The 56,932-nt window shown below is 64.0% G+C and carries 52 protein-coding genes and 1 pseudogene (1 of these 53 cut by a window edge); 31 read left to right on the plus strand and 22 right to left on the minus strand.

Annotated elements, in window-relative coordinates:
- Positions 1-416 precede the first annotated feature (416 nt).
- Both GM910_RS12035 and GM910_RS12040 read right to left on the minus strand, forming a co-directional pair.
- The gene (locus tag GM910_RS12035) at positions 417-1,193 is read right to left on the minus strand and encodes a hypothetical protein (RefSeq protein WP_159587798.1); all 777 of its coding nucleotides are present in this window, start codon (positions 1,191-1,193) and stop codon (positions 417-419) included.
- Between the two features lie 322 nt (positions 1,194-1,515).
- Positions 1,516-2,651, minus strand: a protein-coding gene (locus GM910_RS12040) for an IS3 family transposase (protein WP_159587799.1) whose coding sequence is annotated in 2 segments (ribosomal slippage) — positions 1,516-2,399 and positions 2,399-2,651 — 1,137 coding nt in all. Because the reading frame shifts where the segments join, the coding sequence is not laid out codon by codon here.
- 69 nt (positions 2,652-2,720) lie between these two features.
- Here GM910_RS12040 and GM910_RS12045 point away from each other — a divergent pair.
- The gene (locus GM910_RS12045) at positions 2,721-2,999 is read left to right on the plus strand and encodes a MurR/RpiR family transcriptional regulator (RefSeq protein WP_159587800.1); all 279 of its coding nucleotides are present in this window, start codon (positions 2,721-2,723) and stop codon (positions 2,997-2,999) included.
- 38 nt (positions 3,000-3,037) lie between these two features.
- Here GM910_RS12045 and GM910_RS12050 read toward each other — a convergent pair whose 3' ends face one another.
- The 3 genes from GM910_RS12050 to GM910_RS12060 all read right to left on the minus strand — a co-directional run bounded on the left by GM910_RS12050 (position 3,038) and on the right by GM910_RS12060 (position 4,929).
- Positions 3,038-3,361 carry a hypothetical protein gene (locus GM910_RS12050; RefSeq protein ID WP_159587801.1) on the minus strand — a complete coding sequence of 108 codons (324 nt, stop codon included), beginning with the start codon at positions 3,359-3,361 and terminating at the stop codon, positions 3,038-3,040.
- Between the two features lie 65 nt (positions 3,362-3,426).
- Positions 3,427-4,083: a TenA family protein gene (locus GM910_RS12055; RefSeq protein ID WP_201285484.1), complete on the minus strand. Its 657-nt coding sequence runs from the start codon at positions 4,081-4,083 to the stop codon at positions 3,427-3,429.
- Positions 4,084-4,086: 3 nt separating this feature from the next.
- Positions 4,087-4,929, minus strand: coding sequence for a BtpA/SgcQ family protein (locus GM910_RS12060; RefSeq protein WP_159587802.1), 843 nt, complete (start codon positions 4,927-4,929; stop codon positions 4,087-4,089).
- 25 nt (positions 4,930-4,954) lie between these two features.
- Between GM910_RS12060 and GM910_RS12065 the strand changes: the two genes are divergently transcribed.
- The gene (locus tag GM910_RS12065; protein WP_159587803.1) at positions 4,955-5,854 is read left to right on the plus strand and encodes a ribokinase; all 900 of its coding nucleotides are present in this window, start codon (positions 4,955-4,957) and stop codon (positions 5,852-5,854) included.
- A 20-nt stretch (positions 5,855-5,874) separates the two neighbouring features.
- Here GM910_RS12065 and GM910_RS12070 read toward each other — a convergent pair whose 3' ends face one another.
- The 7 genes from GM910_RS12070 to GM910_RS12100 form a co-directional block, all read right to left on the minus strand.
- Positions 5,875-6,651 carry a glutamine amidotransferase gene (locus GM910_RS12070; protein ID WP_159587804.1) on the minus strand — a complete coding sequence of 259 codons (777 nt, stop codon included), beginning with the start codon at positions 6,649-6,651 and terminating at the stop codon, positions 5,875-5,877.
- Between the two features lie 34 nt (positions 6,652-6,685).
- A complete protein-coding gene (locus tag GM910_RS12075; protein ID WP_159587805.1) occupies positions 6,686-7,750 on the minus strand; it encodes a phosphotriesterase family protein in 1,065 nt (354 codons plus the stop codon).
- Entirely contained in the window at positions 7,747-8,757 is a 1,011-nt protein-coding gene (locus GM910_RS12080; RefSeq protein WP_159587806.1) for an ABC transporter permease, read from the minus strand. The genes GM910_RS12075 and GM910_RS12080 overlap by 4 nt, the downstream gene beginning before the upstream one ends.
- A complete protein-coding gene (locus GM910_RS12085) occupies positions 8,754-9,572 on the minus strand; it encodes an ATP-binding cassette domain-containing protein (RefSeq protein WP_159587807.1) in 819 nt (272 codons plus the stop codon). Before GM910_RS12085 ends, GM910_RS12080 begins: the two co-directional genes overlap by 4 nt.
- Positions 9,572-10,504, minus strand: a complete 933-nt coding sequence (locus GM910_RS12090) for a substrate-binding domain-containing protein (RefSeq protein ID WP_159587872.1) — start codon at positions 10,502-10,504, stop codon at positions 9,572-9,574. Before GM910_RS12090 ends, GM910_RS12085 begins: the two co-directional genes overlap by 1 nt.
- Before the next feature lie 49 nt (positions 10,505-10,553).
- On the minus strand, positions 10,554-11,591 hold the full coding sequence (locus GM910_RS12095; RefSeq protein WP_159587808.1) for a LacI family DNA-binding transcriptional regulator: 1,038 nt from the start codon (positions 11,589-11,591) through the stop codon (positions 10,554-10,556).
- A gap of 780 nt (positions 11,592-12,371) precedes the next feature.
- A complete protein-coding gene (locus GM910_RS12100) occupies positions 12,372-13,631 on the minus strand; it encodes an Hsp70 family protein (RefSeq protein ID WP_159587809.1) in 1,260 nt (419 codons plus the stop codon).
- Positions 13,632-13,936: 305 nt separating this feature from the next.
- Between GM910_RS12100 and GM910_RS12105 the strand changes: the two genes are divergently transcribed.
- The 12 genes from GM910_RS12105 to GM910_RS12160 all read left to right on the plus strand — a co-directional run bounded on the left by GM910_RS12105 (position 13,937) and on the right by GM910_RS12160 (position 26,646).
- A complete protein-coding gene (locus GM910_RS12105) occupies positions 13,937-14,833 on the plus strand; it encodes a dihydrodipicolinate synthase family protein (RefSeq protein WP_159587810.1) in 897 nt (298 codons plus the stop codon).
- Positions 14,826-15,995 (plus strand): mandelate racemase/muconate lactonizing enzyme family protein, encoded by a 1,170-nt coding sequence (locus GM910_RS12110; RefSeq protein WP_159587811.1) that lies wholly within the window; start codon positions 14,826-14,828, stop codon positions 15,993-15,995. The genes GM910_RS12105 and GM910_RS12110 overlap by 8 nt, the downstream gene beginning before the upstream one ends.
- Positions 15,996-16,009: 14 nt before the next feature.
- On the plus strand, positions 16,010-17,275 hold the full coding sequence (locus GM910_RS12115) for an ABC transporter substrate-binding protein (RefSeq protein WP_159587812.1): 1,266 nt from the start codon (positions 16,010-16,012) through the stop codon (positions 17,273-17,275).
- Positions 17,276-17,418: 143 nt separating this feature from the next.
- Positions 17,419-18,342 carry a carbohydrate ABC transporter permease gene (locus tag GM910_RS12120; RefSeq protein WP_201285485.1) on the plus strand — a complete coding sequence of 308 codons (924 nt, stop codon included), beginning with the start codon at positions 17,419-17,421 and terminating at the stop codon, positions 18,340-18,342.
- 136 nt (positions 18,343-18,478) lie between these two features.
- On the plus strand, positions 18,479-19,309 hold the full coding sequence (locus GM910_RS12125; RefSeq protein ID WP_201285487.1) for an ABC transporter permease subunit: 831 nt from the start codon (positions 18,479-18,481) through the stop codon (positions 19,307-19,309).
- A gap of 10 nt (positions 19,310-19,319) precedes the next feature.
- Positions 19,320-20,450, plus strand: coding sequence for an ABC transporter ATP-binding protein (locus GM910_RS12130; RefSeq protein WP_159587814.1), 1,131 nt, complete (start codon positions 19,320-19,322; stop codon positions 20,448-20,450).
- On the plus strand, positions 20,447-22,129 hold the full coding sequence (locus GM910_RS12135; protein ID WP_159587815.1) for an SMP-30/gluconolactonase/LRE family protein: 1,683 nt from the start codon (positions 20,447-20,449) through the stop codon (positions 22,127-22,129). Before GM910_RS12130 ends, GM910_RS12135 begins: the two co-directional genes overlap by 4 nt.
- A complete protein-coding gene (locus GM910_RS12140) occupies positions 22,126-22,878 on the plus strand; it encodes an SDR family NAD(P)-dependent oxidoreductase (RefSeq protein WP_159587816.1) in 753 nt (250 codons plus the stop codon). The genes GM910_RS12135 and GM910_RS12140 overlap by 4 nt, the downstream gene beginning before the upstream one ends.
- Positions 22,875-23,861, plus strand: a complete 987-nt coding sequence (locus GM910_RS12145) for a glycoside hydrolase family 88 protein (RefSeq protein ID WP_159587817.1) — start codon at positions 22,875-22,877, stop codon at positions 23,859-23,861. Before GM910_RS12140 ends, GM910_RS12145 begins: the two co-directional genes overlap by 4 nt.
- Positions 23,858-25,057, plus strand: coding sequence for a mandelate racemase/muconate lactonizing enzyme family protein (locus GM910_RS12150; protein WP_159587818.1), 1,200 nt, complete (start codon positions 23,858-23,860; stop codon positions 25,055-25,057). The genes GM910_RS12145 and GM910_RS12150 overlap by 4 nt, the downstream gene beginning before the upstream one ends.
- Positions 25,058-25,688: 631 nt before the next feature.
- The gene (locus GM910_RS12155; protein ID WP_159587819.1) at positions 25,689-25,934 is read left to right on the plus strand and encodes a hypothetical protein; all 246 of its coding nucleotides are present in this window, start codon (positions 25,689-25,691) and stop codon (positions 25,932-25,934) included.
- Positions 25,935-25,950: 16 nt separating this feature from the next.
- On the plus strand, positions 25,951-26,646 hold the full coding sequence (locus tag GM910_RS12160) for a DUF899 domain-containing protein (protein ID WP_159587820.1): 696 nt from the start codon (positions 25,951-25,953) through the stop codon (positions 26,644-26,646).
- A gap of 208 nt (positions 26,647-26,854) precedes the next feature.
- Here the strand turns inward: GM910_RS12160 and GM910_RS12165 are convergent, their stop codons facing one another.
- The gene (locus GM910_RS12165; protein ID WP_159587821.1) at positions 26,855-27,790 is read right to left on the minus strand and encodes a GlxA family transcriptional regulator; all 936 of its coding nucleotides are present in this window, start codon (positions 27,788-27,790) and stop codon (positions 26,855-26,857) included.
- A 95-nt stretch (positions 27,791-27,885) separates the two neighbouring features.
- Here GM910_RS12165 and GM910_RS12170 point away from each other — a divergent pair, with 95 nt between their 5' ends.
- From GM910_RS12170 to GM910_RS12180, 3 genes are all read left to right on the plus strand, one after another.
- Entirely contained in the window at positions 27,886-29,037 is a 1,152-nt protein-coding gene (locus GM910_RS12170; RefSeq protein ID WP_159587822.1) for a DJ-1/PfpI family protein, read from the plus strand.
- A gap of 313 nt (positions 29,038-29,350) precedes the next feature.
- On the plus strand, positions 29,351-29,941 hold the full coding sequence (locus GM910_RS12175; protein WP_159587823.1) for a peroxidase-related enzyme: 591 nt from the start codon (positions 29,351-29,353) through the stop codon (positions 29,939-29,941).
- A gap of 320 nt (positions 29,942-30,261) precedes the next feature.
- Positions 30,262-30,660 carry a hypothetical protein gene (locus GM910_RS12180; protein WP_159587824.1) on the plus strand — a complete coding sequence of 133 codons (399 nt, stop codon included), beginning with the start codon at positions 30,262-30,264 and terminating at the stop codon, positions 30,658-30,660.
- Positions 30,661-30,745: 85 nt separating this feature from the next.
- Here the strand turns inward: GM910_RS12180 and GM910_RS12185 are convergent, their stop codons facing one another.
- From GM910_RS12185 to GM910_RS12195, 3 genes are all read right to left on the minus strand, one after another.
- Positions 30,746-31,018 carry a hypothetical protein gene (locus GM910_RS12185; RefSeq protein WP_159587825.1) on the minus strand — a complete coding sequence of 91 codons (273 nt, stop codon included), beginning with the start codon at positions 31,016-31,018 and terminating at the stop codon, positions 30,746-30,748.
- 208 nt (positions 31,019-31,226) lie between these two features.
- Positions 31,227-31,994 carry a glycerophosphodiester phosphodiesterase family protein gene (locus tag GM910_RS12190; protein ID WP_159587826.1) on the minus strand — a complete coding sequence of 256 codons (768 nt, stop codon included), beginning with the start codon at positions 31,992-31,994 and terminating at the stop codon, positions 31,227-31,229.
- Between the two features lie 174 nt (positions 31,995-32,168).
- Positions 32,169-33,305 (minus strand): AraC family transcriptional regulator, encoded by a 1,137-nt coding sequence (locus tag GM910_RS12195; protein ID WP_159587827.1) that lies wholly within the window; start codon positions 33,303-33,305, stop codon positions 32,169-32,171.
- A 76-nt stretch (positions 33,306-33,381) separates the two neighbouring features.
- Between GM910_RS12195 and GM910_RS12200 the strand changes: the two genes are divergently transcribed.
- Positions 33,382-34,176 carry a class I SAM-dependent methyltransferase gene (locus GM910_RS12200; RefSeq protein WP_159587828.1) on the plus strand — a complete coding sequence of 265 codons (795 nt, stop codon included), beginning with the start codon at positions 33,382-33,384 and terminating at the stop codon, positions 34,174-34,176.
- A 65-nt stretch (positions 34,177-34,241) separates the two neighbouring features.
- Here the strand turns inward: GM910_RS12200 and GM910_RS12205 are convergent, their stop codons facing one another.
- Together GM910_RS12205 and GM910_RS12210 are read right to left on the minus strand one after the other, a co-directional pair.
- Complete coding sequence (locus tag GM910_RS12205; RefSeq protein ID WP_159587874.1) at positions 34,242-34,748, minus strand: DUF1993 domain-containing protein; 507 nt, start codon at positions 34,746-34,748, stop codon at positions 34,242-34,244.
- A gap of 84 nt (positions 34,749-34,832) precedes the next feature.
- Positions 34,833-35,358 (minus strand): annotated as a pseudogene (locus tag GM910_RS12210) (amidohydrolase); the annotation flags it as partial.
- 133 nt (positions 35,359-35,491) lie between these two features.
- On the opposite strand from GM910_RS12210, the gene GM910_RS12215 reads away from it, so the two are divergent.
- The 5 genes from GM910_RS12215 to GM910_RS12235 all read left to right on the plus strand — a co-directional run bounded on the left by GM910_RS12215 (position 35,492) and on the right by GM910_RS12235 (position 40,161).
- Positions 35,492-36,199, plus strand: a complete 708-nt coding sequence (locus GM910_RS12215) for a phosphoribosyltransferase (RefSeq protein ID WP_159587829.1) — start codon at positions 35,492-35,494, stop codon at positions 36,197-36,199.
- Between the two features lie 74 nt (positions 36,200-36,273).
- Positions 36,274-37,413: a low temperature requirement protein A gene (locus GM910_RS12220; RefSeq protein ID WP_246226051.1), complete on the plus strand. Its 1,140-nt coding sequence runs from the start codon at positions 36,274-36,276 to the stop codon at positions 37,411-37,413.
- A 193-nt stretch (positions 37,414-37,606) separates the two neighbouring features.
- Entirely contained in the window at positions 37,607-38,161 is a 555-nt protein-coding gene (locus GM910_RS12225) for a Spy/CpxP family protein refolding chaperone (RefSeq protein WP_159587831.1), read from the plus strand.
- A 39-nt stretch (positions 38,162-38,200) separates the two neighbouring features.
- Positions 38,201-38,899 carry a response regulator gene (locus GM910_RS12230; protein ID WP_159587832.1) on the plus strand — a complete coding sequence of 233 codons (699 nt, stop codon included), beginning with the start codon at positions 38,201-38,203 and terminating at the stop codon, positions 38,897-38,899.
- Positions 38,900-38,901: 2 nt separating this feature from the next.
- Complete coding sequence (locus GM910_RS12235; protein ID WP_159587833.1) at positions 38,902-40,161, plus strand: sensor histidine kinase; 1,260 nt, start codon at positions 38,902-38,904, stop codon at positions 40,159-40,161.
- A 160-nt stretch (positions 40,162-40,321) separates the two neighbouring features.
- Here GM910_RS12235 and katG read toward each other — a convergent pair whose 3' ends face one another.
- Positions 40,322-42,514 carry a catalase/peroxidase HPI gene (katG, locus tag GM910_RS12240; protein WP_159587834.1) on the minus strand — a complete coding sequence of 731 codons (2,193 nt, stop codon included), beginning with the start codon at positions 42,512-42,514 and terminating at the stop codon, positions 40,322-40,324.
- 545 nt (positions 42,515-43,059) lie between these two features.
- Here katG and GM910_RS12245 point away from each other — a divergent pair.
- The 8 genes from GM910_RS12245 (at position 43,060) to GM910_RS12280 (ending at position 53,987) form a co-directional block, all read left to right on the plus strand.
- The gene (locus GM910_RS12245) at positions 43,060-44,856 is read left to right on the plus strand and encodes a helix-turn-helix transcriptional regulator (protein WP_159587835.1); all 1,797 of its coding nucleotides are present in this window, start codon (positions 43,060-43,062) and stop codon (positions 44,854-44,856) included.
- A gap of 130 nt (positions 44,857-44,986) precedes the next feature.
- Positions 44,987-46,015, plus strand: coding sequence for an ABC transporter permease (locus GM910_RS12250; RefSeq protein WP_159587836.1), 1,029 nt, complete (start codon positions 44,987-44,989; stop codon positions 46,013-46,015).
- Positions 46,015-46,890, plus strand: a complete 876-nt coding sequence (locus tag GM910_RS12255) for an ABC transporter permease (RefSeq protein WP_159587837.1) — start codon at positions 46,015-46,017, stop codon at positions 46,888-46,890. The genes GM910_RS12250 and GM910_RS12255 overlap by 1 nt, the downstream gene beginning before the upstream one ends.
- A 2-nt stretch (positions 46,891-46,892) precedes the next feature.
- Complete coding sequence (locus GM910_RS12260; RefSeq protein ID WP_159587838.1) at positions 46,893-48,572, plus strand: dipeptide ABC transporter ATP-binding protein; 1,680 nt, start codon at positions 46,893-46,895, stop codon at positions 48,570-48,572.
- Positions 48,573-48,601: 29 nt separating this feature from the next.
- The gene (locus tag GM910_RS12265) at positions 48,602-50,158 is read left to right on the plus strand and encodes a hydantoinase/oxoprolinase N-terminal domain-containing protein (RefSeq protein ID WP_159587839.1); all 1,557 of its coding nucleotides are present in this window, start codon (positions 48,602-48,604) and stop codon (positions 50,156-50,158) included.
- Entirely contained in the window at positions 50,151-51,269 is a 1,119-nt protein-coding gene (locus tag GM910_RS12270) for an S-methyl thiohydantoin desulfurase family protein (RefSeq protein WP_159587840.1), read from the plus strand. The genes GM910_RS12265 and GM910_RS12270 overlap by 8 nt, the downstream gene beginning before the upstream one ends.
- Entirely contained in the window at positions 51,266-52,354 is a 1,089-nt protein-coding gene (locus GM910_RS12275; protein ID WP_159587841.1) for an S-methyl thiohydantoin desulfurase family protein, read from the plus strand. The genes GM910_RS12270 and GM910_RS12275 overlap by 4 nt, the downstream gene beginning before the upstream one ends.
- Before the next feature lie 61 nt (positions 52,355-52,415).
- Positions 52,416-53,987: an ABC transporter substrate-binding protein gene (locus GM910_RS12280; protein ID WP_159587842.1), complete on the plus strand. Its 1,572-nt coding sequence runs from the start codon at positions 52,416-52,418 to the stop codon at positions 53,985-53,987.
- A 95-nt stretch (positions 53,988-54,082) separates the two neighbouring features.
- On the opposite strand, the gene GM910_RS12285 is transcribed toward GM910_RS12280, so the two are convergent.
- The 3 genes from GM910_RS12285 to GM910_RS12295 form a co-directional block, all read right to left on the minus strand.
- Positions 54,083-55,615 carry a tripartite tricarboxylate transporter permease gene (locus GM910_RS12285; RefSeq protein ID WP_159587843.1) on the minus strand — a complete coding sequence of 511 codons (1,533 nt, stop codon included), beginning with the start codon at positions 55,613-55,615 and terminating at the stop codon, positions 54,083-54,085.
- Positions 55,615-56,079 (minus strand): tripartite tricarboxylate transporter TctB family protein, encoded by a 465-nt coding sequence (locus tag GM910_RS12290; RefSeq protein WP_159587844.1) that lies wholly within the window; start codon positions 56,077-56,079, stop codon positions 55,615-55,617. Before GM910_RS12290 ends, GM910_RS12285 begins: the two co-directional genes overlap by 1 nt.
- Before the next feature lie 68 nt (positions 56,080-56,147).
- Positions 56,148-56,932: the 3' portion of a Bug family tripartite tricarboxylate transporter substrate binding protein gene (locus tag GM910_RS12295; RefSeq protein ID WP_159587845.1), read on the minus strand. The gene runs 193 nt beyond the window's last position; 785 of the gene's 978 nt are visible here — the last part of the coding sequence; its start codon lies beyond the right edge, outside the window; it ends in the stop codon at positions 56,148-56,150.

Raw genomic sequence — 56,932 nt, forward strand, 5'->3', positions numbered from 1 at the left:
TGAAAGGCTCATCGGCGGCTGCGCCACCCTGAGCCAGACACCCCGGAAATTCCCGCCCGGGGCGATCCAAAGTCGGGAAGCACCTCACTACGGCTCAATAGCCTACTTCAGGGAGGACCACTTTCCAGGGGGCAGGCCATTTTAGCTGGAGTTGGTTGCGGGGGCCCGCAGCCAACGATTCTTGCGCTTGGTAGAAAGCGAGATTCCAGGACTGGCGGCGTAATGGAAACAGAAATGGATCTGCGTTTCGTTCGGGCCATCACTGATGAATCGCAAGAACGCAGGCCAAAACTTACCATGATGCTACGCATGGTCATCAGCCGACAATCGCTCGACGCATGACTTCCGTCGTCAGAACAAACAAGCCGTGGTCGACGGTGTAGCCCTGGCCAGCCGTCTATAGACCCCATGTCAAGTTACCGCTGCCTGTCCTCCTTCCGCCAGCCTTCGTCCTCGAAAGACAGCGACAGCGTCTCCTGCAATTTGCCGAGTGTGCCATCTTTGCGAAAGCGAATCCCCTGAATGACAAACGTAACATGCCCGTCGCTGGCATAGAGCGAAGTTCCGGTTACCGAAAGCCGCAACAGTCGGCTACGGCTCTGCGACGTAACGATGTCTCCCGGCCCGATTTCGAGGATCGATCGGGCCAAGGCGGATCGCTCGGCCTCTAGCTCCACCTCCCAGCGTTCCAGCTCATCTTCAAGATGCCGCCAAGCCTCTCGCGCGGCCTGGAACGGTCTCTTATTTCCAAACAGGATCCGATCTGCCAATGCCAGCGTTTCGCCAGGCACCTCCCGCTCCATTGTGTAGGCGGCATGGCTCATCATCTCATGAACTCTCTCGGCTTCCAGAAGTGCAAGCAGGCGCTCGCGATAGGGCTTAACTTTTGCAGTGGAAACCACCGGCGAAAGAGTTGCCTCTCGTACCGGAATGAAATCAATCGGCATGACCGCACCGAGGTTGATCCGACCAGTCACGAAACGTTCCGGCGGATCGTCCTCACGCCATGCCTTGCGGCTCCATTCGACCCAGATCTCGCTTGTCGAGACGCAGAGCCAGCTGTCCAGGAATATCCAAGTAGCCCAAGACAGTATTCGTTTGTGCGAAACACGGCTTTCGGATTCGATGAAATGTGACATACAGCCAATAGAGCTGTAGAGGCATGACACTTCCGCTGAGTTCAGCCTAAGCAAATTGTACGTCCCCCGGTGCAACAGCGAAATCGAGCGGCCTGGACCAGCGCCTCCGGTACGGGATTCGATGGAAGAGCGTCCGTGGCTCAAACCGAAGCGAGCGGCTTCAGGCGCACGATCGGAGCCGATAGCGAAGGCTCGGTTGGTGTGTGGAAAGGTGGTAGCGCTCCTCCGCTACCAAAATTCTTCAAGGAAATCATACAGTTGCGCGGATCTTATCCTTAGCTCCATCAAACGCAGGTTGCCTCGGGTTGCATTTTGAGAGATGGACCCGCTTGTTGAGACCGTTTGGTGGCCTGGCTAAGGTGGATCGGGGTTGTTTCTATGCCGCCAATTGCTCCGTCATTTCGGTAGTAGCATGGACCTCGTCGGGTGTCCTGCCGCCGAAGGCTGAGTGCGGACGTCGCCGATTGTAATAGTCCATCCAGGAGCCGATGCCGCTGCGCGCCTCGCTGCCTGTCTCGAAGGCGTTGAGGAAGACGCACTCATATTTGAGGCTGCGCCACAGCCGTTCGATGAAGACGTTGTCCATCCAGCGGCCGCGCCCGTCCATGGAGATGCGGATGCCGGCGTCCTTCAGCCTCGACGTGAAGGCGAAGCTCGTGAACTGGCTCCCCTGATCGGTGTTGAAGATGTCGGGCCTGCCGTGGCGGGCGATCGCCTCTTCGAGCGCGGCGACACAGAAGTCGGCGTCCATCGTGTTCGACAGCCGCCAGGCCAGCACCTTGCGGCTGAACCAGTCCATGATGGCCACGAGGTAGAGGAAGCCGCCTCGCATGGGAATGTAGGTCACGTCGGCGCACCAGACCTGATCCGGCCGCTCGATCGCCAGATGCCGCAGCAGGTAGGGATAGATGCGGTGCTGCGGATGCGGCTCGCTGGTCTTCGGAGCCTGGTAGATCGGCGACAGACCGATCTTGCGCATCAGCCGCCGGACCCGCTTGCGGCCCACGCACCAGCCTTGGCGGCGCAGATGCCGTGCCATCTGGCGCGACCCATACCAGGGCATTTCCATAAAAGCCTCGTCGATGACGCGCATCAGCTCGAGGTTCTCGGGCGTCTCGCCGGCCGGCTGCCGGTAGAACGACGCCCGCGCGATCGAGACCAGTTCGCACTGGCGGCGGATCGAGAGCCGCTCGTGATCGGGGTCGATCATCATTCTCCTCCGATCCAGGCTCAGCGATCGAAGGCCTTGGCCAAAAAATCGCGCTCTACGACGAGCTGGCCGATCTTGGCGTGCAGCTTCATCACCTCGGCCTCCCGGCTCACCTGCGCATCAGAGGCCTTGTCGTCGAACGCCTTGGCCAGATTCTCGATGGCCTGCCGTTTCCACTGCGTGATCTGGTTCGGGTGAAGCTGGTGCTTCGTCGCCAGTTCCGAAATCGTCCGCTCGCCGCGGATCGCCTCAAGCGCAACCTTGGCCTTGAACTCGGCCGAAAACCGTCTGCGTGTCTTCATGCTGGATCGTCCTTCTCATCGGTCGATCCACCTTAAGCCCCTGTCTCAAAAATCGGCACCACCTCTGTCGTGCCCTATGCCCGCGAGGCGATCAACCTGACACGACTCGCCAAGGAAGAGGAGCGGGCCTGCATCGTCGTCTCGGACGAGTATTGCCACTGGAGCCGCGGCATCGCCGATGCGGTGATCTACGCGCCGTCTCGGACCGGCCTGTTCCTCGAATCGACCGTCGGCATTTCACTGGCGCTGAGCCTGCTCGTCGATTCCGCAGCTGCCGCCCATCCCGAAGAATCGCGCGAACGGCTGCTGCAGTGGAAAGCTCACGCCAAGCGGCTGAGACTCTTCTGAAGGACGCCATTGCGCCGCTCGGCGTGCTGCGTCTCATGTCACCAGGCGCAGATAGCGTATCGGGCAACCTCTCGATCGCCGATGCAGGGGCTGCCAGGCCTCCGTGAGCAGTGCGGCAATGACGATCCTTCCAGTTCCCGGCGGCGCAGGATGGTCACGTCGCACTGCTCGGCCCCCTGCCCCGCCGCACTCTCCCCGGCGTCCGCCAACCGATCGCAAAGCGCCTCCAGTTGACGATGCGCCGCCTTGAGCTGCCGATCGACCAGCTCGAGCCAGACGATTACCGGGCGGGTGTACGCCGTGGCTGCCGCCACGGTTCCAGCACCCGCAGCTAGGAGTTTCTGTCGCAGGATCTCAAGCACCGCCGCGGCGTCCAGTCGGCGGATCCGGTGCGAGCGCAGCAGACGCTCGACCAGCCTGCATGAAGTCAGTCATTCCTCCCATAGGGGGCATCGTGAAAGGCGATCTCCAGCCGCTGCACCTCGCCGAAGACCAGGCTCAACCTGGATCGTTCAGACGCGGAAAGCACGTGACCCGCCTCGTCCAGCTGCGCTTTGAGCCAAAGCGCCTGCGCAGCAAACGCCTCGTCCGCATGCATGGCGACCCATTCCTTGAGGAGCGAATCCGATATCGCTGTCGCGGCGGCGCGTTTCGACCATGTCCAGTACATCCACTCGGCTGCGAACATCGCAGCGAGGATGTCGAGAAAATCGCCCAGCCGGGCAATATCGAGCATGCCCGTGCGAAAGGCACGCACCTCTGGTGGGTCAAGGGCATAGGTTGAAGGATCGATATCGCGCGCGGCGAAGGTCCGCTCGAAATAAGCGATTTGCTGGTTTGCCAGCGCATCCAGAACACCGATCAGCCAACGCTTCTGCGACATGGTCTCCGCCTTCGCCGCCGCATAAGCGAAAATCGAGATGGCCGTCTCCACGAATGCGCCCTCGTAAACGAGGTAGCGCTCGAAGACCCGCGCATCGAGGCGATCTTGCTCGATATCCCGCACGAAGCGGTGGTTGACCATCGCCTCGAACACAGCAGCGTTCTCGCGGAGCATCTGTTCGCTGAGCGTTTCGGCAGCCACGCGTCAGGCCTCCAGCGCGGGCTCGGCCGCCGCGCGGAAAGCGCGCACCCGCTTGACATCCACCGGGTTCCACCAGACGCCACCCTCCTTGAGAGAAGAGGCAACGATGACGCCGCTCGTGCGCTCGAGGATCTCGGCAATGTTGTCCCTGGTCACGCCCGAACCGACCAGCACCGGCAAATCCGTGGCCGAACCGATCTCCTCGATTTCCTCGATGGTGGCCGTGTTCCCGGTCCGCTGACCAGTAGCGATGACGGCATCCGCATCGAAAAAGGCGAGATCGCGTGTCAGTTCCGTGATCGAGCGGTCGGCAACGATGGCGTGGCTGCCATGCTTGACGTGGCTGTCAGCGAACACCTTGACGTGCTCGGCCCGCAGGAGCGAGCGATAGCGCATCGCCTCTGCCGCGCGGCCTTCCATGAACCCTTCATTGGCGACATAGGCATTGGCCCACTGGTTTACCCGGATGAACTTGGCGCTGCCCGCCATGGCGATTGCAAAGGCCGGGATCGGGGCATTGGCCAGGACATTCACACCGAGCGGCACGCTGAAAGCGCGATTGATTCGATCTGTCACGACGGACATGAAGGCCGCTGTTTCATGCCCGATATCCTCCGGTTTCGAGAACGGGATATCGCCATGGTTCTCGATCACCAGGCCATGCATGCCGCCTTCGACCAGCGCCTCCGCATCTCGCATGCAGGCATCATAGATCGCGTCGGTGCCGCCGCCGGCATAGCGGGGCGCACCGGGAAAGGCAGGGCAATGGATCATCCCGATCAGAACCTTGCCAGTCCCGAATATGTCTCTTATGGCGTTTGAGGACGTATTCGCTATCTGAGTCATTGTGTCACCCTTTTGAAAGCAGGTTATGCAGGCGTTTGTGATTGGCAATGTCACCGTCGACGAAACCATCGCCATCGACGACTGGCCGCAGCCTGGCGCTTCGATCCTCGGCGCGCAGACGGGGCGGGGCCTGGGCGGCAAAGGCTGCAACCAGGCGATCGTCATGGCGCGCTGCGGCGTGCCGACAACGCTCGTGGCGGCCATCGGAGATGATTTCCGCGCCGCCACGATCCGCGAGCAGCTCAGCTACGAGCCCGTTGCCTGCCATCTGATCCAGCTCGACAGCCATGCCAGCGACCTCTCGACGATCCTCACCACGCCGGACGGGGAGAACGCTATCGTCACCACCACCGACTGCGCCAGCCATTTGAGTCCCGCCGAGGTGCACGCCGGGCTGAACGAGGCCGCCACCGGGGATCTTGCGATCCTGCAGGGCAATCTCAACGAAGAGACCACGACGGCCACGCTCTGGGCAGCGCGCGAAAAGGGCATGACGGCGGCCTTCAATCCGTCGCCGCTCAGGTCCTATTTCGGCGGGCTGTGGCCGCTCATCGACATCGCCTTCCTCAACCAGGGCGAAGCACGGACACTGACCGGCATCGATGATGCCGAGGCCGCCAGGCGGCTGATCGCCCAAGGCGTGCGCAGCGTCGTGGTAACGCTTGGCGCGAATGGCGCGCTTCTGGTGGATGCGGAAAGCGCTCTGCATGTGCCGGGCATGGAATGCGACGTGGTGGATACGACCGGGGCCGGTGACACGTTCATGGCCGTGGCGCTTGCTTCGGCCGTCCTGCGCGCAACGACGCTCGACCGGCGCGCGATCAGCGACGCCGGCAAGGCCGCGGCAATCACCGTCGGCCGCCGCGGCACGCATTCGGCGTTTCCCTCCGCCGGCGAGTTGCGAGCCATCCTCGCCGCCGGCTGAGGCCGGTCGACCGGCGCTCATTAGCGCCCGGCCGTTTCCGTGAGCCAGCCCAGGATATTCTTCCAGAGAATGCCGTAGCCTTTCCATTCGCAGAAGGCGGGCGATAGCCAGTGCGGGCCGATGTCGGAGGTCCAGACCGCAGAGCGCCCCTTGCCGTAGCGGCCGGTGACGAGCAGCGGATGCCCGCCCTGGTCCTCCGGCAGCCGCGCGACAAGCTCGACATCGTCGCGGTCACGCAGTTCCACTTCGTTGACGCCGAGCAGCACCGGCCACTCGCCCTCCAGGCCCGCAATGGTAGCGTGATTGGAAAGCACGATGTCGGGAACCGTTCCTTCGGGGATTTCCAAGCGGTCGTCATAGGGAAGACAGGTCACCGGCAGCACATCCTCGACCGGCGTGCGCCGCCAGCGTGCCTTGCCGTCGATGCCCTGGAACGAGAAGTAGCCGCCCATCATCAACAGGCTGCCGCCCTTTTCGACCCAGCTGCGGATGAGCTTCAGACGGTTCGGAACCGTGCGTGAGTGAAGCCAGACGGCCGGCGGCAGGAGGAGCGAATTGGCGCCGATGTCCGACAGGATGATGGCGTCGTAGGCGTCGAGGCCACTCATCTCGAATGGGAATTTCTCTACCGCCTCGTGCGCCGGCATGTAGGTAAGCTCATATTCGCTGCCTTCCAGCGCCTTCACCAGCGGTTCGGCGCCCAGGTGAAAGGTCACGCTTCCGAACTGGTCGAAGCCCTTGAAATGGGTCGCCGAGCTGAACCAGCTTTCGCCCACGAGAAGCACTTTTTTCGTCATCGCATTTTCTCTTTTTCCCAGAAATGGGCCAGCCTCAGCCGGCGTGAAAGACACGCATCGGATTGCCGCGCATCAGTGTTTCCAATGCCGCCCCGTCGACGCCATGGCGTATGAGCCGCGGCAGGAAATGGCGCAGCACGAAGGCGTAGCCATTGCCGCCGTAGCGGGTCAGCATCATTTTCAGGAACACGTCATGCGACAGCAGGATGCGGTCGAGATGTCCCGCCTCGATCAGCCGGACGATGGCGCGCGCCACCTCCTCATCGCTCGGGCACTGCACCTGCTGATCCGCATAGAAGAAATCCATGCCGATCATGTCGTACTCGATGAAGGCGCCGCGCGCCGCCAATTCGCTCTGATAGGCGAAGTCGTCGTGCGAGGGGTTCATGTGGCAAAGCACCGTGTGGCGCAGATCCGCGCCCTCCTCCGCGGCGATATCGAGCACCTTGTGGCCAAGCCGGAACCAGCCTGGCAGATGCACCATCAGCGGCAGGCCGGTGCGCACTTGAGCCCGCGCGGCACCGCGCAGGGACTTCTCCTCGTCGCCGGTGAAATCGGACGAAACGCCGATCTCGCCGATCAGACCGATGCGCGCGCCGGTTCCGTCGACGCCCTCCAGCGCCTCGCCGACGATCTGGTCTGCGATATCGTCCGCCGACATGCCGGCAACCGCCGGCGGATGCGAGGATTGCAGGTAATAACCCGCCCCCATCACGATCTGGAGGCCGGTCGCCGCCGATATCCGCTGCAAGGCAAGCGGATCGCGCCCGATGCCGCGGCAGGTGGGGTCGACGACGGTGTGTCCGCCCGCCTTCGCGAACCGATGCAGTTCCTCGATCGCCAGCGCCTCGTCGTCCAGCGCGATGTTGTGCTTGTTGACGAACGGGTCCTGGCGCAGCTCCGAGAGTATCTCGATGCTGACCGGCTGGTCGGCCAGATAGCGCCGCTCCGGTTCCTCCGGCTCGTTCCACCAGCACCGGCAGTCGTTCAGGATGTGCTCGTGCATCAGCGTGACGCCGAGCTTTTCAACCGAGATGGCGCCGGCCACGGTCATCACCTTTCCGGACCCCACATGGGCTTCAGAACGCTCGTCGGTCATGGCCTATTTCCCCTCGCGAATCCGAAGCGGAAATTGGCCGTGAAGATGCGCGTGTTCAGCCAGATGGCGATCAGAATAATCGCGCCGGTGACGATCTGCGTGAAGAACGGCGAGATGTGCATCAGGATCAGCCCGTTGCCGATCACCGCAATGGTGAGCGTGCCGAGAATGGTCCCGACGATGGTGCCCCGCCCGCCCATCAGCGAGGTTCCGCCAAGCACCACGGCAGCGATCACCTGAAGCTCGAAGCCGACGGCCGCATTGGACGAGCCGGAACCAAGGCGCGCGGCGATCAGGAGACCGGCCAAGGCGGATGCGACGCCGGCCACCACATAGACCGAAGCGATTGCCCAGCGGGCCGGCATGCCGACGCGGCGCGCCGCCTCCATGTTGGAGCCCACCGCGACCACCTGGCGCCCATAGCGGGTGGAGGTGATCACCACATAGCCCAGTATGGCAACGGCGATCGCGATAAGAGCCGGCACGGGGATGCCGAAGAGTTCGCCACGCCCCAGGGCGAAGAAGCCCGGCACGCCCTTGATGGGAATCGAATAGCCCTGCGTCAGGTAGAGGGCGATGCCGCGCAGCATGGAAAGTCCGGCAAGCGTGACGATGAAGGCCGGTATGCCCTGATAGGCCACGAACCAGCCCTGGCCGAGGCCGATCAGCGCGCCGAAACACAGCATCGCCACAACGACCACCGGCCAGGGCAGCCCCGCGGCAAGCGCGATGGCGGCAACGGCATTCACCAGCGCCACTTGCGAACCGACCGAAAGGTCGATGCCGCCGGTGATGATGACGAATGTCATGGCCACGGCGACAATGAGGATGGGTGCTGCCTGCCGGATGACGTTTAGCAGATTGCCGAGCGTCATGAAGGTGTCGGTCGTCATCGCGAAAAACACGACGCAGACCAGGAAGAAGAAAGCGATCGAGAGCACCTGGGCCTGTTCCGACAGGAAGTCGGCCCATGGGGAGCCCTGGCTTCGTTCGGTATAGGCGGTCATCTTTCGTCCTTTTCGCCGACGATGAGTTTGACGAGATCCTCGAGATCGGTTTCGGCGATCGAGCGCTCCGCCACCATCGTGCCCTCATACATGACGGCAATGCGGTCGCAGACGCGAAACAGATCCTGCAAGCGGTGCGTGATCAGAATGACAGAGACCCCCGTCGCCTTGACGCGGTTGATGAGCGACAAAACCGCTTCAACCTCCGCCACGGCGAGCGCCGAGGTCGGCTCGTCCATGATCAGCACCTTGGGATCGAAGGAAGCCGCGCGGGCAATGGCGATGGCCTGCCTCTGGCCGCCGGAGAGCTGCGCAACCTTGCTGGACAGGCGAGGAATGCGGATTTCCAGCGCATCGAGCATCTTACGCGCTTCCGACAGCATCGTCTTGCGGTCGAGAAACGGCCCCCTGGTCACCTCCCGGCCGAGAAACAGATTGCCGGCCACATCGATGTGATCGCACAGGCTCAGATCCTGGAACACCATTTCGATGTTGCGCCGCCGCGCATCCGCCGGACCGCTGAAGCGCACCGGCTCGCCATCGAGATGCATCGTTCCGTCGTCGGGAATATAGGTTCCCGAGATGATTTTCGTGAGCGTCGATTTGCCGGCCGCGTTGTCGCCGACCAGCCCCAGGCATTCTCCCGGATAGATGTCCAGATCGACGCCGCGCAATGCCTGGAGCGATCCGAAGTTCTTGCGTATGTCCCTGAGCGCGATACGCGGGACCCGCCCGCCGTCGGCCCTGCCGTTCCGGGCGGGGTTGACCCGTCCGGAACCGACAGCGACAGCGTTTTCCTGCTGTCTGTCCGACATCACTGGAAGATCGCCCTGTAGGGGTCGACATTCTCCTTGGTCACAATGGTCACCGGCACGGAGATGGTCTTGTCCACCTCGCCGCCGCCGGCCAGCGTGTTGAGCGCTTCGACTGCTGCGGCACCCATCGCGGCCGGATCCTGTTGGATCACCGCGGTGACATAGCCTGCGTCGATGCCGGCAATCGCCTGGGCGGTCAGATCCCAGCCGAAGATCTTCACGTCTTCCTGCTTGCCCTGGCTTTCGACGGCGGCGATTGCGCCCATCAGCGCCGGCTCGCCTGTTGCATAGATCACGTTCATGTCGGGATTGGCGGTGATCAGGTTCTCGGCGGCCGAGAGCGCATTGTCCTGGATGTTCTGGCCATCGACGACGCCAGCCTTCTCGATACCGTCGGCAGCATCGACGACGTCCTCGAAGCCTTTCTGGCGAACGTTCTGGATGTAGGAATTGAGCGCACCGACAACGCCGTATTTGGCCTTGCCGTCCATATTGGCCTTTGCGTAGTCGAGGAAATAGGTAGCCATGTCGGCACCCGCCGCGCCGTTGTCGACGCCAATCTGTGCCTTCTGCGGACCGTCATCCGGGAGGATCGCGTCGATCGCGACGACGGGAATACCGGCTTCGGCCGCCTGGTTCACCGCCGGCATGATGCCGTTCACGTCGATTGCCACCACGGCCAGACCGTCAACGCCCTGCTGGATGTAGGTCTCGATGGCGCTGTTCTGTGCCGCCGGGTCGTTGTTGGCGTTGAAGATGACCAGGTTCACGCCGGCCTCGTCGGCCGCCTTCTGCGCGCCCTCGTTCATCTGGTTGAAGAACAGCGCCTGCTGATTGATCTGGACAAGGGCGAAGGTCTTTTCATCCTGCGCTTTCGCAATGGCCATGCCGAGCGGCAGGGTCAGGGCCGCGCCCAGCCCGAGAGAAAGCATGCGTCTTCTGAGGGTGAATTTCGTGTTCATGGAGTTCTCCTCTTTCGGTTTACCGCTGCGGTTGGGGTTTCGCGCACGGGGCAACGGATTCCCGTACGACGATTTCGACCGGAAGCAGTTCTTCTGAGGGCACATTGCCCCGTGTCTTCCAGTCGGTCTCGGTGAGTAGCGACAGGGCGCGCCGTCCAATGGAGCGGACGGGCTGCCGTATCGCGGTCAAGGGCGGCGCAAACAGGTGGAGCGGCCCGACATCGTCGAAGCCGATGATCGACACGTCTCCGGGAATGGATATGCCCTGGGCGCGCAGAACCTCAATCAGACCGATCGCTATTTCGTCCGAACTCGCGAATATGGCGGTGGGAACCGCGCCTTCCGCAATGTAGCGCTGCGCCGCCTCACGGCCGAACGCCTCGGTGTAGTCCCCCTCGTAGCGCTGCGGCCGGATCTCGGTCCTGAAATGATTGCTGAGCGAATCCGCGAGTCCCTTGTAGCGCCTGCGCGCGCTGATCATTTGGTCGGGTCCGCCAACAAACAACACATTCCTGTGACCGTTTTCGGCAAGCAGTTCCCCTGCAAGGCGGCCACCCTGCTCGTTATCGCAGAAGAGCTTCGGCGCATGCGCATTTGGCACGTCTTCATCCACGACAACCACATTGCCCGTGCGATTGATCAGGTCTCCCAGACTCCCGTCGTCAGGGTGGTTGGTGATGAAGATCAGGCCATCCACATGGTTGCGCTCGATCAATTCGAGATATGCCACTTCCCGGCCCTGGCGGTTGAGCGTGGCGTAGAGCGAGAGAGCAAGCTTCTGCTCGTCCGCAGCCTCCTCGACCGCGGCGACAAGCATCGCGAAGAAGGGGTTGGCGATGTCCGGGACAACAAGGCCGATCGTGTCGGAACGCCCGCGGCTGAGTCGCCTTGCATGGGGGTTTGGCTGATAGTTCAGAGCGCGGATGGCGGCCTCGATCCGCTGCCGGGTTTGTTCCGGCAATTCGAGCGAACCATTCAGCATTCGGGACACGGTAGCGACGGAAACCTCCGCTCGCTGCGCCACATCCTTCAGGCTGGGTTTGCTCGGCTGCACCATAAGCATATCATCTTGTAAAGCGGTTTAGTAAATCGCTTTACAAGCCTGACTGGACCATGCGTGCGAGTCAATAGGCAAATGCGCGCTGACCTGGGCGTGCGGCAAGCTCCGGGTCATGTGCCATGAACGCTGCCCTCTATTTCAAGCCTAGGGGAAGCAGCGAAAAACGCGTTCTGTTATCCACTTACGGGTCGCGCGGAGATGTCCAGCAGCCGGTGGGGCGTATCTTCGTGTAGTGGTTGCGGGGTTGAGGACTCGCGACTTGAACCTCTTTCGACACAAATGATTGATATCATTGCACAAGACGGTGATCCGGAGCTGTTTTTGAGGATTTTGGTTCTGGTTGGTTTCGGGAGCAGGATTTGATCCTGTCGACGTCAATCGGCGGAAAGAACAGCCTCAGCAAAAGAATTCCGTGCGACACTGTATTGGCGGTAGCGCTCCTCCGCTACCATATATCCCATCATCTAATTGATTTCATTGCAAAATTATACCAAAACCCAATACCCCACCTCCCTGCCCTTACAACAATCAATAAGCCATTATGTTCGGCTTTCGGGTTCAATGCAGACCGCTACCGGTAGCGCCATCTGCTGACCTTCTATGCAAAGGCGCGCGCGATCGGACGCCATACCCGAACATTCGCTTCGAAAAGTGGTAATGGCCGCGCGATCGACAAAGTACGCATCAGGAGGGTGACCGCCGTTGGCGGCGCGGTTCTGTTTCTGCTGTACGGTTTCGTTACGCCGGTTTTGGTGCAAGGCTCATGTACAATAAGAGCTACGCGAAGCGCCGGGCAGCGTCGACCGCAAGCCCCAGCCCGACCGAGCCGAACTGGTCGGACCGGGTGATGCGGGCATCGGGGAAGCGCGAGGTCGCGGCCGTCTGCACCAGCGGAACCTGCGCGCCGCCACCGGTCAGGATCACGGTTTCGATAGCCCCCGCGGCCACCCCCGCACCGAGAAGCGCATCATCGATCGCAACGCCGATCTTCGCCACCAACTCGGCGCTCGCCGCCTCGAACGCGCCACGGCCGACCGGCAGCGCCAGCGACAGGCCCGGCTCATCGAGATGGATGACGGTGTCGGGCGCATCCGTCAGCTCGATCTTGGCCTTCTCCACCTGGGCCGCCAGCCTGTGGCCGGAACGGTGGGCCAGCAGATGCTCGAAGCGTGCCAGCTTTTCCGGCTCGGCCGCCTCGCGCGCCAACGACTGGATGTCCCGCAAGGTCCTTGCCGTATAGAGCTGGTTGATCCTGTGCCAGGTTGCCATGTCGTTGAAATACCAGACCGGCAGATGGCGCTTGCCGTCGCGGGTCTTCGTGCCGAGCCCCATGTGCGGCATGGCCTTCGCGATGCTGAGGCAGCGGTCGAAGTCGGTCCCGCCGACATGGACGCCGGATGTGCTCAGGATATCGCCGCGCCGATCCGCCGCGCGCGAGCGCTCGGGCGAGAGCCGCAGGACCGAAAAGTCGGATGTGCCGCCGCCGATGTCGACCACCAGCGAGAGCGCTTCTTCGTTGAGCGCGCGCTCGACGTGAAGCGCCGCCGCGACCGGCTCGAACTGGAATTCGATGTGACGGAAGCCCTCCGCGCGCGCGGCAGCCTCGAGCTGATCCTGCGCGGCGCGGTCGGCGGTCTCGTCGCCGTCGACGAAGAAAACGGGGCGGCCCAGCACGACATGATCCGGCATGCCGCGGGGGTGCTGTTCGAGACGCTCCTTCAGATGGCGGAGGAAGCGACCGATCAGCCCCTGGAACGTCATGCGGTTGCGGCCGACCTGTGTGGTTTCCTTCATCAGGCTGGTGCCGAGGATCGACTTCAACGCCCGCATGAAACGCCCCTCCGCACCGTCCATGTACTCATGAACGGCCGATCGGCCGAAATGCACGCTGCCGTCCTCGAGGCTGAAGAAGAGCGCGGACGGGATGGTGATATGATCGCCCTCGACGGGGATCAGGAACGGGTCGCTGCCTCCTGCGCAGAGACCGACGGTGGAATTGGTGGTGCCGAAATCGACACCGCAATGAAAACGGCTCATGGAAAACGGCTCGCAAGGGCGTGACCGGGCGCTATCGCGCACCGCGAATGGGGAATGATCGGAAGGGGCACTCCTCTAGCCCATCGCAGGTCGAATGGAAACCCTCACAGGCTGCCTCTCGCCCGGCGATCGCCAATTGAGGCCAATACCTGCGCCGGGGCCGAGTTGGTTGTGGCGCGGCAGAACCGGCCGAAGCATCCGATTCCACCCCGCGTGCCGGGATTGACATCGCGCGCCATCGCACCTACGGTTCCCAATATATGAAAACATAGTCTCATATATTGGGACTATGTTAGGGAGGCGACATGAAGCTTAGGGGCGTTCTGCCCATCATTCCCACGCCCTTCGACGCGGCGGGCGAAGTCGATACCGACGGCGTGGCGTTGCTCGTCGACCATGCGGTGCGGGCCGGCGCCGGCGCCGTCGTCTTTCCCGGCGTCGCCAGCGAGGACCTGCATCTGAGGGCCGAGGAACGCGCTGCGTGCCTGGCCGCAGCGAGCGCCGCAGCCGCAGGGCACGTGCCGCTGATCGCCGGCATCAACAGCGACGAGCCCGGGGGAATGGTCGCGCTTGCCGAGCAGGCGGCTTCGCATGGCGCCGATGCGATCATGGCGATGGCCATTCCGGCGATGGAAAGAGACTTCGCCCATTGGTTCGCCCGCATCGCCGCGGCGACCGGGGGACTGCCCATCATCCTGCAAAATGTGTTCCGACCGCGCGGCGCCGATCTTTCCGCCGAGGCGATGCTCAGGCTCGCACGGGAAGTCCCCGCCATCCGCTACGTCAAGGAGGAGGGAGTGCCCTCCGGCCCGAAAGTATCCGCGCTCGTCGCCGGCTGCGGGGCCGATCTCGACGGCGTCATCGGCGGCGGCGGCGGGCGCTATCTCTTCGAGGAGCTGGAGCGCGGCATCGTCGCCACCATGCCGGCGCTCGAACTGCTCGAGATTCACGTCGCGCTGATCAAAGCCTATGCGGCCGGACAGCGCGAGGCCGCGCTTAGACTCTACGAGCGCACGCTTCCCCTCCTCCTCATCCAGGCGCCGTACCGGATGCGGATGACCAAGCTCATCCTCGTGTTGCGCGGCCTGATCGCGTCCGACGTCGTCCGCGAGCCAGTGCCCGAGATGGACCAGGCGCTGAAGGCGCTGGTGCAGGAATATTACGCGCGGCTTGCCGACCTGACGGAGCGCGCCCATGTCTAGCCGGATCGAGAGGGTGGACGTCTTCGTCTTCGAGCGCCCGCGCGAGACACCGTATCTTGGCGCACTCGGCGAGGCCGACACCCGCCTCGGCGACCTCTATGTGGTGCGCGGCTTCAACGGCACTGTCTATCCGACCGTCGACCGCTCGGTCGTGGTGCGCCTGCGCGATACCGACGGCGCCGAGGGGTGGGGCGAGACTTACGGCCTCGTCGCCCCGCGCGCGACCGCCGAGATCGTCAAGGACCTGTTCGCGCCCTGGCTCAAGGCCTCCGGGCCCCGCACTCCGGATGCGGCCTGGGACGCGCTCTACGGCTTGATGCGCAACCGCGGCTATTGGAACGGCTACTATGCCGACGCGCTTGCCGCCGTCGACATCGCGCTCTGGGACCTGAAGGGGAAGCGGGAGGGCCTGTCACTGCAGGCGCTGCTGGGCGGCGCGCAGTCCGATGCCATTCCCGCCTATGTCTCCGGCCTGCCGAAGCCCACCGCGAAGGAGCGCATTGCGCTCGCCGTCGCTTGGCAGACGCGTGGCTTCGACAGCGTCAAGGTGCCGATCGGCGCGCTCGGCCGCGATGTGCCGGGCGAGATGCATGCGCTGCGCGAGGCGCTCGGCCCTGAGCAGCGCATTGCGCTCGACCTGCACTGGGGCTTTGGCGCCGACGAGGCGATCGCGCTCGCCGAGGAACTCGAGCCAGCCCGCCCCTGGTTCATCGAGGCGCCGGTCGAGCCGGAGGACGTCGAGGCGCAGGCGAAGGTCGCCTCCGTCATCTCCGTGCCCCTCGCGCTCGGCGAGGAATGGCGCTCGCTCTGGGACTACCGGCCGCGGCGCCTGGCTAATGCGTGCAGCATCGTGCAGCCCGAGATGGGCCACACCGGCATCACCCAGTTCATGCGCATCGGGCGGGAGGCACGCGCGGCCGGCGCTTCCGTCATCCCGCACGCGACCATTGGGCTCGGCATCTTCATGGCCGCCAGCCTGCGCGCGGCCGCAGCTCTTGGTGCCGAGGCTCACGAGTTCCAGCACACGGTCTATGGCCGCAACGCCGCCTTGCTCGACGGGGCGGCCGAATGCACCCGCGGCGTCTTTTTCGTCGAAGGCACGCCCGGCCACGGCGTCAACCCCAACGAGGAGGCATTCCGTTTTCTGAGTAAGATCGACTGAAGGGAGGAAGCAAAATGTCGAAATGGAAAGGGATCGCAAATACGGCCGCGACTGCCGTCTGCCTCGCGGCTCTGGCCCTGCCCGCGCGGGCCGAGACGCTCACGTTCGTGAGCTGGATGAAGGGCGAACCGGGCTATGGCGACTGGTGGAACGAGGTCATCGCCAAGTTCGAGTCGGAACATCCCGGCGTCGAGGTCGAGATGACCAAGGTCGAGCGCAGCACCTATGCCGACACCATGTTCACGATGTTCGCCGGCGGCTCGCCGCCCGACATCGTTCATCTCGCCGCCTTCGAGTACCAGCCCTTCGCCGACGAGGGCTGGCTGGAGGATCTCGGCCCCTGGATCGAAAGGGCCGGCCTCGACCTCAACGGCTGGGCGGGACAGGAAACCTGCGAGTGGAAAGGACAGACCTACTGCCTGATGCTGCTCTATACGGCCTATATCTTCGCCTACAACGAGCAGGCGCTGAATGAGGCCGGCGTCGAAAACCTGCCTTCCGACTGGGAGAGCTTCCTCGACGCCGCACGCAAGGCCACGCGCGACACGGATGGCGACGGCGTGACCGATGTCTACGGCCTAGGCCTCGACACCACCGGCGGCACCAACATGATGCACGACATGCTGCATTTCGTGCTCGACGCCGGCGGCGCATGGACGGTCGACGGCGAGCCCGCCTTCGATTCGCCGGCCGTGGTCGAGGCGCTGACGCGCTGGAAGACGCTCGTCGATGAGAAGCTGACGCCGCGCGACACGCCGAGCGGCGATTTGAGGCAGCTCATGGTCGAAGGGCGCCTGGCCATGCGCCTCGATGGGCCCTGGATCTACAACATCCTGAAGGGGGCGGAGCCGGAGATCGCCGAGAATCTCAAGCTCGCCCCCTCCCCCTTCAGCCCGCCGGTCGGCGGCACGTCGAACGTGATCGGCATGCCCGCCGAGCTCGCGCCGGAAAAGAAGGAGCTGGTGTGGGAGTTCATCGCGACCGTGGCCTCGGCGGAGATGCAGCAGCGCTTCGCCCAGCTCGGGTCGTCACCCGCCCCGCGGCCCGGCCTCGACTACACGAAGGAGATCGAGACGATCCCCTATTTCGAGTTGTTCGCACAGGCCAACGACGCGGCCGCGGCGGCCGGGGTCGATCGGCTGCCCAAGGGGCTCGAGATTGAGTTCAACGAGGTTGCCAAGGTCGTCCATCGCGAAGTGCAGGGTATGCTCATCGAAGACCGCGACCCGGCCGAGACCGGCCAGGCGATCCAGACCGCGGTGGAAGCCATCCTCCAGTAAGGCGGTGAAGGCAAGCGGCCGGCCCGCTTCTTCAGGTGGCCGGCCGCGAGTCTGGAGCAATTCCAGGAAAAGTGGAAACCGGTTTTCCGTCCGGAATTGCGACAAAACAAAGAGTTAGACCAATTCATCGATTCCAGGAAACGATGAATTGGCCTAAAGGGAGTACGGCATCCGTGATCGATTTCAGCAGCCCCCGACACCGTACGAAGTTCGGCTACCTGCTTATGGCGCCGGCGGTGATCCTCATGGCGCTGATCATCGTCTATCCGATCCTTTTGTCGGTCGACATCAGCCTGCAGGATGTGCGCATCGCCCGCGTCGGCGGGGCGTCCGAGCCCTGGACGCTCGCCAACTACCGATGGCTCGCCACCTCAGCGGAATTCTGGAACGCGGTGTTCGTGACGATCAAGCTGGTCGCCGTGGTCGGCGGCGTCTCGCTCGCCATCGGCCTCGGTACCGCGCTTCTCGTCAATCAGCGCTTCAAGGGACGCTCGGTGGCGCGCCTGCTGGTCGCCCTTCCGTGGGCCGTGCCGGAGGTGGTGGCGGTCGTCATCTGGGCGTGGATGCTGGACAGCTCTTTCGGCATCATCAATTGGGCGCTTCAGGTGAGCGGCCTCCTCTCCGCACCCGTCGAGTTCGCCTCCAACGCCACGGCCGCCTTCTTCGCCGTCTCGGCGGTGATGATCTGGAAGGGGTACCCCTTCGTCTCCATCATGCTGCTCGCCGGGCTCCAGTCGATCCCGGAAGAGCATCACCAGGCCGCACAGGTCGACGGCGCCTCCACCTGGCAGCGCTTCCTCTACATCACCCTGCCGGGGCTCGCCCCGGTCATCGGCGTGACCATGGTGATGACGACGCTCTGGGTTTTCCGCGACTTCGCGATCATCTTCGTGCTCACCCGCGGCGGCCCGATCGGCGCCACCTCGACCTTGTCGATCCTCACCTGGGAGCAGTCCTTCGGCTTTTTCCGGATGGGCCAGGGTGCCGCCGTCGGCGTCGTGACCATGATCATCTGCGCCCTGATCAGCCGGGCGCTCGTCGGCCGCTTTGCGCAAAGCGTTCACTAGGAGCGATCGAGCCATGACCCGTCCGGATCGCACGATCGAGACGCCCAGCCCCTCCCCCGCGCGCGGGACGGCCGCAGATGGTGCCGCCACCATGCCCTACCCGCTCGTTCCAGAGCGTCAGCGGACCGCCGGGCGCCTGCGCCGCGCCTTCGCCCGCAAGCTTGCCATCTATACCGGGGTCGCCGCCACGTCGGCGGTACTCCTCTTCCCGCTCTACTGGATGCTGGTAACGGCGCTCTCGCCGCGCACGCGGCTGCGCGAATTCCCGCCGCGGCTGTGGCCGGAGGAGCCGCAATGGGACGTCTTCCACGACCTCCTCGCCACCCAGCCCTTCGGCCGCTGGATGTGGAATACGAGCCTTGTCGCGCTCAGCACCATGATCCTCTCGCTCTCGGTCTCGGTGCTGGCGGCCTACGCTCTCTCGCGCCACAAGCTGCGTGGCGGCCAGTCGCTCGGGCTCTTCATCCTGACGGCCAAGATGCTGCCGGCGACCCTGATGGTGATCCCCTTCTTCGTGATCTTCCGTTCGGTTGGGCTCGTCGGCTCCCTCTGGTCCGTGGTGCTGGCACAGTCGACGCTGATCGTGCCCTTCGCGACCTGGATGCTGAAGGGCTATTTCGACACCATCCCCGACGAGCTCGAGCAGGCTGCCCTCGTCGACGGCTGCTCCCCGCTCGGCACCATCTGGCGAATCGTGCTGCCCGTCGCCGCTCCCGGCCTTGCCGCCACCGCGCTCTACGCCTTCGTGCTATCCTGGTCGGACTTCCTCTATGCCCGCACGTTTCTCACCACCTCGCAATCGAAGTGGACGCTCAACCTTGGCATCGCCACGCTCAAGGGCGAGTTCATCACCGACTGGAACGTGATCATGGCGGGCTCGCTGATGGCCGCAGCGCCCATCATCGTCGTCTATCTCTTCCTCGAACGGTTCCTCGTCGGCGGGCTCACTGCCGGCGCGCAGAAGTGAGAGCGGTCCCATGGCCAGCATCGAATTCCACGGCATCACCAAGTCCTACGACGGGACCATGAAGGCGCTTTCCGATTTCAGCCTTGAAATCGAGGACGGCGCCTTCTGCGTGCTCGTCGGCCCCTCGGGCTGCGGCAAGTCGACCGCGCTCAAGCTGCTTGCAGGTCTGGAGCCCGCGAACAGCGGCCGCATCCTGATCGACGGTACGGACGTCACCGATCTTGGACCTGGAAAGCGCGACATCGCCATGGTGTTCCAGAACTATGCGCTCTATCCGCATATGAGCGTACGCTCCAACATGGGCTTCGGCCTGAAGATGCGCAGCATCCCGCGCGCCGAAATCGACCGCAAGGTGGAGGAGGCGGCGCGCCTGCTCGAACTCACCGACTATCTCGACCGCCGGCCACGGGCGCTTTCCGGCGGTCAGCGCCAGCGCGTGGCGCTCGGGCGCGCCATCGTGCGCGAGCCCAAGGCCTTCCTGATGGACGAGCCCCTTTCCAATCTCGACGCCAAGCTTCGGGTGCAGACCCGCTCGGAGATCGTGCGCCTACAACAGCGGCTCGGGGTGACCACCATCTACGTCACCCACGACCAGACTGAGGCGCTGACCATGGCTGACAAGATCGTGGTGATGCGCGACGGCGTGATCCAGCAGATCGGCGCGCCCGACGACCTGTTCCACACCCCCGCCAACATCTTCGTTGCCGGCTTCATCGGCTCGCCGGGGATGAACTTCTTCCGCGGCCCGATCGAGTTCGAGGGCGAGGCGGGCTTCACCCGTCTGGCGGGCGCCCGCGTCCGCCTTGCACCGGCGGCCAACGACCTCGCCGCGATCGGGAACGGCGAGGCCGTCTTCGGCGTGCGCCCAGAGCATATGACCGTCAACGGGAGCGAAGAGGGACTGCCGCTGACGCTCGCCCTGGTCGAAAGCCTTGGCACCGAGAAGATCCTGCATTTCGACATGCCCGGCGCCGAGCATGCGGTCATGTCCGGCGAGGAGAACGACTCCGCCCGGCGCAGCGGCCTTCTGGCGCGCGTGATCGACGACCGGCGCTACCGCGCGGGCGACGTCATCCGCATCGCGCTGCCGCCCGAGAAAATCCACGTCTTCCACCCGGAAACCCATCAGGTCGTCCCATGAGACCCGCCGAACTCAACAACGACAACATTGCCGGCCTTTTTCCGGGCGCCGGCACGCTGGTGAAGGGCCTGCAGATCATCGAACTCTTCGCCGAGGCGGATTCGCCCAAGACGTCCGCCGAGCTCATGAAGGCGACGGGCGTGCCGAAGGCGACGCTCTACCGCCTGCTCGCCGCCCTCGTCGAGTTCCGCTATCTGCACCACGACCCACGGCTCAGCACCTACAGCCTCGGGCCCCGCTTCATCGAGCTGGCGCGGCGTTCGCTCTCCGGCTTCGACCTGCGCTCGGCGGCAGAGCAGGAACTCGTGCGGCTTGCAACCGAGATCGGCGAGACCGCTTCGCTGGTGGCGCTCGACGGCGACAGCGTCATCTATATCGACACGCGCCGCGGGCCGCATCCGCTTGCCGTCGGCATCGAGATCGGGCGGCGGGCGCTCGCCGCCTCGGCCGCTTCCGGCCAGGCGATCCTCGCCGGCCTGCCTCCACACGAGGCGAACGTCCACCTCGCCGCGCTGTCCGACGAGGAGAAGGCGCACGCGCTCTCGGCCATGGCGATGAGCCGGGTGCGCGGCTATACGATCGCCCAGTCGCGCTCGATCCGGGGCGTCGTCATCATCGCCGCGCCGGTGCTCGGCGGGGGCGGCGGCGCCAAGGGGGCACTGGTGGTCACCGCGCTCGAAGACCGCGTCCCGCCGGAAAAGCAGCACACCATCGGCCGGGACCTGATGGAAGCCGCCCGTCGCATCACCGGCAACATCGGCGCGGCGGTCTCGATCACGCCGAACCCGAGGCGCAGTGCCCATATCGAGGAAGGACTCGTCTGCGTGCTGGCGGCCGGCGCCATCGTAGGGGAAGGGCCGGTCTGGAACCGCCGCACCGCCACGCTCGACTGGGTCGACGTGCTGGCGCCTTCGGTCCACGCCTACGATCCGGCGACCGGCCGCAACACCGGGCGCCAGGCACCGCGCCTGGTCTCCGCGGTGCTGCCCGCGGAAGGCGGTGGGCACGTGGCCATGACGCAGCAGGGGCTGGAGGCGCTCGACTTTTCCGCAGGGATGCTCACGCCGCTCCTCGATCCGGAGGCCCACCTGCCCGGCAACCGCTTCAACGACGCCAAATGCGACCGGCGTGGCCGGCTCTGGTCCGGCTCGATGAGCCTCGACGCCTCAATGCCGACCGGCTCACTCTACCGCTTCAACGATGCCCGTTCGGCGAAGGCGATGGACGGCGGCTTCCAGGTCTCCAACGGCCTCGACTGGAGCCCGGACGACCGCACCTTCTACTTCACCGACAGCGCGCTCGGCACCGTCTTCGCCTATGATTTCGATATCGAGAGCGGCGAGATTTCCAACCGCCGACCGTTCCTGCGCTTCGCGCCGGACGCGGGCCGCCCCGACGGGCTCTCCGTCGATTCGGAGGGTTATGTCTGGATCGCGCTGTGGGACGGATGGCGGGTGGCGCGCTACGCCCCGGACGGTCGGCTCGACCGCGAGGTCGACCTTCCCGTGCCGCGCCCGTCGAGTTGCTGCTTCGGTGGGCCGGACCTGAAGACCCTTTACATCACCAGCGCCCGCGTGCGGCTTTCCGGCAAGGCACTCGAGGAGGCGCCGCTTTCCGGCGGCATCTTCTCGCTTGCCGTCGACACCCCGGGCCAGCCGGCGACGGAGTTTTCCCGATGAGCGGGCGCTACCCGGAGTTCGAGGGCGCCGTCGTCTTCGTCACAGGGGCGGCCGCCGGGATCGGCCGCGCAATCGTCCGTGCCTTCCTCGCAGAGGGCGCCTCGGTCACCGCCCTCGACCGCAACGCCATGGGTCTCGAGGAGACGCTTGCCGGTCACGGCAGGGGCCGCGCCTTGCCTCTTGTCTGTGACATCACCGATCCGGACGCCCTCGACGAAGCGTATCGGCGCGCCGGCGCGCAACTCGGCTTCCCGAAAGTCCTCGTCAACAACGCCGGGCGCGACGATCGCCGCCCCTTCGAGGAGATCGGGGCCGAAGAATGGCGGGCGGCACTGGCGGTAAACCTCGACCACCATTTCCTGCTCGCCAGGCTAGCCGCGCCGGCGATGCGTACCAATGGCGGCGGGGCCATCGTCAACATCTCCTCCACGGCCTTCATGAAGCTCGCGCCAAACCTTGCGAGCTACCACGCGGCCAAGGCCGGCATCGTCGGCCTGACGCGAGGGCTTGCACGGGAGCTTGGCCCCGACCTCGTCCGCGTGAACGCGGTGGCGCCGGGCCGAGTGATGACGGAACGCGTGCGCGACAATCTGCTTACGCCGGAGTGGGAGGCCGAGACCAAGGCGCTGCAATGCCTGCCGGTGCTGATCGAGCCGGCGGATATAGCGGCGGCCGTCCTGTGGCTCGCCTCGGACGGCGCGCGAACGGTCACCGGCCAGACCATCATCGTCGACGGGGGCGTCGTATGAGTGCGCTCCCGGACGCCGTGCGCATCGAGGCAATCGCCCGGCAGACCATGCGCTGGCCGTTCCGCCTGTGGGGTTTCGGCGAGGCGATCGCGCTCGAGGGGCTGCTCGCCGGAGCTGACCTCCTGCGAAGGGAGGACTATCGGCAATATGCCGTGGCCCTATGCCTGGCGACCGTCGCCCGCGGCATCGGCAACGCCGATCACACGGCGCCGGGGCGCGCCTTACTCGCGCTCTACCGGTCGACGGGGGACGCGCGCTTTCTGGAGGCGGCGCGAAGGCTTGTCGCTCTGCATGAATCCTTCCCCCGCAATCCGGAGGGCGCGCTCTTGGTGCGCGCCGACCAGCCCGGCTGGCGGCACCAGATCTGGGTCGATTCCATGGATCTCATCGGTCCGCTCTTCTCGGAATTCGGCAAGGCGACGGGAGAGGATGCCCGATACGAGCAAGCCGTCGCGCTGACGCTCGCCCATGCACGCCTCCTGCAGGCGGAGAACGGCCTCTTCTTCCACGGCTACGACACCCATGCCGGCCCGAACGGCCATCTGTGGGCGCGCGGCAACGGCTGGGCCCTGCTCGGCATGGTTGGGACGCTCTCCGCCGTGCCCGCCGAAACGCCGGGGCGGGGCGAACTACTCGACCGACTGAAGGCGCTCGTCGCCGCACTTCAAGCGGCGCAAAGGCCGATCGGCCTTTGGACGACGGTGATCGGCCGCGAGGAGACATATGAGGAGACGACGCTTGCCGCCATGGCGGCATACGCCCTGCGCAAGGCCGCCCTCGCCCGCCTCCTCGACGAGGCCGCGCTCGAGCCGGTCATCGCACGGGCCAAGGCTGGCGTGCGCGCCCATATCGACGGTGAGGGACGGCTCGGCCGCGTCAGCGAAGCGACCCCGGTCGGCCAGCTTGCGACCTATGCGACGCGGCCCTTCGGCATCTTCCCATGGGGCCAGGGGCCGCTTCTTCTGATGGAGTGCGAGGAATGAGGATCACACGGGTCGAAGCCTTCGCGGTGCGGGCGAAACCGATCGACGAGAAGGTCTATTGGGGTGCGCGGGCCTGGGGTGCCGCCACCGACACAACACACATCTCGGCCGAATATCCGCCCAAGCAGCGCCGCACCTTCATCTATTCCGACCGGATCGAGACGGTCATCGTCCGCATCACCACGAACGAGGGCATCGTCGGCTGGGGCGAGGCGAAGGCGCCTGTGGCCGCGCAGGCGACCAAGGCGATCGTCGACCTGCTGCTCGCACCGCTTCTCGTCGGCACCGACCCGCGCGAGACCACGGTGCTGTGGGAGCGGATGTATGCCGGCATGCGCGTGCGCGGGCATCAGGCCGGCTTCTATCTCGAAGCGATCAGCGGCGTCGATATCGCGCTGTGGGACATTGTCGGCAAGGCCTCGGACAAGCCGCTGCATCTGGCACTCGGCGGAGCGTTCCGCAACCCGGTCCGGGTCTACGCCTCGGGATTGCCGGCCCTGCCCGGTGCGGCACCCGACGAAACCTTCGAGGACCTCGCGCGCCAGGGCCTCGAGCTGAAGGCCGCCGGCCATACGGCGATCAAGCTCGCGCTCGGCCGCGACATACCCGGCGACGTCCGCTCGGCCGAGGTGCTGCGCGAGGCATTGGGACCGGACTTCATCTTCTATGCCGACGCCGCCGGCTCCTATGATACCGCGCAGGCGATCCGCCTCGGCCGGGTGCTCGAACGGCTCGACTTCGGCTTCTTCGAGATGCCGATCCCGCCCGAGGACAAGACGGGCTACGCGGAGATCGCCCGCGCGCTCGACATTCCGCTGGCGCTCGACTCCCTGATGACGCGCCACGAGACGCTCGACTTCCTGCGCCGCGGCGGGCTTCGGCTCGTGCAGCCGGACGTCTGCCGCGCCGGCGGCATCACCGAGTGCCGGCGCATCGCCGAGCTGGCGGATGCCTTCGGGGTCGCCTTCGCGCCGCATGTCAGCATCGGCTCGGCGATCTCCTTCGCCGCTTCCGCTCATCTGGGTGCCGCCATGCCCAACACCATGACCTGCGAATACTGGATCGGCCGCAATCCGCTCGGCGATGCCGTTCTGCGCAGGCCGATGGAGCTTTCCGGCGACCGGCTACGCGCCCCCGACGGCCCCGGGCTCGGGCTCGACATCGATGCCGAGGCGCTGCTGGCCGAGGCGGAATAGCGTCTTCAGCCCCGGCAGTGCGGGGCTGCTTTTCATTTCGGGGCCCGGATACCGGCCGGACGGGAGTGCCTCCCTGGACCAGTTCATCGTTTCATGGAATTGATGAACTGGTCCAACTCGTTGTTTTGTTGCAATTCCGGACGGAAAACCGGTTTCCACTTTTCCTGGAATTACTCTAGCGGGCGATCTGAAATCGCGGGACAGGCTGATCGTTCGCGTCGCTTGGGCCGAAGCCTTGCGCGGCATCAAAGGCAGCTGCATTGCCGGCACCGAGCATGGCTAGAATGGAAGTGAGGACAGCAACATTACGCATAATAACCTCCAAGCCTTTGTTCTGACGGGAAGATGAACTCCTCGCCACCAGCCGGGCGCAACCATGCGATTGTCCGGCTGAACGGCAATCGTCGAAGAGCAGCGCTACGAGATGATTTCAGTGAGCCGAAACCCGGTTACAGATGAAATTGGACGTCGAGCCGCGGCAGGATAGCAAGTGTCCGGGCAGCGGCCGCGATTCGCGAGCCCATCGAAATCCCGCCACACTTGTCACTCTCACCCGGCTTCCGCCCCGCCTTATATTCCGGCTCGATCCTGCAACGGCAGGCAATAGCGACAATCGAGCGGGAGCCGAAGAATGGCAACGTCAGCAGCGAACAACGGAAGCGCAACGGCCGGCTGGCTCGCCTACGCCGCCTCGCCGACCTTCGCGCTCATGGGCCTGATCGCGGCGAACGATGCGGCCCGGATCGCGCTCTGCTCCGCAGGTTCGAGCATCCTGCCGATCGATAGCATGACCGCGATGTACCTGCTGATGAGCCTCTTCCACCTGCCGCCCTGGCTGAGGCTTGCTTCCACCGCTGGGCGCGCATCGAACCGATAACCAAAGGAGACCGACCATGAACCATCCGATCGTTTCGCGCGAAGAGTGGCTGACCGCCCGCAAGGCGCTTTTCGCCAAGGAGCGCGCCATGACCCACGAGCTCGACGCGCTCCGCGCCGAGCGCCGGCAACTGCCCTGGGTCAGGATCGAGAAGCCCTACGTCTTCGAAGGGCCCGACGGCGAGTGCACGCTGGGCGACCTGTTCGGCGGCCGCAGTCAGCTCGCCATCTATCACTTCATGCTGACGCCGGGCTCAGACCATATCTGCCCCGGCTGTTCGTACACCGTCGACCATGTCGACGCGGCACGGCAGCATTTCGAGCATGCCGACCTGGCCTTTGCCGCGGTATCGCGCGCGCCGATCCAGCGGATTAAGGAGGTCAAGAAACGGATGGCCTGGACCTTCCCCTGGGTTTCCTCGAAGGACAGCGACTTCAACTACGATTTCGGCGTGTCGTTCACGGAAGAGGATCGCGCCGCCGGCCGTGCGACCTACAATTTCGGTCTCATGCCCATCCGCAACAGCCCGGACATGTTCGGCGTCAGCATCTTCGTGAAGGACGAGAATGGTGACGTCTTCCACAGCTATTCGACTTATGGCCGCGGCACGGAGCTGCTGATGGGCGCGTTCAGCTGGCTCGACCTTACCCCCAAGGGCCGCAACGAAACCGGCGGCACCATGAGCTGGGTCCGGCTGCACGATGAATATTGAATCGGGCGATGCCTGGCTGTGACAAATGACTGAAAGTCTGCCCGCAGGGCTCTCAATTCAAGTTCAATGACAACCGACCGAATAGGAGACGAACGGTGGCTTTCGAATTTTCATTTCTCGGAAGCCGCCGTTCCGCTCTCGGCTGAAATGAGAGCGCGACGGGATTTATCCGCGCCAGCTTCCAGCGCCGCTCTACTGCACAAGGCAGCTAGGTCCTGGCCGTTCGCCGCAATGCCTGCGGTGGTAGGCCGAAGGCTCGCACGAAGGCTCGGCGCATACGTCCCGGGTCGCCGAAACCACTGGCTTCGGCAATGTGCTCCAACGGGGCGTGGCCCGTCTCTATCGCCATGCGCGCGAATTCAAGACGCATGCGTTCCACTGCCTTCGCGGGCGTTGTTCCCATTTCCGCAACGAAAGCTCGGGCGAAGTGGCGCGGGCTCATGGCCGCGCGATCGGCAAGCTGTTCGACGGTGAGCGGTTCGGCCAGATGCTCGCCCATCCACGCGATCAGTTTTGAGAACCGGCCGGTCCGTCCACCGAGCTCCACGAGGCCGGAGAACTGTGATTGGCCGCCGGGGCGCCTGCGATGGACAACAAGTTGCTGCGCCGTGCGACGAGCCACTTCCGGTCCGAGGTCGTCTTCGATGAGGGCAAGCGCCAGATCAATGCCGGCCGAAATGCCTGCGGAAGTCCAGACATTGCCGTCCCGGATGAAGATCCGGTCCGCATCCAACGTGACATTCGGATAGCGGCGCCTGAAATGATCGGTGCTTTCCCAATGTGTCGTGGCACGACGGCCTTCCAGCAGACCGGCCTCCGCCAATATGAATGCGCCCGAGCAAACGCTGGCAACGCGTCGCGGCTTGGCACGTTTGAGCCAAGCCAAAATATCCTGCAGGGCCGGCATCGAGCGGACGATTTCGCCGCCCGAAACGATGATCGTGTCAAAGGGGCCGTGCTTCAGCGGCTTTGAGGCGAGCTTCACCCCGGACGAGCTTTCCACCTCTCCACCGCCTGGTGCGAGCAAAGTGAGATCATAGCTTCCCGGACGAAACCGCTCGGCAATCTCGAAGGCTGTGGTGGGCCCGGCAGCATCCAAAAGCTGGAAACCGGGATGTATCACGACCGCAATGGATCGACGCATGGCAGTTTTTGCCTGATTAATGTCATTTCAGACAACACTGTGTGCCGTTAGATTGGGAGCGTCAAGACATGCATCGGTCAAGGTGGGAACGGGCCATGAACCTGAAGCTGGTGTTGTGGGGTGGTATTGGCGTCCTGCTACTTGCCGTTGCGGTGTTCGCCACCTGGGTGTTCTCACTCCCGCCTGCGAGGGCTGCCGCCGCGCAGCCGCCCATTTCCGCAGAAGAAGCGGTCGCCACCCTATCGGCCTTAAGACCGCCGAGGCGCGAGCGCCCGCTGATCGCGGTCATAGGCATCAACGATGCCACGGAGACCACCGACTATCTGATGCCATACGGGATCCTGCGGCGCGCCGACGTTGCGGACGTGGTGATGCTTGCGACGGGACCGGGACCGGTGAAGCTTTTTCCGGCACTGACGGTGGAGCCGGATGCAACAGTCGCGGAGTTCGAGGCGCGGCATCCGGAAGGCGCTGACTATGTCATCGTCCCCGCCATGAGTCGCGACGATGACCCGACGGCGCTCAATTGGCTAAAGAGCCAAGCAGCCAAGGGTGCGGTCGTCATAGGAGTGTGCTATGGAGCCCGGGTTGTCGGTGCTGCCGGGTTGCTCGACGGCAAGCGGGCGACGACCCACTGGTACTTCCTCAAGAAATTGCGCAACGACAATCCCACGATGCAATATGTTGCGGACCGGCGGCTCGTGGTCGACCGAGGCGTCGCGACGACTACGGGCATCACCGCGTCAATACCGATGATGCTGACCCTGATCGAGGCCATTGCCGGTCGCGACAAGGCGGAGACGGTCGCCCGCGACCTCGGCTTGAATGAGTGGGACGCGAGACACGACAGCGGTGCGTTCAAGTTGACGCGCCCCTTCGCCTTGACGGTAATGGGCAATATTCTCGCCTTCTGGAACCGGGAGCAACTGGGCATCGAACTGACACCCGGAATGGACGAGGTGTCGCTCGCGCTCGTTGCCGACGCCTGGTCGCGCACGTATCTGTCGCGCGCCGTCGCCTTCGCCGGCTCGGCAGACACGGTCGAGACCCGCAACGGCATCAGCATCATCCCCGATCAGGTCGCCACGGACTGGCCAGCGGAGGAGCTCGTTCCCGCGTTCGCGGATCGCAAGCCGGGGGAAGCGTTGGACCAGGCGCTTCTTGCAATCGGGGCCCGCTATGGAGATCGCACAGCCGACGTCGTCGCCACCCAGCTTGAATATCCAGGGCGGCAGACAGGGCGATGAAGATATCGGCCAACCTCAACGCACGGAGCCTCGCCGGACACTGCCGGGGAGGTCATTCCTCACCAGTTTGAGCCAGATTAACCCATTAGCATAGGATGCCAATCGGGGCTGCCACTGGTTGGGAGGCCTAACCATTCTTGCTGACCTCTGCCATCCTGGTGCTTTGCTCCGGTCAAGGCCCTATAGTTTTGTCGAATGTGCCGCGCCACGACCAAAGAGATAGTGTGTCAGCACGGCGCCGGAGCGCGGATGAAGCGGCTCCAGCGGAGGCCCGTTCTCGATGAGTGCCCGCGCCGAACATGGAGACACCGACATGACCAAAGCCGAACCCAAGGTAAGCCGCTTCCCCGTGCCGGAAATCGCAGACATGCCCGAAGACATCCGTGAGCGTATCCTCGCCGTGCAAGAAAAGTCCGGCTTTATTCCCAATGTCTTCCTCGTGCTCGCCCACCGGCCCGAGGAATTCCGTGCGTTCTTCGCCTATCACGACGCGCTGATGGACAAGCCCGGCAACCTGACCAAAGCCGAGCGCGAGATGATCGTGGTCGCCACCTCAAACCTGAACCAGTGCCAGTACTGTGTGATCGCACACGGGGCGATCCTCCGCATCCGGGCCAAGGACCCGTTGATCGCCGACCAGGTTGCGGTGAACTACCGGAAGGCGGACATCACCGACCGGCAGAAGGCGATGCTCGACTACGCGGTAAAGGTCTCGCGGGCGGCCTACGCGGTCGGCGAGGACGATCTGGAGGTGCTCAAATCGCACGGCTTCACCGAGGAGGACGCGTGGGACATTGCCGCCATTTCGGCCTTCTTCGCCTTGTCGAACCGGCTAGCGAACGTCACCGACATGCGGCCCAACGAGGAGTTCTACACGCTCGGGCGGGCCCTGCCATCGCGCTGACGCGCGCCCTCCTGCACGCCTGCGACGAGATGTTCCGAAGTGTGGTGATGGACAATCTCACGCTCATCATGTGCTTCTGCAAAGAGCGTGGCCTGGACCATCGAACGCGGAGGGGTGACGGCGGTATGGCCGGTTCGAATAAAGCAGGAGGCGTATCGCCTACACGGCTTTGCAGAGGCCGAATCCACAGAGACTTTCCGCGCTCATTTCGGCGGGGTAAGGTCCGAAGAAGGATGGAGGAAGCGGGAGAGCTAGGGGGCGCTTGGCTTCGGACGAATGAAAAGAAGCGCATTTGGCGTGGCAACGGAGCAAGTGGAATCATGATTAAACGCTACCTTGAAACAATCTCAATTGCCGGATCCGTTTTGATTGTCGCAACGGGCCTTTCGTTGGCAGAACCACTTAACAGCATGGCTGATGTCGGGGAGGCCATCGAGGGGTGTTGGAAGCCGTCGTCAAACAGCGAGGGCTCCTCTGTCACTCTGAGATTCAGCTTCAGGCGCGACGGCTCTCTGATTGGCCGCCCGGAACCTACGGCCATAAATGTCGACGGCGATGCTCAGGCTCGGCAGCGGTTCGTGAATGAGGCAATTGCAGCGGTCGAAAGCTGCGCCCCTTTGGATTTTTCGCCGACGCTGGCCGAGGGTATAGGCGGCCAGGTGTTCACCATGCGCTTTTCCGCACGCTCTTCAGAGCAACGCCCTCTCCCCGAGGATTGAAGTCTCACCGGCGATCGATCAGAAGAAGAAGGTTAGGAGCGCGTTTTCCGACGCAGCAATGCGAGGGCGGCCGCTTCGACGATGTTTAGGCCTCGGCCCGGCGGAGTTCCGCAAGCCGGGCGCGGGCCTCCCGAAGCAGCAGGCGGAATTCGCGCATCATGGCGCCTTCGATCGCGAAGGCGCCACCGGTGGGCACGGCACCCGGGTCTTCCTGATGGTCCTGGAACTGGGAATGCTCGTCCAGCGCATCCAGCAGGCCGTCGCCTTCCAGATGCGCGAGATGAGCAATGAGGAATGCCAGCGTCTCGCGCTGGGCGTTCAGCCTGCCTTCGAGCTCGTCATTTGCCAGATGAGACATGGGTCGGCCTCCTATCGCAGCAGAGCCGTCAGGCGGCCCCTGCTCCTATCCGTAGATGCGGTCGAGCACCCGGCGACTGCCGCGAGCCCGCCCCAATCGTCGGGGGGGCGATGCCAGGCCTTCGTGCGTGGTGCCATGGTAACGCTCGGCGATGAAATCGTAAAACGAGCCGGAGACTTTGCGCAATTAGGAGCGCACGCTCGATTCATCAGGCGCCCGTCCATTGGCCACGCCGCTGGAGAACTTCTTTGAGGAGGCTCGGACGGTCCGTCATAACGCCGTCGACGCCGAAATCCGCCACCTCATCCATCTCTTCCTCAGCATCGACCGTCCACACATGCACGTCGATGCCGAGAGCATGGGCGGCCTCAACGAAACGCGGCGTCACGACTTCCAGGGGACCATAGGTTCGCGGAACCTGCACAACAGGGAAGGAAAGCCTTCCGATATGAAAGCCCCAGCCGGCCAGCCACAGTCGGGTGACGCCAAAGTGGGCCGGCGACCAGCACAGATCCGGCCCCAGCATCTCCCGCAGCCGCTTCACCCTGCGCTGGTCGACGGATCCGACGCATACCCGGTCCAGCGCATTGCATCGGGCGACCGCCTCGGCAATCGGCGATACTGCCGCATCACTCTTGGGCTCGAGGTTGAAGTAGCAGTCTGGCCATACGGATAGCACATCTTCAAGCTTGGCCAAGCGGCCGCCGCCAAGCGTGCTCATGTGCTCAAGGTCCGACCATGCGAGCGCGCCAACCGGTTCCGGTCGGCCGGTCAAACGTTCCAACGTGTCGTCATGAAAGATGACGGCGACATCGTCGCGGCTGGCCTGTATGTCGGTTTCGATATGCCGGTAGCCAAGCATGATCGCGCGCTCAAATGCAGCCCACGTATTTTCCTCTGCCTCCTGCGCACCACCGCGATGGGCAATCGGAATCGGCCGGGGATGTTCTAGAAAGGGAAAGAGCGGGCGCTTCATCCAGTATTTTCCCCTGCGCGCTATAATATCGTGCGAGGACCTGCCGCGGCAACGCGTGGAGGAATTATTCATGCCGAAGACTTCTCCATCACGATCCCCAAGGATGCACTACCCAGGTAGGCGTACGACGCCTTTGTGCAATTGAAGCTTGGGGCCAGCCGCCGAAACCCGTGGCTATGCGCGATCAGGTTGGGCCAGTCGGCGGTCTTGGGATTGGCTGGTTCCAACGGCGCCACTACGCCATGCAGCGGGTGAGAGGCCCACGCTCTTCTTGAACGCCCGGCTGAAGGCCGCCTCGGATTCATAGCCGATCTCATGGCCTACCGTGGCTACCTTCATGGAGCTATCCGCAAGAAGGCGTGCCGCAATCTGCATGCGCCAGAGCGTCAGATACTGCATTGGGGCATGGCCCACGACATGGGTGAACCGTGCAGCAAGTGCTGCCCGCGACATACAGGCACGGCTCGCCAACTCGTTCAGCGTCCACGGATATGCGGGCTGTTCATGGAGCATGACCAAGACTTTGCCGATTGCGGGGTCGCGCAGGCCTGAAAGCCAGCCGGTCTCATGGGCCGGCAAGGTCTCCAGATATTGGCGCATCACCTCGACGAAAACCAACTCGCTCAGTCTCAGCCGGATGGACTCGCCGCCGACCCGCGGCTGGCGCGCCTCGGCAAGCGTGAGATCGATGAGACGGCTCAAAAAATCCTCACGCCCGTCGTGGGACCGCTTGATCCGCAAGAGGCGCGGCAGGGTGGAGAGCACAGGATTGAAGGGCTGCATATCGCAACCGAGAAAGCCGCAGACGAATTCGCTGTGTGGCTCGCCGCCGCCGCCTTCCTTCGACACGAAGGGCAGCCTGCCCGCCGCCATGTCCCGGAAATAGTCCATCGTCGCTTCGACGTCGAATTCCGGCGGCTGGTTAGGCTCGCTAAGCATCGAATACGGGTCGCCATGCGGCAGCACCAGCACGTCGCCGGCCTCGAACCACGTGGAGGCGACGTTCGGAATCCCGGCCCAGCCCGAGCCCTTCAGGATGATGTGATAGGACACGATATGCTGGGCGCCCGGCAGGATGATGGACGAAAACGCATCCGCGTGCGGCACCTCCACCCCCCAGGGGAAGGACGCGTCCACCAGGAAGAACAAGGCGCCCGTCAGCTTGACCGTGCGCAGGACGTCCGAAAGCGGATCGGTGCCATGCGTCCTGTACTGGGCGGGCGGCTCCACCGCCGTGTCCGACCGCTCCGCATCGAGCGCAGTGGACGATGCGGCAATCGACAAAGACGTATGGTCATGGGCCTGGATCATCCTCGAATTATACTCTGTGCGCACCGGCATATCCAACGGTTGTGCCCAGTTTGACGATGAGGGTGGAGGAAAGACCATGACCACGCTTGAGGAACTGCGCAGCCCTGCCGAAATTTATGACATCCACTTCGTGCCCGCGTTGTTTGCCCCCTGGGGGCCGGTCGTCGCCGCGGAAGCAGGGGTGCAGAAGGGCTACCGTGTGCTCGACGTGGCCTGCGGCACCGGCGCTCTGACGCTTGCCGTAGCCGAAATCGCCGGCCCTTCGGGCTCGGTTGTAGGGCTTGACGCCAATCCGGAAATGCTGGCGGTTGCGCGTCGCAAGCTCGTGCAGATCGAATGGCTGGAAGGGTTGGCCGAGGCGCTGCCTTTGCCGGACAACAGCTTCGACGCCGTTGTCAGCCAGTTCGGTTTCATGTTCTTCGAGGACAAGCCGAAGGCACTCGCCGAGATGATGCGGGTCCTGAAGCCGGGCGGCCGGCTGGCGGTTGCCGTGTGCGATGCGGTCGAGAACTCGCCGGGCTATAGCGCCTTCGCGCTGTTGCTCGATCAGCTGTTCGGAAAGGAGGTGGGGGATGCATTCCGCGCCCCCTTCAGTCTTGGCGATGCCGGACGGCTGTATGAAATCTGCAATGAAGCGGAGCTTGCAGGGGCGGAGGTTGTCCAGCACAATGGAAAGGTCCGCTTCAAATCGATCGATGCGCTGGTGTCAACCGAGCGCGCCTGCGTATGGACGCTCGGCGGCTTGCTGGCCGACGAACAGTTCGAGCGGCTTCTCAAGGAGTCGGAGACGGTGCTCACGCCCTTCGTGATCGACGGCGGCACGATCGAATTCGACATGCCATCACTCATCATAAAGGCACGGAAATCCTAGTCGAAGCCTAAAGTGAGAGGGCGAAGCCATGCTCCGCGACGGGTTGGCCCCCGCAAGAACCGGTTTCAGATGCGCCCGATGTAATCCATCTTGCCGAGCGGCACGCCCTTGTGGCGCAGCAGCGCGTAAGCCGTGGTGACATGGAAATAGAAATTTGGGATCGCGAAGCCCAGCACATAATTCCGGGCGGTGAATGTCATCGACCCCTGCCCCGTCTTCAGCACCACTTCGGCCTCCTCGCGCCCGTCCATCGAATGGGCCGGAACCGCCTTCAGGAAAGCGACCGTTGCCGCGATGCGCGTCTGCAGCTCGTCGAAGCTGGTCTCGTTGTCTTCCATTGCGACATTCTCGACCTGGCCGACGCGCATGGCGGTGAACTTGGCGGTATCGCTGGCGCGCTGGATCTGTGCGGTGAGCGGCGCCATATCGGGGAACAGCCGCGCTTCGAGCAGTTCCGCATGCGCCATGCCCTTCTCGTCCGCGAAAGCGCGGCCCTTTTCTAAGATTTTGCTGAGGTTTCCGAACGCGCTCAGGAACACGGGCACGCTGACATCATAAAGCGATAGCGACATGGGGTCTCCTTCGATCGCAGATGGCCTTGAACGGGTCGTAGACGATCTCCTTGAATTCATCCTGGGCAAAGCCATAAACGGAGATGACGAGTTTCTTGTCGGCTGCGGCCCCGCGACGACTGCCATCTGCAGCCCATAGACGGTATCGCAGGGAAAAGGTCGAAAAAGCCTTCATCAACCATCCGCTTTGCCCGCCGCGCCCCTCCTCGGCGGGCTGGAAGATGAAATGAACGGTCCCGGAAAAATACCGCGCCTTCGCCAATTGGCGGGCGGCGCCCAGAAGCAGGGTCGTATGGCCGTCATGACCACACGCATGCATCTTGCCGGCTACGGTTGATTTGTAAGACCGCTCGGCGGTCTCCGGCATGGCAAGCGCATCCATATCGGCCCGCAGTCCGATCGCGCGCGTGCCGTTGCCGACAGTCAGGGTGCCCACAACGCCCGTGCCGCCCGGCCCGCGATGCACCTTCATGCCGGTCTCGGCAAGGCAGTCAGCGACGATCCGGCTGGTTCGTTCCTCATCGGAACCCAGCTCGGGATGAGCGTGCAGATCGCGTCGCAAGGCAACCAGAAAATCCATATCCGCCTGCACATCATCCACACTTGTCATCAAAACACCCTTTCCTTCCTCGTCCCAACCCGGATAATGCGCCTGCCTTCGGCGCGCCCGTGAAGTCACCTTGTCCGGAAACGGAAACCCAAAGAAATCAAACGCATTTTAACGTGAGCTAATCTTGCAAACAATGACGCAGGCCGATTTCCAGAACCATCTATCTGCTTTCTGGCAGGAGATCGCGCCCGCCGGTACCCATGCGCCGCAGGACGGCCACCAAGTCTTCTACCCGGCGCAGCTGCCGGACGGGCGGCAACTGGCCCTGCCGATCCGGGTGCTTTCCTGCGGTGAGAAGGCACTGGCCTCGCTGATCGTGAACCAGGCAAGTTTCGATGTTGGCGATACACTCGCAACCGCGCTTGCAGAAAAGGCATCCATGTTCAAACCGGACATCGTCGTCGGCCTTCCGACACTCGGCCTGTCGCTGGCTGCGCAGGTCGCCCGCGCGCTGGGCCACAGCCGCTACGTGCCGCTCAGCACTTCGCGCAAGTTCTGGTATAGCGAGGACCGGTCCGTCGCGTCGCGCTCGGTAACCAGTCCCGGGCAGGAAAAACGCCTTTATGCCGATCCTCGCATACTGCCGCTCCTCAATGATAAACGCGTCTTTCTGATCGATGACGTCATCAGCACGGGCAGTTCAATCCTCTCCGGCCTGCGGCTCCTGAAACTCTGTGGCATCGAACCGGTCGCCATCGGCGCGGCAATGCTCCAGACGACACATTGGCAGAGCGCGCTTGCGGAGGAGGACCCCACGCTTCCCGAGCGTGTCATCGGCGTTTTCCGGACACCCGCCCTGGCACCGGCGCCCAATGGCGGCTGGTTGCCCGAGACACTATAGGAAAAGATCGCAAGCCAAAGCAAGAACGCACCATGAGCCAGACAATTCTTTCACGCCTTGTTCCAACGGAAGCCTTGCGCGACCTGCCCGAAGGCGAGTCGCCCCGGGTCACCAATATGGAGCTTTTCTTCGACCTCGTTTACGTCTTCTCGATCATCCAGCTCTCGCATTTCCTGCTGGAGCATCAAACGTGGCTCGGGGCGCTGGAGGCAGCGACTCTTTTCGCCGCCGTGTGGTGGGCCTGGAACTACACAGCCTGGGCGGCGAACTGGGTCAACCCGGATCATCGTAGCGGCCGGCTCCTCATGGTGGCGCTAATGGCCTGCGCGCTGCTCATGGCGATTGCGATGCCATCCGCCTATTCGGAGCGGGCCGGTCTCTTCGTCGGTGCATATATCGTCATGGCTTTGCTGCGCGCGGGCTATATGGCAATGGTGTTCCGCGGCCAACAGATGAGCCGCAACTATGCTCAACTCGGGGCCTGGAGCGGCCTGTCCGGCCTTTTTTGGATTGCTGGCGTCTTCCTGCCGGAGGCACGGCTCGGACTGTGGCTTGCCGCCGTCATTGTCGACTATGCGGCGCCCTATGCGGGTTTCTGGTTGCCGGGCATCGGGACCACGCCGATGGAATCCTGGCCGCTGCGCGGGCTGCATCTGCTGGAACGCAACCAGCAGGTCTTCATCATAGCGCTCGGCGAGTCGATCCTGCTTCTGGGCGGCATACTGGTCCGTCAGCCGTTGAGCGCGCCTGTGGTGTTGTCGGCAACCGCGGGCTTCCTGCTGATCGTCGCGCTCTGGTGGCTCTACTTCATGCATACGAGCGAGAAGGGCGAACACGCGTTTGCCCATGCATCCCACCACACCCGGCTGGCGCGTGCCGGGCTCGCCTATGCACACGGGATCATGGTCTGTGGCGCGATTGTTGTCGCGGTTGCGATCGAACAGATCGTCTCCCACCCGACAGAGGCTGTGCATCTGCCGACGGTGCTTATCGCCGGTGCCGGACCGGTCATCTTCCTGCTAGGCAGCGCAGTCTTCCACAGGACAATGGCGAAGCAGGTGCCACCGGCCTATCTGCCCGCCGCAGCGGTGCTTGGGGCATGGTGCTGGATTGCGTTTGCGCTGCACCTGCCGGGACTACTGCTCGGGGCAGGCGTGCTCGCGGTTCTCCTGGCGCTTGCCGGCACGGCCCGGCAAGCTGCTTATGGCCGGTAAACGACGCCAATCAATCCTACGAAGCGAAGGACTGTTGCGCGCTCCTGGCTCCGGTCCAACAGTATCTTCGCCCCACGCCGCGACAGCGCCGCTCCAGCTTTACATTTCTTTACATTCGCCCAGAACGCTCGAAACGTTGCCCGGTTAACTTCCCTCCATTGCAGCAGGTGCTGCGGAGTGAAAGGAAACCATTATGGAAAACGAGGACAAGAACTTGGCGAGCCTGACCACCGCCGGCGAACCCGCTTCGAGGAGCTGGGGCCGGCGCACAGCGATCGGCGGCCTCGCGGCCGTCGCGGTTGTCAGCGCGATCGGCTTTGCAGCCGCCCGCAGCGACGATTTCGGCTTCGGCATGGGCCGTTTCGGCATGGGTGGCCATATGATGCACGCGCATATGGGAGGTGGCGGCTTTATGGAACACCGGATCGGCTCCGTGCTCGACGAGCTCGAGGCGACGCCCGAGCAGGAAGACAAGCTTTGGGACATCATCGACAACGCGCGGGGCGAGATCAGGCCGACTTTCCAGGACTTCCGCGAGACGCGTGAGGAGGTTATCGAACTCCTCGGCGCACCGACCATCGACCGCGCCGCAGCCGAGAAGCTGCGCAGCGAGCGTATCGCGGCCATCGACGAGGCCTCGCGCAAGATGACGACTGCGCTCCTCGACGCCGCCGAAGTGCTGACGCCCGAGCAGCGCGCCAAGCTCGCCGAGCATTTGAAGGAGCGCAGGGGCCACGGCCGGTGGTAAGACTGACCCGGCCGGGCAACTGAACGGAGCGAGAGAGAGATGGCGGAACGGGTCCTGATCGTCGACGACGACACGCGCCTGTCCGCCATGCTCGCCGAGTACCTCTCCGCAAACGGCTACAGCGTCCACACCGCGGCGACGGCCACGGCCGGCCTCACCGACCTCGGCCGCCGCGCGCCGGACGCCGTGATCCTCGACGTCATGCTGCCGGATCTCGACGGCTTCGAGACCTGCCGGCGCATGCGCGCGGTCTCGGACGTGCCGATCCTGATGCTCACCGCCAAAGGCGAGGAGACGGACCGCATCGTCGGGCTGGAGCTCGGCGCCGACGACTACCTGCCCAAGCCGTTCAATCCGCGCGAGCTGCTGGCGCGGCTGAAGGCAATCCTGCGCCGCCGCAATGGTACGGCGGCGGTTTCGCGCATCCTGCGCTTCGGGCGGCTGGAGATCGATCCGGGATCCCGCTCGGTCAGGATCGACGGCCGCGAATGTGCCCTGACCAGCCACCAGTTCGACCTGCTCACAGCACTTGCCGAAAATGCCGGCCGCACGCTGTCGCGCGAGCAGTTGATGGACATGGTCAAGGGCGAGGAACTGGACGCCTTCGACCGCTCCATCGACGTCCACATCTCGCGCATCAGGGCGGCCATCGAGAGCGACCCCAAGCATCCGAGGCGCATCATCACCGTGCGCGGGGCCGGCTATGTCTTCGCCCGCTTCCAGGACGACGAGAGATAGAGATGCGCAGCCGGCTGTTCGTGAAAATCTACCTGACGCTACTGGCGAGCCTCGCCGCGGTCGCCGTCGCCAGCGCAGTGTTCTGGTGGCACGGACGGGGTGAGGAGGAGTCCAGCTGGCAGAGCCAGCGCGCGCGGTTCGTCGCCGCGCTGATCCCGCCCGACATGGACCGGCGGTCGGTCGAGGCGACGCTGGAGCGGCTTTCACGGGCCTTCGACGCCGATATAGCGGTCTACGACCCACACGGCAGGCTGATCGCGGGCGCCGGCGGGCCGCTCTCGCCCGACATCCTCGAGCAGCCCTGGCGCCACGGCCCGAAAGGCAACTTTCACACCATGGTGACGGCGTTGCCCGACGGCCGCGCAGTGGCCGCGCGCATGGAGCGGCCTTTCGGCCCGACCGGCCGTAATCCGCTCGCATATCTGGCGTTGATCGCCGGCGTTATCGGCCTCGCTGCCTATCCGGTGGTGCGTCACCTGACCCGCCGGCTGGAGCGGCTGCGCGGAGGCGTGGATGCCTGGGGCAGAGGCGATTTCGTGGCGCGCGTGCCGGAGGACGGAAGCGATGAGGTCGCGGCGGTGGCAAAGAGCTTCAACAAGGCCGCCGATCATGTCGAGCGGCTGATCAAGTCACACCGCGCTCTGCTCGCCAATGCCAGCCACGAATTGCGCTCGCCGCTTGCGCGCCTGCGCATGGCGATCGACCTCTATGAACAGGCGCCGGACGAGAGCCGCAAGGAGGAGATCATACGCAACCTCGCCGAGCTCGACACGCTGGTCGAGGAGATTCTGCTGGCGAGCAGGCTCGACCATGTCGAGAAGCTCGATGCGCCCGAGCCCGTCGACCTTCTGGCCCTGGTCTCGGAAGAAGGGGCGCGCAACGGCGTCGAAGTCTCGGGCACGCCCGCGACTGTCACAGGCGATGCGCGCCTGCTCGGCAGGCTCGTGCGCAATCTCATGCAGAACGCGCTGCGCCACGGCGGCCCACCTGTCACAGCCACTATCGCGCAGGCAGGCAGCACGGTGGAGCTCAGGGTCCGCGATCACGGCCCGGGCATACCGGATAGCGAGAGCGCCCGCGTTTTCGAGCCGTTCTACCGGCCCTCCGGGCGCAGCGAGGCTGCGGGCGGCTGGGGCCTGGGGTTGGCGCTGGTGCGGCAGATCGCCGAGCGCCACGGCGGCGCGGTCCGCTACAAATCCCCATCGGACGGCGGCGCCTGCTTCGTCGTGACGTTGCCAATGCATCGGCCGCCTGAAAGATGAACTGGAGTCGGTCTGTGGTTGGGCGTCTTCCCCTCACCCGCGCCTCCGCCTGGAAGCACCGGCGCCGGGGAACCGCAAGCAAGCATGGATGCGGTCCGCCCGGCGCCTGACATTTGGCCGCCACTGGACTTGAATAGCCGCTGAACGGCTTCAACCGGTTTCAGGCAAGGTCGAAGCGGTCAGCGTTCATCACCTTGGTCCAGGCCGCAACGAAGTCTCGCACGAACTTCTGCTGCGCGTCGTCCTGAGCATAGACTTCCGCCAGCGCCCGAAGCTGGGAGTTCGAACCGAAGACGAGATCGACACGGGTGCCGGTCCACTTCAGTTCGCCAGTCTTGCGATCACGGCCTTCGAACTCTTCCTCATCTTCCGAAACAGCCTTCCATTCCGTGCCCATGTCGAGCAGGTTGACGAAGAAGTCGTTGGTCAGCGTCTCCGGCCGCTTGGTGAAGACACCATGCCTGGACTGACCATGGTTCGCCCCCAGGACGCGCAGGCCGCCGACGAGAACCGTCATCTCCGGTGCGGTCAGCGTCAGAAGCTGCGCCTTGTCGATCAGCAACTCTTCGGCTGGGATGGTGAACCTGGTCTTCAGGTAGTTGCGGAACCCGTCCGCGACCGGCTCAAGCGCATTGTAGGAGTCTATATCGGTCTCTTCCTGGCTCGCGTCCATACGGCCCGGCGCAAAGGGAACTTCGATATCCTGCCCAGCGGCCTTCGCCGCCTTTTCGATGCCGGCGGAGCCGGCCAGCACGATCAGGTCGGCAAGCGAGACCTTCTTGCCGCCGATCTGCGCGGAATTGAAGTCCTTCTGGATGCCTTCGAGCACGGCAAGGACCTTCGCCAGCTGTTCCGGCTGGTTGACTTCCCAATCCTTTGCAGGGGCGAGCCTGATACGTGCGCCGTTTGCGCCGCCGCGATTGTCGGAGCCGCGGAAGGTGGCCGCCGAGGCCCACGCGATGGAGACGAGCTCGGAGACGATGAGACCGGTTTCAAGGATCCTGGCCTTGAGATCAGCGACGTCCGCGGCATCGATCAACTCATGGTCGACAGCCGGAATCGGATCCTGCCAGATCAGATCTTCAGACGGGACCTCGGGGCCGAGATAGCGAACCTTGGGGCCCATGTCGCGGTGGGTCAGCTTGAACCAGGCGCGGGCGAAGGCATCGGCGAACTCGTCCGGGTTTTCGTAGAAGCGCCGCGAAATCGGACTGTAGATCGGGTCGAAGCGCAGGGAGAGGTCCGTGGTCAGCATGGTCGGCTTGCGGCGTTTGGACGGATCATGCGCATAGGGGATCGATTCGGGAGCATCCTTCGCCACCCACTGCTTCGCGCCGGCTGGGCTCTCCGTCAGCTCCCATTCGAAACCGAAGAGGTTCTCGAAGAAGTTGTTGCTCCACTTCGTCGGCGTCGTGGTCCAGGTGACTTCCGGGCCGCCGCCGATCGTGTCATCGCCCTTGCCGCTGCCAAAGCTGCTCTTCCAGCCGAGCCCTTGCTCTGCGAGGCCGGCGGCTTCCGGATCGGGTCCGACAAGGGAAGCATCGCCAGCGCCATGGGTCTTGCCGAAAGTGTGACCGCCGGCGATGAGCGCGACGGTTTCCTCGTCGTTCATGGCCATTCGGGCAAACGTCTCGCGGATGTCCTTGGCGGCAAGGAGCGGATCCGGATTACCGTTCGGCCCCTCCGGGTTCACATAGATCAGCCCCATCTGCACGGCGGCGAGCGGATTTTCCAGTTCGCGGTCACCGCTGTAGCGCTTGTCGTCAAGCCAAACGTCCTCGACCCCCCAATAGATATCTTCCTCCGGTTCCCAAACGTCCGCGCGGCCACCGGCGAAACCAAAGGTCTTGAAGCCCATGGATTCCAGAGCGACGTTGCCTGCAAGGATCATGAGGTCGGCCCAGGAGATCCGGTTGCCGTATTTCTGCTTGATCGGCCAGAGCAGCCGGCGCGCCTTGTCGAGGTTCACATTGTCCGGCCAGGCGTTTAGCGGCGCAAAGCGCTGCTGCCCCGTGCCGCCGCCGCCGCGGCCGTCGCCAGTGCGGTAGGTGCCCGCGCTGTGCCATGCCATGCGGATGAGCAGCGGCCCATAGTGCCCGAAGTCGGCGGGCCACCACTCTTGGCTATCGGTCATCAGCGCGTGAATATCCGTCTTCAGGGCTTCCAGGTCGAGCTTCTTGAACTCCTCGGTATAGTTGAACGCCTCGCCCATGGGATCGGACAGGGAGGAGTTCTGATGGAGAATCTTGAGGTTCAACTGGTTCGGCCACCAGTCACGATTCGACCGCATACCCACATTCGTGGCTCCGTGCGCGACCGGGCACATACCCTTTTTCTCTACCTTAGCGTCCATTTTTCTCTCCGATCGTGGCTACGTTGATTTCGTGGCTGCGTTGTTTGAACTGGTCCGAGGACAAAGACTGCCTACAGCATGATGACGAGGCGCCAGAGTGGAACGTCCCTATTGTCGAGGTCTTCCCGGCGGATGGCGGTCCTGAAACAAGATCGAGCCGGATGCGCCCATGTCCTGAATGGTCTGAACATCGGCGATCTGCGCCGCCGGATGGCGCTGCGTGAGACTGTCGTGACATTGAGTATCTTAACTCCCTATTCGAGATCGTACCAAAGCCGCTTCATTAATTTAAGTTGGATTTGCTGATCGCAACGATAAGCTGACATTATGACAAACCTGACAACGCCGACAAAACTGCCGCTGATCGGCCTCGACCGCACGCTGAATCCAAAGTTTTGCGCGGGCCGCATGGCAGCGTTATATCGTCGGCCATGCGCCACGTCGTTTCGAGCCTAATCGCCGATCTGATTAAGCTGCTCCCGAAAAACGAGCGGGAACTTCTTAGGCGCCTGTGCGAAGCCGTCGAAGAAGGCGGCGAACCGGCGATGACGGTGTCAAACAGGGAGCGCACTTCAGCGGCAAGGCTGGCCTCCAGGCTCCCCAGCACGCTTCGCTACCAGGCGAGCGGACGCGAACTCCGTCTTGTCTCCGCGGACGTTTCGAACCTCTTGCGCGTCGCGGCGGGCGGCAGCGCGGCCATAGCTTTGAACAGGCCTGCGGCTGACCCCGTCGCCAAGATCCGTGCGGCGCAGGATAGCGGTGATTTCGAGCGCGCCATCTCCCTCTTCAGAGAAAGCGGCGGCGTCTATTTCATTCACTATCACGGCAACGATGCTTGCCTCGACGTGCTGAACCGCTTCCCGCAGGAGGTCGTGGATACCGAGGAGGTGCTTACCTTGGCGCTTTCCATGCACGCGCTGAAGGCTGGCAACATCCCTCGGGCGCGCTTCCTTATGGTGCAGCGATACGGCAGCGACATGCTGAACCTGGAGACTGTGATACGCCGGCCCGGCCGCTATTCGCTGGCCGTGCGCGAATTCCGCTTCGTCATGGCGATCTACGAGGACCACGTCGTCTCGAACGAGTTGCGCGAACTGCTGTTTGATATGCTGGCGGAATTCCCGATCGACGAGCATTTGCATCGCGGCGGCTTCTACAACTCCATGCTCGCAGTCTGCCTGCAACGGCAGGAGTTGGACGAGGCGGAAGAGATTGCCAAGCGCGCGCACCATCACTATCGCGAGGCGGGAGCGCATCTGCTCGTCTTCTACATCGAACTTCACCGGGTCGTCTTTTCGCTCCGGCGCGGCATGCTGGGCGAGGCCGAACGCTGGTCATCCCAGGCCCGTGCAGCGCTCGACCATGTGCGCTTCGACACCCCGGCCGACAGGAGGCTGCTCAACCTGCTCGACGCCGTCGTCGCGTACGAGAGGGGCGAGCCGGAGAACCTGGTCCGCTTCGTCGCCGAGGAGTTCGACAAGTTCGCTTATGGCGAGATCTGGCCGACCGTGGTCGAACTGGCGCTGGTCTATTGCAGCCAGGTGGTGAGCCACCAGGTCGGACTTGGCGCAGCGCTCAGCTTCTTGGATAAATGGCGCGTGCAGGAATGGCGCTCGCGACGCTTCAACCTCGCCATCACCATGCGCGAGGTCGACATACTGCAGACGGCCAACCGCTGGCAGTCGGCGTCCGACCGGCTTGTGGCCGTGCAGTCGCGCATCAATCTCACATGGGTGGAAAGCGCGGAAGAGGCGCTGTCGCGACTCGTCGATCCGATCGAGATCGAACTGACGATGGCGTGGCTGCGCCATCTGATCCAGCACCTGCCGCGGCGGCCGATCCTGCGCGACCAGGTCGGGGCGCTGCTGCGCAACGAAAACATAGGCGAGCGCGAGCGCGGCAGGCTACGCCTTTGGGCGGCCTATCTCGCTCGGATGCATCGCGATGTCACACGGGCGCGCCATCTGTTTTCGGAACTACTGGAAGACATCGCGCGGATCGGCATCATCACGCATCTGCTTGGCGACATCGCGCTGGTCGATGCGCTGCTGGACGACAAGCGCATTGCCGCCCACGTGTTCTCCTCCGCCGAAAGGCGCGCCACAGTGCGCAAGCTGCACGCTTTCACGCAACGCCGCGAAACCGAGCGCACGCCCCTCACCCGGCAGGAACTGCGCGTGCTGCGGCTCGTGGCGGAAGGCGCCACCAACAAGTTCGTCGCGCGCCAGCTCCGGCTGTCGGAGGTGACGGTGAAGTTTCACCTGACCAACATCTACCGAAAGATGGGTTGCCGGAAGCGTGGAGAAGCGGCGGCGGGCGCGCGTTCGCTCGGCTGGCTTTGAGAAAACCTATACCGGAATTGGTGAAACCTAGACTTCTGACGCATTGAAGCGCGGGGCCGGCCGCTCCCAAGATATGCTGACGAAAGATCGCGCCCATCGAAGGCGCGGCGCATCGGGGAATCGGCGTCGGATGCAGGAGAACTACCTCTATACGTTCACCAAGCGGATCGTCGGCTTTGTCGGCGTCTTGTTCGTCCTGTCGCTGATGATCTTCGTCCTTGCCCGTGTCGTACCGGGCGACCCTGCGCGGATCGCGCTTGGCCCCAGCGCCTCGCAGGAACAGGTCGGCGCGATGCGTCAGGCGATGGGGCTCGACCGCCCGCTGATGGAGCAGTACGCGACCTATGTCTGGAACGCGTTGCATGGCGACCTCGGACGCTCACTGATCTCAGGCCGGCCGGTCACCACAGAGATCGCGGCGCTGCTTCCCGCCACGCTGGAACTGGTCATCGTGACTGTCATCATGATGGCCGCTATCGCCATTCCGCTCGGCGTGACTACCGCACGCTACCGCAACACCTGGATCGACAATACGGGGCGCTTCTTCTCGATCGTCGGCGTCACCATGCCGAGTTTTCTTTTTGCGATCCTGCTCCAGCTCTTCGCCGCCTACTTCCTGACCGACTGGCCCATTATCGGCCGGATCGACCACACGCTTGCGCCGCCGACCGGCCCGACTGGCCTGCTGCTCGTCGATTCGCTGGCACACGGCCGCTTCGACGTCTTCGTAGACGCCTTCCAGCGCATCCTCTTCCCGGCGCTGGCGCTGGCGATGTCGGGCATCGGCCAGATCACACGCATCACCCGCTCGGCGATGATCGAGAACCAGCGCCGCGACCACGTGCTGACGCTGCAATCCTTTGGGGTGCCGGATCGGGTGATCGTCTTCCGCTACCTCCTGAAGCTCTCCTCGATCGCACCGCTCACCATCATGGGCCTCGAATTCGCGTCTCTAATCGGCAACGCCTTCGTGGTCGAGCTGGTATTTTCCTGGGGCGGCTTTGCTTCCTACGGCCTCTCGGCGATCCTCCAGAAGGACCTGAACGCGGTGATGGGCGTGGTGCTCTTGTCCGGGCTGTTCTTCATCGTCGCCAACATCCTGATCGATATCATCCTTCTCGTGCTCGACCCGCGCCTGCGGCTGAAGGAGGCGCGCTGATGGTGGTCAAAGCCACGCACGAGGCGGATGCGCTGACGCCGCGCTACATGGCCTGGTACCGCTTCACGCGGAACCCGACCGCAATCATCGGCGCGCTGATGGTGCTTTCGGTGGTGGCCCTTGCCGTCTTCGCGCCGCTGTTTGCGCCCTATCCCGAACATGCGGGCGCCGCCGTCAATTTCCGTGCCCGTCACGCCGCCCCCGACCTTACCTACTGGCTAGGCACCGACAAGGTCGGCCGCGACATCTTCACCCGCGTCATCTACGGCTTCCGGATTTCGCTCCTGCTCGTCGTCGGCGTGCTGGCCGTTGCCGTCCCGCTCGGCGCCGCGCTCGGCCTGCTCGCCGGCTATTTCGGCGGCTGGACCGAGCGGCTGATCACCGGGCTGACCAACGTCATGCTGGCGATCCCTCCGTTGGTGATGGCGCTCGCCGTCGGCAACGTGCTGGAACCCAACCTCGTCAACGCGATGATCGCCATCACGCTCTTGTGGTGGACCTGGCACGCCCGCCTCGTCTACCGGGTCTCGAAGTCTGTCGCCGCGGAAGACTTCGTCGAGGCATCGAGGCTCGCCGGCGCCAGCCACTGGCACGTGCTGACGCGCGAGATCCTGCCCAACTGCATCTCAGTCATCTCGGTCAAGACGACCCTGGACGCCGCCTTCGTCATCCTGTTCGGCGCGACCCTCTCCTTCCTCGGTCTCGGCGTGAAGCCGCCCACGCCGGATCTCGGCTCGATGGTGGCGGACGGACGGCAGTTCCTGCCTGAGATGTGGTGGGGCGTTCTCGCGCCCGGATTCGCGATCTTCTACGCCACGCTCGGCTTCAACCTGCTGGGTGACGGCCTGCGCGACATGTTCGACGTGGAGGTCTAGCCGTGAGCGACCTCCTCAGCATCACCGGCCTCAATGTCGCCTTCCTCACCTACGGGCGGCGCCACCACGTGCTCAAGGACGTGGCGTTGTCCATCCCGCAAGGCGGTCGTGTCGCACTGATCGGCGAGACGGGCTCGGGCAAGTCTGTGACGAGCAAGGCGATCCTCGGCACGCTACCGCGCAGCGCCGACGTGGAGAGCGGCGAGATCCGCTTCAGGGGCGAGGACGTGCTCGCGATGCCGCGCGCGCACCGCGACCGCCTGAAAGGCACCGCCTTTTCGGTCATCATGCAGGACCCCCTGTCCTCGTTCAATCCGGTGTTCCGGATCGGCCGGCATCTCAACGACGTGATGTATTACGCCGATCGGCGGCTCGGTCGGCAGAGCACCGCCGCAGAGCGGCGCGAGCGCATCTTCGAGGTGTTGCGCAGAGTTCAGCTCGACGATCCACGGCGCATCGTGGAAGCCTATCCGCCACAGCTTTCCGGCGGGATGCGCCAGCGCGTCCTGATCGCGCTCTCGCTCCTGCACCAGCCCGACCTTTTGATCGCCGACGAGCCGGGCACCGCGCTGGACGTAACGACGCAAGACGAGATCATGAAGCTGATCAACAGGCTGGTCTCCGACAGCGGCCTGTCGCTGCTGATGATCACGCACAATCTGGGCGTGGTGCGCCAGATGGCTGACGACGTGTATGTGATGCGGCACGGCGAGATCGTGGAGCACGGGGCCCTCGGCGAGATCTTCTCCAGGCCTCGGCAGGCATATACGCGCCAGCTCATCCACGCGATCCCGCCGCTCTACGGCGACAAGGTGGCGGACCAGAAGCCCGCCGAGGCCGATCCCATCGTCGAGATGCGCGGCGTCACCAAGATTTTCGAGCAGAAGCGGCTGTTCAGCAAGGGGTCGCGGCATGTGGCGGTCGCGGACGTTTCGCTATCGGTGCGACGAGGCGAGGTGTTCGGGCTGGCCGGCGAATCCGGCTCGGGCAAGACCACCGTGGCGCGAATGATCATCGGGCTGATCGGTGCCACCGAGGGCGCCATCGCCGTCGACGGCAAACCGGTGGAAGACGAGCGCGGCAGCGATCCCTTCCGCCGCAAGATCCAGATCGTCTACCAGAATCCGGGAACCTCGCTGAACCCGAAGCGCACGGTCGGGCAGACGCTGCGCGTGCCGCTCGCCTTCGCCGGCATGCGAGGCAAGGCACGCGATGAGAGGATCGTCGAGTTGCTGCGGCAGGTAGACCTGCCGGCGAACTATGTCGGCAAATATCCGCACGAACTGTCCGGCGGCCAGAAGCAGCGGGTCGCTATCGCGCGGGCGCTGGCGGCCGGACCCGAGATCATCGTTCTCGACGAACCGACCTCTGCGCTCGACGTCTCGGTGCAGCAGAACGTGATCGCGCTCCTGACCAGGCTGCGCGAGGAACTCGGCCTCACCTATCTCTTCATCTCGCACGACCTGTCGCTGATGCGGAACTTCTGCAGCCGCATCGCCATCATGCTGCGCGGCGAAATTGTCGAAGCCGGCGAGCCGCGCGAGGTCTTCGAGAACCCGCAGCACCCCTATACCCGCGCCCTGATCGCCGCCGTGCCGGTGATCAGCGACGAGGAGGAAGCCCGCAAACCCCGCGTGAGCGACGAGGAGCGCAGGCGCTATCTCGTCGACACCGCGGCCTGAGACCCGACCAGAAAGGCAGGACCAGAGCAATGTATCGTCTAGGGATCGATGTCGGCGGCACCAACACCGACGCGGTGATCATGCAGGGTCGCAACGTGCTATCCGGCGTGAAGGCAGCCACCACGGAGGATGTCACCTCCGGCGTGCTGGAGGCGATGGAGGCGGCAATCGCGAAGGCGGGGGTCGACCGTGCCAAGATCACACGCGTGATGATCGGTACGACGCACTTCACCAATGCCGTCATCGAGCGCCGGCATATCAATCCGGTGGCGGCGATCCGGCTCGGCCTGCCGGCGACGGCCTGCCTGCCGCCGATGGTGGACTGGCCGGAGGACCTGTGCGAAGCGGTCGGCGGCCTCGGCTACCTCGTGCACGGCGGCTACGAATTCGATGGCCGGGAACTCGCGCCGCTCGACCTCGACGAGATCGACCGCATTGCCGACGACATCACCGCCAAGCGCATAGAGGCGGCCGCCATTACCTCGGTATTCGGCCCGATCAACGCCAAGATGGAAGAGGCGGCGCGCGAGCGGCTGCTCAAGAAGTGCCCGGATGTGGCCGTCGTCCTTTCGAGTGAGATCGGCCGCATCGGACTTCTCGAGCGCGAGAGCGCGGCGATCATGAACGCCAGCCTGCTGAAGCTCAGCGCGCGTACTGTCGATGCTTTCGCCAGCGCGCTGCGCTCGGCCGGGCTGAATTGCCCGTTCTTCATCACCCAGAACGACGGCACGCTGATGGGGGCCGAAGTCGTGAAGCGCTTCCCGGTGCTGACCTTCGCCTCGGGCCCAACCAACTCCATGCGCGGTGCGGCCTTCCTGACCGGCGTGCGCGACGGCATCGTTGTCGATATCGGCGGCACGACCACCGACATCGGCTCGCTCCAGCACGGATTTCCGCGCCAGGCAGCGACCGTGGTGGATATTGGCGGCGTGCGCACCAACTTCCGCATGCCGGACGTCTTCTCGATCGGCCTCGGCGGAGGCTCGCTGGTCCGCCGAAAAGGTGGCGCCACCACGGTCGGACCGCAATCGGTCGGCTATCGCATCACGAATGAGGCACTGGTCTTCGGCGGCGACACGCTGACGGCGACGGACATTGCCGTGGCGCGTGGCGAGGCTGCGGTCGGCGACGCCTCGAAGGTCGCCGGCCTCGACCGCGATCTTCTCGATTCCGCACGCAACGAGATGACCCGCATGCTGGAGCGCGCGATCGAGCGCACCCGCCTATCGCCGGAGCCGATCCCGGTGATTGCGGTCGGCGGCGGTTCGATCCTGATGCCCGACCGCATCGGCGATCTCTCGGTGATCCGTCCGGAGAACTTCGCCGTCGCCAACGCGGTTGGCGCGGCGATCGCCCAGATCAGCGGCGAGGTCGATCGCATCTTCTCCCTAGAGAAAGGGCTGACGCGCGAGATCTGCCTGAAGCAGGCCGAGGATGAGGCCCGCGAGAAGGCGATCCGCTCGGGCGCCGACGCCGCCACGGTCGAGACGATCGAGCGCGAGGACGTGCCGCTCGCCTACCTACCTGGCAATGCGACCCGCATCCACGTCAAGGTCGTCGGAGAGATGGGCGGCTATGATGCTTGATGGCGGACAGGGAAGATGGCGCCTCGACGAGGAAATGGTCGAGGCGCTGGAGATCGGCTCCGGCATTCTGGGCACGGGTGGCGGCGGAAATCCCTACATCGGCAAGCTCAGGGTGCGGCAGGCACTGCGCGAAGGCCATGTGATGGAGATCCTCCCGCTCCAGAGCGTACCGGACGACGCGCGCGTGGTGGCAATGGGCGGCATCGGTGCGCCGCTGGTTTCGCATGAGCGCATCAAGGAGGGCCGCGAGGGCCTGCGCTGCGTGCGCGCGCTAGAGGAGCGGCTCGGCATAAAGGTCGACGCGATCGCCTGTGAGGAGATCGGCGGCCAGAACTCGATGGAACCGCTGATCGCGGCGGCGATGGCGGGTCTGCCGGTCGTCGACTGCGACGGCATGGGACGCGCCTTCCCCGAGATGCAGATGACGAGTTACGCCATCTACGGCCACCGTTCGACGCCGAGCGTGATGTGCGACCCGCACGGCAACGTCGTAATCTTCGACCACGCGATCTCGGAACTCTGGCACGAGCGCATGGCGCGCGCCTGCGTCGTCGCCCAAGGCGGTGCCTCGACGCTGGCCAGCGCGCCAATGTCGGGCGAGTTCATCAAGCGCTTCGCGATCCCGCACTCTTACTCCAAGGCAATCTCGCTCGGGAATGCGGTGCTTGAGGCGCGTCGTGCGCATCACGATCCGGTCGAGGCGATCTGCGAGAGCGAGGACGGAAGGGTCGTCTTCCGGGGCAAGATCACCGACCTGAAGCGGCATCTCGCAGGCGGCTTCGTGCGCGGCGAGGCGATCATCAAGGGGTTCGACGCTTACGACGGCGACGAGGCCTCGGTCCACATCCAGAACGAGTTTCTGATCTTCTCGCGCAACGGCGAGGTCGAGGTGATCGTGCCCGACCTGATCGTGATCCTTGACGCAGACAGCGGCGAGGCGATCTCGACCGAGATGTTGCGCTACGGACAGCGCGTGGCGGTGCTGGCGATTCCCTGCCACCCGCTGCTACGCAGCCCGGAGGCGCTGGAGGTCGTGGGGCCCAAAGGCTTCGGCTTCGACGATCTCGTTTTCCAACCCATGAGCACCGGCAGCGAGGGAGGGGCGGCATGACGTCATTCACCGTAGCGGCGGACGATATGGACGCCATTGCACTCGGCGGGGCCTTCCTCGGCACGGGGGGCGGCGGCGATCCGTACATTGGCAAGCTGATGGCCAAGCAGGTGATCGCGCAGCATGGACCGGTCACGGTCATTCCGGCCGACGATCTGGCCGATGACGCGCTGTGCATCCCCGTCTGCATGATGGGCGCTCCCACGGTCATGGTCGAAAAGCTGCCCAACGGGCATGAGGCGCGCGAGGCGCTGGCCCAGCTAGAGATCTTTCTCGGCCGCAAGGCCGACGCACTGATCTGCATCGAAGCCGGCGGGCTGAACTCCACCATTCCGTACGCGGTGGCGGCCGCCACCGGCCTGCCGCTGATCGATGGCGACGGCATGGGCCGCGCCTTTCCCGAACTGCAGATGGTGACGCTGACCATCCACGGCATTTCAGCCACGCCGATGGTGCTGGCGGACGATAAGGGCAACAGTTCGGTGATCAACGCCATCTCCAACCGCTGGACGGAGCGGCTCGCCCGCTGCCAGACCGTCGAGATGGGCGGTGCGGCGCTGGTCGCACTCTATCCGATGAGTGGAGCGGAGGTGAAGCGCGGGATTCTGCACGGCTCCATGTCGCTGATAAAGGAGATCGGCGAGATCATGGCCGCGGAACGCAAGGCGAGCCGCAATCCCGCGGAGGCCCTGGTGAAGCGGCTGGACGGCAAGCGGCTCTTCACCGGCCGTGTGGTCGACATCGACCGCCGCACCGTCGGCGGTTTCGCGCGCGGCAAGGCGGTCTTCAAGGGCATGGACGGGAACGAGGGGCGGACCTTCGCGGTCGAGTTCCAGAACGAGTTCCTGATCTGCCGCGACGAGGCGGACGAACTGCTGGCGGTGACGCCGGACCTGATTTGCGCGCTCGACGCCGACGGAGGCCTGCCCGTGACCACCGAACAGCTTCGCTACGGGCTGGCCGTCACCATGATCGGCCTTGCCTGCGATCCTCAGTGGGTGACACCCGAGGGGCTTGAACTCGTTGGGCCCCGCTACTTCGGCTACGAGCACGACTACGTGCCGCTGCGCCAGATGTCCCGCTGAGCCAAATGTCCCGCTGAGAAGGACGTGAAACCGTGCTGGAACCAGAGAAGAGGAACCTAAAATGAAAATAATCAAACATGCACTCGCCGCGGCCGCGCTGGCCGCGACCACCGCGTTGACAGCCCCGGCCATCGCCCAGGACAAGCTTTCGCTCGTGGTCAACGTCGTCCAGATCTTCGGCACCGTCGATCCGGCAAAGGTGACCGACTATACCGAGTATATGGCCGCGGTGAACCTCTATGACGGCCTCACCACCGTCACCAGCGAGGGCGAGGTTGTGCCGCAGCTTGCCGAAAGCTGGGAGGTTTCCGACGACAGCCAGACCTATACCTTCAAGCTCAAGGAAGGCGCGACATTCCAGGACGGCAGTCCGGTTGAAGCCAAGGACGTGGTCTACACCATGCAGCGCCTGCTCGCGCTCAACGAGGGCCCTGCCTATCTTTTCTCCGATCTTGTCCAGCCGGACAACATCAAGGCGATCGACGACAGCACGATCGAGATCAAGATCGATCGCGTCTATGCGCCCTTCATCTCGATCACGCCGCTGATCCTGGTGGTCAACTCCGACGTCGTCTCGGCCAAGGACGGCGAATGGGGCGAGGACTTCCTCGCTGAGAACAGCGCTGGCGCGGGCCCCTACAACTTGTCCGGCTGGACGCGCGGCGCCGAAATGATCCTGCAGCGGTACGACGGCTACCACGCCGGCTGGCCGAACGAGCGCCCGATCGACGAGCTTCGCTTTGTCGTGACGCGCGACGAGGCGACGGTGCGCGCGCTCGCGCAGCGCGGCGAACTCGGCATGTCGTCGCAGTATCAGAGCAGCGAGACCTACGAGGCGATCGAGAAGCTCGACAACTACAAGCTGATCGAGGCCTCGACGGCGACCGGCTTCTACCTCAAGGTCAACAACCAGCTCGCGCCGACCGACGACGTCCACATCCGCCGCGCCCTCGCCTATGCGATGGACTACGCGACGATCCGCGAGGTGATCTATCCGGGCGGCGAGATGAAGGGCGTCCTGTCGCCGCTCTTCGCGGAAGCCCATCTCGACGACCTGCCTTCGCCGGAATTCAGCCTTGAGAAGGCGTCCGAGGAGGTCGCAAAGTCGAAATATGCAGGCCAACAGCCGATCCGGATCAGCCACGCCTACGTCGCCAATACGCCGTTCGAGGAAGAGATCGGCCTGCTGTTCAAGTCGACGCTGGAATCGATTGGTTTCGCCGTCGACCTCCAGCCGGAACCTTGGAACCGCATCACCGAGCTTGCCACGTCGATCGAGACGACCCCGCACACCTCCCAGGTCTTCTACGGCCCGACCTATCCGTCACCCGACTCGGTGTTCTTCGTGCAGTACCACTCGCGTGCCGCCGGCACCTGGTCCTCGATGTCGTGGGTCAAGGATCCCGAGATCGACTCGCTCATCGACAAGTCGCGCGAGACGGTCGACGAGGCCGAGCGCAACAAGCTCTACAAGGATATCCAGGCACACATGCACGAGACGATGGCCGAGATCCCGCTGCTGTCGCAGCTCAAGCGCATGGCCGCCCATTCCTGCCTGCAGGGCTATGCGGAAGTGCCTATGCAGAGCTGGGACTACGACTTCTCGCGCATGTGGTGGAAGTGCGAGGGGTAGCTGGAGAAGATCAGCCGGGAGTCGGCGTCGACAGTGATCGTCGGCGCCGACAGGCGTTCCTTCAGCTACAGCCGCCCAACACTTCCCGGGTCGCTCTAAACCGTCGTTTTGCCTTCGATTCCGGCTTGCTTCGGTTTCCTAATGGCCATGAAGTAGATGAACACGGCCAGCAGGGCGAGGAAGAACAAGCTATCGGGACTGGTCAGGAAAACTATCGGATTGCCGTCGCTCAGGGACAGCGAGCGGCGCAGATATTGTTCGAGATCCGGCCCCAGAATGAAGCCCAGCAGAAGCGAGACGGTCGGATAGTTCTGCTGGCGCAGGAAGAAGGCCAGGATGCCGAAGAGCAGCGCCAGGGCCATCTGGAAGATCGAGAAGGTCGCAACATAGCTGCCGACCAGCGCGACCACGGCGATGCAGGCGTATAACAGCCCCTTGGGGATCGACACGATCCGTACGAACCATGGGCCGAGCAGGAACAGCGTCAGAGGTATGAGCACCAGCGCGCTGACGAAGAGCGAGGCGAACATGGGCGCGATGAGATCCGTCTGCGTTTCCAGCAGGCGCGGTCCCGGCTGCAGGCCGTTGATGACAAGCACACCCAGGACGATGGCCGTTGTGGGGTCACCAGGAATGCCGAACATGAGCATCGGCACAAAGGCGCCGCCGCACATGGAATTGTTGGCGGTTTCGGCCGCGGCGATGCCCTCGCGACTGCCGTTGCCATAGGTGTCGGGGCGCCTCGAGCGGCGCTTGGCGTCGGCATAGGCTACGAAGGCCGCCATGGAGCCGCCGACGCCCGGCAGGATGCCGATACCGTATCCCAGCAGCGTGCTTTTCAGATAGGTTATAATCCCGATCTCGCGGATCTGCGCGAAGGAGGGCAGGAAGTCGCGCCGGCGGATGGTTGCCGATGCCGCCTGCGAAAGGGAAATCCGCAGATCGCCGTGGTTCTGGTGCGCCTGGTAGAGCACTTCGCTGATGGCGAAGGTGCCGATGATGATGGGCATCATATCGATGCCTTCCACAAGCATCTCGGTGCCGAAATTGAAACGCGGGATGGGCTGCATCACATCGATGCCGATCGTCGCGATCATGACGCCGAGCATGGTGGCGATCAGCCCCTTGGCGATGGCGTCGCGCTGGACGATGACGATGACCACGAGAGCGAATAGGACCAGCGAGAACTTGCCGGGGGTCTGGATCAGCAGCGACGCCTTGGCCGCAAGCGGCATCAGGGCCATGAGCAGAAGCGCGCCCAAACTGCCGCCGATCATCGAGCCGAGGGCGGCATGGCCGAGCGCATTGGCGCCCTCTCCCTTTTTCATCAGCGCGTAACCCTCGATGGCCGTCATCATCGATGACGGCGCGCCGGGAATGTTGATCGTCGTCGCGGTGATGCTGCCGGCATACATACCCGACATGAAGATGGCAGCGCACATGACCAGCGCCGGCACCACATCCATGCTGTAGGTGATCGGCAGAAGCAGCGCGATCGCCAGGACAGAGGTCAGCCCGGGAACCGCGCCGAAGAAAGTGCCGATGACGAAGCCGAGCACCATGTAGGCCAGGACGTCCGGGCGGGCGAGCGTGGCGAAGCCCTGCGAGAGTTCGAGAAAGAAATCCATCAGATGATATCCAGAAGGGTCGGCAACCTGATCCCGAACACGAGCGCGAACAGCCCATAGAAGACGGCCGTCACCGCGATCGCGTAGAGCAGCCTGCGCAGCGGCCGGCCCTGCTGATAGTGGAAGATGTGAAACAGCGCGTAGACATAGAGGAGTGTCGCAAGGCTGTAGCCGAAAGGTTTGAAGAGGGCGATATAGGCGGCGGTCGCCAATACGACCGCCACAGGTTGCCAGAAGGCCCCCTTTCCACTCTCCTCATCCGAAGCCAGTTCGCGCCGAATGACATAAACAAGTGCTGCATACATGAGCAAGGCTGCCAGCAGCGGCAGGAAGCGCGGCCCCACCAGCCCCTCGCTGAATTGCGGCGTGATCCGGAATGTCGCCACAACGTAGATCGTCGTCAGAACAAGTAGGAACAGCGGCAAGAGAAGCCGCTTCCTCCAGCGCATTTCTCGCATTGCCATCGGCGGCCTCCCGACAAGCTCGGGCGCGGCCGCCGGCAGGTCTCATCCCGCCGGCGGCCGCATCCGGTCTATTTCTTGATGATGCCCTGCTCGACCAGCATGTCCATCTGGTCGAACAGCGTCTGGCTTGTCTCGTCGGCCCACTGCGTGACCTCGTCAGTGCCGAGCCAGTCTGGAGTGACACCGACGCTGGCGACCCAGGTCTGGAACTCGTCGCTTTCAAGCGCCTCCTTGTAGGCCTGTTCGATGGCATTGATCGCCTCGTCGGGCGTGCCGGCCGGCGCCGCCAGCACGATGAAGCTGCCGATGCGCAGATCGAGGCCCGCTTCCTTGGCGGTGGGCACCGTGTTGAAGGTCGGGTTCGTGGTCTCGGAAAATTCGAGGATGCCGCGCACGTCTCCACTTTCCAGAAGTGGCGCGAAATCGCCGAGGCTGGTCGCCACCACATCGACCTCGTCGTTGAGAATAGCCTCTTTTTGAGGAGCCGCGCCGCCTGGATAGGCGATGATCTTGAACTTGGTATCGGTCTCGTCCTGGAGCTGCAGGATCGCCAGATGCAGACGCGAGCCGATATTCTGGATCCCCACTTTCACCGAATCGGGGTTTTCCTTCACTGCGGCGAGGAGATCCTCGAAGGTGTCGTAAGGCGTGTCGGAATCGACGATGATCGCGTCCGGCTCGCTGGTGACACGGGCGATCAGCTTGAGCTTTTCCATATCGTAGCTGGGCAGCAGCCCCTGCCAGGGCACCGTCACCACGCTGTCATAGGTCAGTGCGCCAATCGTATAGCCGTCCGGGCGCGCGCTCATGACCTGCGATATGCCGGTGGCGCTGATGCCGCCCTCAATGTTCT

Origin of the sequence: Chelativorans xinjiangensis (genome assembly GCF_009812055.1) — a bacterium.
Lineage (GTDB): Bacteria > Pseudomonadota > Alphaproteobacteria > Rhizobiales > Rhizobiaceae > Chelativorans > Chelativorans xinjiangense.

Bases quoted from the DNA above. Each gene is read 5' to 3' on its own strand.
- GM910_RS12060 (WP_159587802.1), bottom strand. From the start codon at position 4,929: ATGACTCAGATAGCGAATACGTCCTCAAACGCCATAAGAGACATATTC.
- GM910_RS12065 (WP_159587803.1), top strand. From the start codon at position 4,955: ATGCAGGCGTTTGTGATTGGCAATGTCACCGTCGACGAAACCATCGCC.
- GM910_RS12070 (WP_159587804.1), bottom strand. From the start codon at position 6,651: ATGACGAAAAAAGTGCTTCTCGTGGGCGAAAGCTGGTTCAGCTCGGCG.
- GM910_RS12075 (WP_159587805.1), bottom strand. From the start codon at position 7,750: ATGACCGACGAGCGTTCTGAAGCCCATGTGGGGTCCGGAAAGGTGATG.
- GM910_RS12080 (WP_159587806.1), bottom strand. From the start codon at position 8,757: ATGACCGCCTATACCGAACGAAGCCAGGGCTCCCCATGGGCCGACTTC.
- GM910_RS12085 (WP_159587807.1), bottom strand. From the start codon at position 9,572: ATGTCGGACAGACAGCAGGAAAACGCTGTCGCTGTCGGTTCCGGACGG.
- GM910_RS12090 (WP_159587872.1), bottom strand. From the start codon at position 10,504: ATGCTTTCTCTCGGGCTGGGCGCGGCCCTGACCCTGCCGCTCGGCATG.
- GM910_RS12095 (WP_159587808.1), bottom strand. From the start codon at position 11,591: ATGGTGCAGCCGAGCAAACCCAGCCTGAAGGATGTGGCGCAGCGAGCG.
- GM910_RS12100 (WP_159587809.1), bottom strand. From the start codon at position 13,631: ATGAGCCGTTTTCATTGCGGTGTCGATTTCGGCACCACCAATTCCACC.
- GM910_RS12105 (WP_159587810.1), top strand. From the start codon at position 13,937: ATGAAGCTTAGGGGCGTTCTGCCCATCATTCCCACGCCCTTCGACGCG.
- GM910_RS12110 (WP_159587811.1), top strand. From the start codon at position 14,826: ATGTCTAGCCGGATCGAGAGGGTGGACGTCTTCGTCTTCGAGCGCCCG.
- GM910_RS12115 (WP_159587812.1), top strand. From the start codon at position 16,010: ATGTCGAAATGGAAAGGGATCGCAAATACGGCCGCGACTGCCGTCTGC.
- GM910_RS12120 (WP_201285485.1), top strand. From the start codon at position 17,419: ATGAATTGGCCTAAAGGGAGTACGGCATCCGTGATCGATTTCAGCAGC.
- GM910_RS12130 (WP_159587814.1), top strand. From the start codon at position 19,320: ATGGCCAGCATCGAATTCCACGGCATCACCAAGTCCTACGACGGGACC.
- GM910_RS12135 (WP_159587815.1), top strand. From the start codon at position 20,447: ATGAGACCCGCCGAACTCAACAACGACAACATTGCCGGCCTTTTTCCG.
- GM910_RS12140 (WP_159587816.1), top strand. From the start codon at position 22,126: ATGAGCGGGCGCTACCCGGAGTTCGAGGGCGCCGTCGTCTTCGTCACA.
- GM910_RS12145 (WP_159587817.1), top strand. From the start codon at position 22,875: ATGAGTGCGCTCCCGGACGCCGTGCGCATCGAGGCAATCGCCCGGCAG.
- GM910_RS12150 (WP_159587818.1), top strand. From the start codon at position 23,858: ATGAGGATCACACGGGTCGAAGCCTTCGCGGTGCGGGCGAAACCGATC.
- GM910_RS12155 (WP_159587819.1), top strand. From the start codon at position 25,689: ATGGCAACGTCAGCAGCGAACAACGGAAGCGCAACGGCCGGCTGGCTC.
- GM910_RS12160 (WP_159587820.1), top strand. From the start codon at position 25,951: ATGAACCATCCGATCGTTTCGCGCGAAGAGTGGCTGACCGCCCGCAAG.
- GM910_RS12165 (WP_159587821.1), bottom strand. From the start codon at position 27,790: ATGCGTCGATCCATTGCGGTCGTGATACATCCCGGTTTCCAGCTTTTG.
- GM910_RS12170 (WP_159587822.1), top strand. From the start codon at position 27,886: ATGAACCTGAAGCTGGTGTTGTGGGGTGGTATTGGCGTCCTGCTACTT.
- GM910_RS12175 (WP_159587823.1), top strand. From the start codon at position 29,351: ATGACCAAAGCCGAACCCAAGGTAAGCCGCTTCCCCGTGCCGGAAATC.
- GM910_RS12180 (WP_159587824.1), top strand. From the start codon at position 30,262: ATGATTAAACGCTACCTTGAAACAATCTCAATTGCCGGATCCGTTTTG.
- GM910_RS12185 (WP_159587825.1), bottom strand. From the start codon at position 31,018: ATGTCTCATCTGGCAAATGACGAGCTCGAAGGCAGGCTGAACGCCCAG.
- GM910_RS12190 (WP_159587826.1), bottom strand. From the start codon at position 31,994: ATGAAGCGCCCGCTCTTTCCCTTTCTAGAACATCCCCGGCCGATTCCG.
- GM910_RS12195 (WP_159587827.1), bottom strand. From the start codon at position 33,305: ATGATCCAGGCCCATGACCATACGTCTTTGTCGATTGCCGCATCGTCC.
- GM910_RS12200 (WP_159587828.1), top strand. From the start codon at position 33,382: ATGACCACGCTTGAGGAACTGCGCAGCCCTGCCGAAATTTATGACATC.
- GM910_RS12205 (WP_159587874.1), bottom strand. From the start codon at position 34,748: ATGTCGCTATCGCTTTATGATGTCAGCGTGCCCGTGTTCCTGAGCGCG.
- GM910_RS12215 (WP_159587829.1), top strand. From the start codon at position 35,492: ATGACGCAGGCCGATTTCCAGAACCATCTATCTGCTTTCTGGCAGGAG.
- GM910_RS12225 (WP_159587831.1), top strand. From the start codon at position 37,607: ATGGAAAACGAGGACAAGAACTTGGCGAGCCTGACCACCGCCGGCGAA.
- GM910_RS12230 (WP_159587832.1), top strand. From the start codon at position 38,201: ATGGCGGAACGGGTCCTGATCGTCGACGACGACACGCGCCTGTCCGCC.
- GM910_RS12235 (WP_159587833.1), top strand. From the start codon at position 38,902: ATGCGCAGCCGGCTGTTCGTGAAAATCTACCTGACGCTACTGGCGAGC.
- katG (WP_159587834.1), bottom strand. From the start codon at position 42,514: ATGGACGCTAAGGTAGAGAAAAAGGGTATGTGCCCGGTCGCGCACGGA.
- GM910_RS12245 (WP_159587835.1), top strand. From the start codon at position 43,060: ATGACGGTGTCAAACAGGGAGCGCACTTCAGCGGCAAGGCTGGCCTCC.
- GM910_RS12250 (WP_159587836.1), top strand. From the start codon at position 44,987: ATGCAGGAGAACTACCTCTATACGTTCACCAAGCGGATCGTCGGCTTT.
- GM910_RS12255 (WP_159587837.1), top strand. From the start codon at position 46,015: ATGGTGGTCAAAGCCACGCACGAGGCGGATGCGCTGACGCCGCGCTAC.
- GM910_RS12265 (WP_159587839.1), top strand. From the start codon at position 48,602: ATGTATCGTCTAGGGATCGATGTCGGCGGCACCAACACCGACGCGGTG.
- GM910_RS12270 (WP_159587840.1), top strand. From the start codon at position 50,151: ATGCTTGATGGCGGACAGGGAAGATGGCGCCTCGACGAGGAAATGGTC.
- GM910_RS12275 (WP_159587841.1), top strand. From the start codon at position 51,266: ATGACGTCATTCACCGTAGCGGCGGACGATATGGACGCCATTGCACTC.
- GM910_RS12280 (WP_159587842.1), top strand. From the start codon at position 52,416: ATGAAAATAATCAAACATGCACTCGCCGCGGCCGCGCTGGCCGCGACC.
- GM910_RS12285 (WP_159587843.1), bottom strand. From the start codon at position 55,615: ATGGATTTCTTTCTCGAACTCTCGCAGGGCTTCGCCACGCTCGCCCGC.
- GM910_RS12290 (WP_159587844.1), bottom strand. From the start codon at position 56,079: ATGGCAATGCGAGAAATGCGCTGGAGGAAGCGGCTTCTCTTGCCGCTG.